Annotated in this window: 41 protein-coding genes and 2 riboswitches (1 of these 43 cut by a window edge); of the genes, 8 read left to right on the top strand and 33 right to left on the bottom strand. The window is 39.2% G+C overall.

Annotated features, from left to right (window positions below):
- From AC4GZ8_RS17655 to AC4GZ8_RS17640, 4 genes are all read right to left on the bottom strand, one after another.
- The coding region (locus AC4GZ8_RS17655) for a sugar transferase (protein ID WP_491083215.1) at positions 1-627 on the bottom strand (627 nt) is incomplete at its 3' end.
- A gap of 37 nt (positions 628-664) precedes the next feature.
- A complete protein-coding gene (gene galU / locus AC4GZ8_RS17650) occupies positions 665-1,546 on the bottom strand; it encodes a UTP--glucose-1-phosphate uridylyltransferase GalU (RefSeq protein WP_491083209.1) in 882 nt (293 codons plus the stop codon).
- A 466-nt stretch (positions 1,547-2,012) separates the two neighbouring features.
- Positions 2,013-2,657 carry a CpsD/CapB family tyrosine-protein kinase gene (locus AC4GZ8_RS17645; protein ID WP_491083214.1) on the bottom strand — a complete coding sequence of 215 codons (645 nt, stop codon included), beginning with the start codon at positions 2,655-2,657 and terminating at the stop codon, positions 2,013-2,015.
- A 46-nt stretch (positions 2,658-2,703) separates the two neighbouring features.
- Positions 2,704-3,447 (bottom strand): YveK family protein, encoded by a 744-nt coding sequence (locus tag AC4GZ8_RS17640; protein ID WP_491083208.1) that lies wholly within the window; start codon positions 3,445-3,447, stop codon positions 2,704-2,706.
- Between the two features lie 404 nt (positions 3,448-3,851).
- A riboswitch (cyclic di-GMP riboswitch) is annotated at positions 3,852-3,933 on the top strand.
- A gap of 23 nt (positions 3,934-3,956) precedes the next feature.
- On the opposite strand from AC4GZ8_RS17640, the gene AC4GZ8_RS17635 reads away from it, so the two are divergent.
- Positions 3,957-4,088 carry a hypothetical protein gene (locus AC4GZ8_RS17635; RefSeq protein WP_491083207.1) on the top strand — a complete coding sequence of 44 codons (132 nt, stop codon included), beginning with the start codon at positions 3,957-3,959 and terminating at the stop codon, positions 4,086-4,088.
- A gap of 104 nt (positions 4,089-4,192) precedes the next feature.
- A riboswitch (cyclic di-GMP riboswitch) is annotated at positions 4,193-4,277 on the top strand.
- 224 nt (positions 4,278-4,501) lie between these two features.
- Here the strand turns inward: AC4GZ8_RS17635 and AC4GZ8_RS17630 are convergent.
- Together AC4GZ8_RS17630 and AC4GZ8_RS17625 are read right to left on the bottom strand one after the other, a co-directional pair.
- A complete protein-coding gene (locus AC4GZ8_RS17630) occupies positions 4,502-4,711 on the bottom strand; it encodes a hypothetical protein (RefSeq protein WP_491083206.1) in 210 nt (69 codons plus the stop codon).
- A 356-nt stretch (positions 4,712-5,067) separates the two neighbouring features.
- Positions 5,068-5,964 carry an ROK family protein gene (locus tag AC4GZ8_RS17625; RefSeq protein WP_491083205.1) on the bottom strand — a complete coding sequence of 299 codons (897 nt, stop codon included), beginning with the start codon at positions 5,962-5,964 and terminating at the stop codon, positions 5,068-5,070.
- Positions 5,965-6,259: 295 nt separating this feature from the next.
- On the opposite strand from AC4GZ8_RS17625, the gene AC4GZ8_RS17620 reads away from it, so the two are divergent.
- Positions 6,260-6,667, top strand: a complete 408-nt coding sequence (locus AC4GZ8_RS17620) for a hypothetical protein (RefSeq protein WP_491083204.1) — start codon at positions 6,260-6,262, stop codon at positions 6,665-6,667.
- 256 nt (positions 6,668-6,923) lie between these two features.
- On the opposite strand, the gene AC4GZ8_RS17615 is transcribed toward AC4GZ8_RS17620, so the two are convergent.
- The 7 genes from AC4GZ8_RS17615 to AC4GZ8_RS17585 form a co-directional block, all read right to left on the bottom strand.
- Positions 6,924-7,745: a carbohydrate ABC transporter permease gene (locus AC4GZ8_RS17615; RefSeq protein ID WP_491083203.1), complete on the bottom strand. Its 822-nt coding sequence runs from the start codon at positions 7,743-7,745 to the stop codon at positions 6,924-6,926.
- Between the two features lies 1 nt (position 7,746).
- A complete protein-coding gene (locus tag AC4GZ8_RS17610) occupies positions 7,747-8,715 on the bottom strand; it encodes a carbohydrate ABC transporter permease (protein WP_491083202.1) in 969 nt (322 codons plus the stop codon).
- A 602-nt stretch (positions 8,716-9,317) separates the two neighbouring features.
- The gene (locus AC4GZ8_RS17605; RefSeq protein ID WP_491083201.1) at positions 9,318-10,616 is read right to left on the bottom strand and encodes an ABC transporter substrate-binding protein; all 1,299 of its coding nucleotides are present in this window, start codon (positions 10,614-10,616) and stop codon (positions 9,318-9,320) included.
- A gap of 108 nt (positions 10,617-10,724) precedes the next feature.
- A complete protein-coding gene (locus AC4GZ8_RS17600) occupies positions 10,725-12,176 on the bottom strand; it encodes a response regulator transcription factor (RefSeq protein ID WP_491083200.1) in 1,452 nt (483 codons plus the stop codon).
- Positions 12,176-13,612, bottom strand: a complete 1,437-nt coding sequence (locus AC4GZ8_RS17595; RefSeq protein ID WP_491083199.1) for a sensor histidine kinase — start codon at positions 13,610-13,612, stop codon at positions 12,176-12,178. The genes AC4GZ8_RS17600 and AC4GZ8_RS17595 overlap by 1 nt, the downstream gene beginning before the upstream one ends.
- Positions 13,609-14,622 carry a sugar-binding protein gene (locus tag AC4GZ8_RS17590; RefSeq protein ID WP_491083198.1) on the bottom strand — a complete coding sequence of 338 codons (1,014 nt, stop codon included), beginning with the start codon at positions 14,620-14,622 and terminating at the stop codon, positions 13,609-13,611. Before AC4GZ8_RS17590 ends, AC4GZ8_RS17595 begins: the two co-directional genes overlap by 4 nt.
- A 298-nt stretch (positions 14,623-14,920) precedes the next feature.
- Positions 14,921-15,064 (bottom strand): YwzD family small protein, encoded by a 144-nt coding sequence (locus AC4GZ8_RS17585; RefSeq protein ID WP_491083197.1) that lies wholly within the window; start codon positions 15,062-15,064, stop codon positions 14,921-14,923.
- A 341-nt stretch (positions 15,065-15,405) separates the two neighbouring features.
- On the opposite strand from AC4GZ8_RS17585, the gene AC4GZ8_RS17580 reads away from it, so the two are divergent.
- Together AC4GZ8_RS17580 and AC4GZ8_RS17575 are read left to right on the top strand one after the other, a co-directional pair.
- Positions 15,406-17,040 carry an SWIM zinc finger family protein gene (locus AC4GZ8_RS17580; RefSeq protein WP_491083196.1) on the top strand — a complete coding sequence of 545 codons (1,635 nt, stop codon included), beginning with the start codon at positions 15,406-15,408 and terminating at the stop codon, positions 17,038-17,040.
- On the top strand, positions 17,033-19,807 hold the full coding sequence (locus AC4GZ8_RS17575; protein ID WP_491083195.1) for an SNF2-related protein: 2,775 nt from the start codon (positions 17,033-17,035) through the stop codon (positions 19,805-19,807). The genes AC4GZ8_RS17580 and AC4GZ8_RS17575 overlap by 8 nt, the downstream gene beginning before the upstream one ends.
- 153 nt (positions 19,808-19,960) lie before the next feature.
- Here AC4GZ8_RS17575 and AC4GZ8_RS17570 read toward each other — a convergent pair whose 3' ends face one another.
- A complete protein-coding gene (locus tag AC4GZ8_RS17570; RefSeq protein WP_491083194.1) occupies positions 19,961-20,317 on the bottom strand; it encodes a hypothetical protein in 357 nt (118 codons plus the stop codon).
- A gap of 250 nt (positions 20,318-20,567) precedes the next feature.
- Positions 20,568-20,915, bottom strand: coding sequence for a single-stranded DNA-binding protein (locus AC4GZ8_RS17565; RefSeq protein ID WP_491083193.1), 348 nt, complete (start codon positions 20,913-20,915; stop codon positions 20,568-20,570).
- Positions 20,916-21,211: 296 nt separating this feature from the next.
- On the opposite strand from AC4GZ8_RS17565, the gene sleB reads away from it, so the two are divergent.
- On the top strand, positions 21,212-21,943 hold the full coding sequence (sleB, locus tag AC4GZ8_RS17560; RefSeq protein WP_491083192.1) for a spore cortex-lytic enzyme: 732 nt from the start codon (positions 21,212-21,214) through the stop codon (positions 21,941-21,943).
- A 157-nt stretch (positions 21,944-22,100) separates the two neighbouring features.
- On the opposite strand, the gene AC4GZ8_RS17555 is transcribed toward sleB, so the two are convergent.
- Positions 22,101-22,736 (bottom strand): cupin domain-containing protein, encoded by a 636-nt coding sequence (locus tag AC4GZ8_RS17555; RefSeq protein ID WP_491083191.1) that lies wholly within the window; start codon positions 22,734-22,736, stop codon positions 22,101-22,103.
- A gap of 185 nt (positions 22,737-22,921) precedes the next feature.
- Here AC4GZ8_RS17555 and AC4GZ8_RS17550 point away from each other — a divergent pair, with 185 nt between their 5' ends.
- Positions 22,922-23,314, top strand: a complete 393-nt coding sequence (locus AC4GZ8_RS17550; protein ID WP_491083190.1) for a hypothetical protein — start codon at positions 22,922-22,924, stop codon at positions 23,312-23,314.
- A gap of 75 nt (positions 23,315-23,389) precedes the next feature.
- On the opposite strand, the gene AC4GZ8_RS17545 is transcribed toward AC4GZ8_RS17550, so the two are convergent.
- From AC4GZ8_RS17545 to AC4GZ8_RS17495, 11 genes are all read right to left on the bottom strand, one after another.
- On the bottom strand, positions 23,390-24,310 hold the full coding sequence (locus AC4GZ8_RS17545; protein ID WP_491083189.1) for a patatin-like phospholipase family protein: 921 nt from the start codon (positions 24,308-24,310) through the stop codon (positions 23,390-23,392).
- Positions 24,311-24,750: 440 nt separating this feature from the next.
- A complete protein-coding gene (locus tag AC4GZ8_RS17540) occupies positions 24,751-26,031 on the bottom strand; it encodes a Glu/Leu/Phe/Val family dehydrogenase (protein ID WP_491083188.1) in 1,281 nt (426 codons plus the stop codon).
- Between the two features lie 143 nt (positions 26,032-26,174).
- Positions 26,175-27,512: a YjiH family protein gene (locus tag AC4GZ8_RS17535; RefSeq protein ID WP_491083187.1), complete on the bottom strand. Its 1,338-nt coding sequence runs from the start codon at positions 27,510-27,512 to the stop codon at positions 26,175-26,177.
- 40 nt (positions 27,513-27,552) lie between these two features.
- Complete coding sequence (locus tag AC4GZ8_RS17530; protein ID WP_491083186.1) at positions 27,553-28,524, bottom strand: agmatinase family protein; 972 nt, start codon at positions 28,522-28,524, stop codon at positions 27,553-27,555.
- Positions 28,525-28,528: 4 nt separating this feature from the next.
- Positions 28,529-29,785: an imidazolonepropionase gene (gene hutI, locus AC4GZ8_RS17525; RefSeq protein ID WP_491083185.1), complete on the bottom strand. Its 1,257-nt coding sequence runs from the start codon at positions 29,783-29,785 to the stop codon at positions 28,529-28,531.
- Positions 29,782-31,461, bottom strand: a complete 1,680-nt coding sequence (hutU, locus tag AC4GZ8_RS17520) for a urocanate hydratase (RefSeq protein ID WP_491083184.1) — start codon at positions 31,459-31,461, stop codon at positions 29,782-29,784. The genes hutI and hutU overlap by 4 nt, the downstream gene beginning before the upstream one ends.
- A gap of 859 nt (positions 31,462-32,320) precedes the next feature.
- Entirely contained in the window at positions 32,321-33,631 is a 1,311-nt protein-coding gene (locus AC4GZ8_RS17515; protein WP_491083183.1) for a Na+/H+ antiporter family protein, read from the bottom strand.
- Between the two features lie 161 nt (positions 33,632-33,792).
- On the bottom strand, positions 33,793-35,310 hold the full coding sequence (gene hutH / locus AC4GZ8_RS17510) for a histidine ammonia-lyase (RefSeq protein ID WP_491083182.1): 1,518 nt from the start codon (positions 35,308-35,310) through the stop codon (positions 33,793-33,795).
- Between the two features lie 129 nt (positions 35,311-35,439).
- Positions 35,440-35,883: a histidine utilization transcription antiterminator HutP gene (gene hutP / locus AC4GZ8_RS17505; protein WP_491083181.1), complete on the bottom strand. Its 444-nt coding sequence runs from the start codon at positions 35,881-35,883 to the stop codon at positions 35,440-35,442.
- Positions 35,884-36,109: 226 nt separating this feature from the next.
- Positions 36,110-37,579 carry a helix-turn-helix transcriptional regulator gene (locus AC4GZ8_RS17500; protein WP_491083180.1) on the bottom strand — a complete coding sequence of 490 codons (1,470 nt, stop codon included), beginning with the start codon at positions 37,577-37,579 and terminating at the stop codon, positions 36,110-36,112.
- Between the two features lie 328 nt (positions 37,580-37,907).
- A complete protein-coding gene (locus AC4GZ8_RS17495) occupies positions 37,908-38,324 on the bottom strand; it encodes a hypothetical protein (protein WP_491083179.1) in 417 nt (138 codons plus the stop codon).
- Between the two features lie 295 nt (positions 38,325-38,619).
- On the opposite strand from AC4GZ8_RS17495, the gene AC4GZ8_RS17490 reads away from it, so the two are divergent.
- Both AC4GZ8_RS17490 and AC4GZ8_RS17485 read left to right on the top strand, forming a co-directional pair.
- Complete coding sequence (locus tag AC4GZ8_RS17490) at positions 38,620-39,030, top strand: helix-turn-helix domain-containing protein (RefSeq protein ID WP_491083178.1); 411 nt, start codon at positions 38,620-38,622, stop codon at positions 39,028-39,030.
- Positions 39,031-39,187: 157 nt separating this feature from the next.
- Positions 39,188-39,619: a YwpF family protein gene (locus AC4GZ8_RS17485; RefSeq protein ID WP_491083177.1), complete on the top strand. Its 432-nt coding sequence runs from the start codon at positions 39,188-39,190 to the stop codon at positions 39,617-39,619.
- Between the two features lie 103 nt (positions 39,620-39,722).
- Here AC4GZ8_RS17485 and AC4GZ8_RS17480 read toward each other — a convergent pair whose 3' ends face one another.
- The 6 genes from AC4GZ8_RS17480 to AC4GZ8_RS17455 all read right to left on the bottom strand — a co-directional run.
- A complete protein-coding gene (locus tag AC4GZ8_RS17480) occupies positions 39,723-40,031 on the bottom strand; it encodes a hypothetical protein (RefSeq protein WP_491083176.1) in 309 nt (102 codons plus the stop codon).
- 809 nt (positions 40,032-40,840) lie between these two features.
- Positions 40,841-41,278 carry a 3-hydroxyacyl-ACP dehydratase FabZ gene (gene fabZ / locus AC4GZ8_RS17475; RefSeq protein ID WP_491083175.1) on the bottom strand — a complete coding sequence of 146 codons (438 nt, stop codon included), beginning with the start codon at positions 41,276-41,278 and terminating at the stop codon, positions 40,841-40,843.
- Between the two features lie 96 nt (positions 41,279-41,374).
- The gene (locus AC4GZ8_RS17470; RefSeq protein WP_491083174.1) at positions 41,375-41,659 is read right to left on the bottom strand and encodes a DNA-directed RNA polymerase subunit beta; all 285 of its coding nucleotides are present in this window, start codon (positions 41,657-41,659) and stop codon (positions 41,375-41,377) included.
- Positions 41,660-41,671: 12 nt separating this feature from the next.
- Positions 41,672-42,511 carry a flagellar hook-basal body protein gene (locus AC4GZ8_RS17465; protein ID WP_491083173.1) on the bottom strand — a complete coding sequence of 280 codons (840 nt, stop codon included), beginning with the start codon at positions 42,509-42,511 and terminating at the stop codon, positions 41,672-41,674.
- Positions 42,512-42,850: 339 nt separating this feature from the next.
- Positions 42,851-43,687 (bottom strand): flagellar hook-basal body protein, encoded by an 837-nt coding sequence (locus AC4GZ8_RS17460; protein ID WP_491083172.1) that lies wholly within the window; start codon positions 43,685-43,687, stop codon positions 42,851-42,853.
- A 396-nt stretch (positions 43,688-44,083) separates the two neighbouring features.
- A protein-coding gene (locus AC4GZ8_RS17455; RefSeq protein ID WP_491083171.1) for a rod shape-determining protein crosses the window boundary here: on the bottom strand, positions 44,084-44,568 show its final stretch. 517 nt of this gene lie beyond the right edge of the window; 485 of the gene's 1,002 nt are visible here — the last part of the coding sequence; its start codon lies off the right edge, out of view — the gene reads right to left on this strand; its stop codon occupies positions 44,084-44,086.

Here is a 44,568-nt window from a genome sequence, read left to right as displayed (position 1 = left end):
CAAGATAGTCTTTACAAAGATTTTAAAGTCTAAAATTAATGATTGATTATAAACATAGAATAGTTCAATATCTACTCTTTCCGGATACCCAACATTACTTCTTCCACTTACTTGCCAATAACCTGTTAATCCTGGTTTCACTGATATAAATTCTTGAGTTTTACTTCCATACTCTTTTAATTCTTCTTCTACTACAGGTCTAGGTCCTATCAGACTCATATCACCTTTTAATACATTAAAAAGTTGAGGTAACTCGTCTAAACTTGTTCTACGCAAGAACTTACCTAATGTTGTTATTCTTGGATCCTCGTGTGGCTCAAGTTTATAATTATTCTTCAAATATTTTTCATAAAGTTCTTTATTACTTTTTAGTTTCTCTTCTGCATTTATTACCATTGATCTAAATTTATAAATATAGAAAATTTCTCCTTGTTTTCCTATTCTTTTTTGTTTAAAAATGATAGGTCCTTTGGGATTTTCAAAAAATGATATAAGAGAAATGACAGTAAAAATCGGTAGTGCAATTATTATTCCAAAAATTGAGGTTAATACGTCAATGGTACGTTTAGTTGTGAAATACATCCATGTATTTTTGTTCCGTTTAGTTAAAATATTGTTGTGGCTCATTTCATTTAATGATACTTTTGACACAGATAATCCTCCTTTAAATCTCAATCTTCTCTTTTACTAACAATCTTTTTATTAGTCCTATTAATTCAGGTTTTAATGTAACATCTTTAAGTGCAAATTCAAGAGTAGTCTGGATAAATCCAAGTTTTTCTCCAACATCATATCGGATGCCTTCAAAATTATATGCATAAACAGTTTGTTTCTCTGTTAAAGCTTGGATAGCATCAGTAAGTTGTATTTCCCCACCTGCACCAGTTTCTTGCTTTTCTAATAATTCAAAAATCTCAGGAGTTAATACATATCTCCCCATAATCGCTAAATTAGAGGGTGCTGTACCCATTTTAGGTTTTTCAACTAGGCATTTCACTTTGTATGAGTTACCATTGTTTTCCGAAGGATCGATTATTCCATATCGTTGAGTTTGGTCATCTGCGACTGCCTGTACACCAATAACTGATGATTGCGTTTTTTCATATTCTTTTATAAGTTGCTTTAAACAGGGTGTTTCAGCTTCTACAATGTCATCTCCTAGCAAAACTGCAAATGGTTCATCACCAATAAATTTTCTTGCACACCAAACTGCATGCCCCAATCCTTTTGGCTCTTTTTGACGAATATAATGAAGATTAATTTTGGACGATTCCTTTACTTTTTCAAGCAAATGCAGTTTTCCCTTTTCTAGTAAGTTTTGCTCTAATTCAAAGTTATGATCAAAGTGGTCTTCTATAGCACGCTTTCCTTTACCTGTAACAATAATAATATCCTCTATACCTGATTCCTTCGCCTCTTCTATAATATATTGTATAGTAGGTTTATCTACTATCGGTAACATTTCCTTTGGCATTGCCTTTGTAGCGGGTAAAAAACGAGTTCCCAATCCCGCAGCTGGTATAATTGCTTTTCTTACTTTTTTCATAGAAATCCCTCTTTCATATTTATATTTCTACGGTTAATTTTTAATAGAGCAAATCGTTTAAATTACCTTAAACTATAAATAATCAATAATTGCACATTTTTTTATTAAAGCAAAACCTCTAACGGGATATCCTTTAAATGAAATCACATGACTAAACTCTATTACTCCCTAGAACATCTTTGTTCCTACTAATATACTTCTTCTCGCTTTGATAATGGAGCGTCGTAATAATATTCGTAATCCCCTTTTTTCAACTTCTCCATATCAATCACATCCTCCACTGTCTATGTACCATCGTTCGTACTAAGGAGAATACGACTATGTATATAAATATATAAATCAAAGCTTCCACGTTCAATTCGAATTTACAGGATAATCCTCAACACTGTTTACCTATAAATTTTCAGAATTAGTAATAGTATCATTAATAAAAAACAAATAAAAAAGGGGGGATATTTAAACTTTTCTATTTTCCCCCATAGTAGTAATAATACTGACTATCTTGAACCTTTTTATTATTCAATACAACACCTAAGATCTTTGCTTTTGCACTATCTAATAATTCTTTTGCTTTCTTAGCAGCATCTATTTCTGTTTTCCCACTGCTTACTACTAAAACAACACCATCAGCTAAGTTTGATAATACTTGAGCGTCCGTTACAGCTAAAACAGGAGGAGTATCAAGAATGATTACATCATACTGATCTTTTGCTTGTTCTAATAGAATAGTCATCCCCTTGGAACCTAACAATTCTGATGGGTTTGGCGGAATAGGCCCGCTTGACAATACCCAAAGCTTGTCCTGTGCTGTTGTTGCAACAGCTTCCTCTAATGATGCCTGTCTTGTTAACACATTTGATAGCCCAATATGATTCTCAGTACGGAAAGTATAGTGTACAGTTGGTTTCCGTAAATCTGCATCTATTAATAAAACTCGTTTTCCTTGTTGTGCAAATACGACAGCTAAGTTAGCAGTTGTTGTGGATTTTCCCTCTCCTGGGCCTGATGAAGTCACAATCATTGTTTGAAGCTCTTCATCCACACTCGAAAATTGAATATTAGTACGAATTGTTCGAAACTGTTCAGCAATCGGTGATTTAGGAGTCGTCATTGAAATTAAACTTCTATTTTGTAATTGAACTATCTTTTTTCGATCTTTACGAGCCAACAGACTCACCTCGCGTTCTTAATGTTGCTGGATTGGGTTCTTCTTTCATTTCATCGTCCATATTAATCGTTGTTATAGCACCTAATACAGGTAACCCTAACTGGTTTTCAATGTCTTGCTCTGTTTTAATTGTATTGTCTAGATACTCTAGTAAAAAGGCTAATCCTACACCAGCCATTAATCCCACTACAAATGCGATCGCCATATTTAATGCTGGCTGTGGTTTAACCGGTGATGAATCTTCACCCAATTGTGCATGAGTTAAAATACTGACATTGTCTACATTCATAATAGTAGAGATTTCTTCTTGGAATGTTGATGCGATAGAATTTGCAATATCTGCTGCTTTTTGTGCATCTTCGTTTTGCACAGAAATATTAACTACCTGTGAATTTTGTTCACTCGAGACTGTAACTAATTCATTTAGTGCACTAGCAGACATTTCTAATTTCTCTTTTTTTATCACTTTATCTAAAATAGCCGGACTTTTAATAATAACAGTATATGTGTTAATTAATTGCAGATTTGTTTGTACTTCACCCACATTGTATACTTGTTGGTCATTTTTTGATTGATTAACTAGAATCTGTGTTGATGATTGATAGATTGGTGTAAGGAGAAAATAACTAACGATGCCGCTTGTTGCCGTTGCAATCGCTGTGATGATGATGATGAATGAGAGACGTTTCTTTATTGTTAGAAACAGCTCTTTCAAGCTGATGGTTTCTTCCATGATTAACCTCCGATAATTATAATCTATTATTTCGTAAAGCCCATATTATTATAAAGAATAATTTCTATGTTATCTACTAGATAGATACATTTCATGACAAAAAGTACCGTTTTTTAACACATTTTTTGACACTTCCTTATTCTAGCATGATTTTTACAGTTTTTTTACATCTTTTTTAGAGAAATTTGTACCAATTTAATGTAAGGGCTTTCCTATTGAGTGGTTCAAAAGATCCACTAAACCATGAATTATAGCCTTCCAAAAATGTAATTGTTGCGATTGTCACTTATACTCCTATATCAATTTACGTCATGCTTCCTATTATAAGGAAGAGTCGAAAAAATAGGAAGATATTTTTAGTTCTTATTACCTATTTATTTCACCCTATCATCTATCGATACTTAATAGTATAAAGCCAAAATCACTGAAAGGTGATGATGGAATGCTATAGGGCTAATGTTCTAACAAAGTCTGCCAGCTACATTAAATAAAGAAGGGGTTAAATGTTGATGTCGAATCATGCTTGGATGACACCTGAAGAGGCTGCAAGAATAAAAAAGAGAAACAAGGTGATCTTGTATATTACTTTTCCAGTTGCAACCATTCTCTTCACTGCATTACTAACAATGCTATTACACTAATAGATGACAGCCTCTCACATGTGAGAGGCTGTTTCTGTAGAATTATGTCAAATTTTATTTGTTCATCTTTAAATCCAATTATTGGTATAATTTAGCTATACTTTACTAGACAAATGCAAACCTTTCGAAAGAGTGGGACGCAAAACTCCAGGTCTAAGGTTTGGTTACTATGATGGCTGAGCCACCTAAACATTAGGGAGTTGATCTAAGTGAAGATGATAAAGAGCCTTCTTTGTTTCATTAGCAGGCGCCACAAATATAGCTATTATTCTGATCGTTGTATTCGCTGTGGAAAGAAAAAGAGAAGAGTCGCTTAAGACATAAATGAAACCCTACATCTGAACTTTAGAATCTCGCGCATCTCTAAAGACTAGTTGTAGGGTTTTTTGTTCGTTTGGTATAGTCCGTGCCGATTAATACTTCAGCTGAATATGAAGAGTTACCCCATTTACATTTCTTACCCACACTTTTTTGTCCACCTTTTTTGGTTCAAGAAATTCATCAACATGAATAAGGTCAGAGCTTAGTAATGCGGTTAATTGGGAAAGATTTAATATTTGATGTACTTTTTTCTCGTCATGTTGAAACGTAACATTGATTCTACCTGGTTCGTTTGAGCCCATTTTCATTCTCCTTTTATTTCCTTTTGCTTTTATGTTTGACAGATGTAGTAGAAACTAACCAGTTTTTTGATATTGAAAATAGATTTCATTACTATCCTCCTGATTTAATTAAAAAATTAGACTTTGTAAGCGTTTTCAATTATAATTCAGATAAGATTTAAAATATTTATGACATAAGGAGTGGTTGATAATGGAGGAGCAAGGAAATGTGTTAAATGGAGTTGTGTGGGGCACGTTGCTAAGTATTCCATTATGGGCCGGTTTTTACTTGCTACTTAAGTTTATTTTTACTATATAAATAAAACTCCCCTTTATCGGCGGATATAACCGCGCTATGACAAAGGGGAGTTTTTTTATTAATTAGTAGGTAACAACCCTGCCCCAACCAGACCTGCTTTCTGATCTAAAACAGCCGGCTTGATGACTAGTGACTCCTTCAAACTTGGGTATACATACTCTCTTGTTTTCTCAATTAAAGGCTTCAATATAAGGTCCTTTGATTTCATTACCCCGCCGCCAATCACAATGACCTCTGGGTTCACTGTATGAATAATATTCGCTAGACCAATCGCAAGATAGTTTATGGCTTCATCAAGAATCTCCTGTGCCTGCTGATTTCCTTGCTCGGCTAGCTGAAACACTCCTTGTGCGCTGTTTGTTATGTTTAGCCTTTCTTTTCCGATTCGGCCGATTGCAGTTCCAGAAGCTAATCCTTCCAACGCCCCCTTGTTTAATCCCGGGCCTTGGTAAGCATCAGGACTTGGATTCACAATCATATTTCCGATTTCACCGCAGTTTCCTTGTGCACCTGAAATAAGCTGCCCATTTAGGACGTAACCGCCGCCAATTCCTGTGCTTATTGTAATAAAGTACACACTGCTGGCCCCTTTCCCTGCTCCAAGTGTGGCTTCGGCAAGTGCTGCTGCATTGGCGTCGTTTTCTAGCTTGACTGGTAGACCTGTTTTTTCCTCTAGCATCTTTACAATCGGAACGTTCACCCATCCAGGGAGATTTGGCGGTTCGATGATGATACCTGTATTTGGAAATAGTGGGCCCGGTGATCCGATTCCCACTGCTTTAATATCATAGTTTGACTTAAGGTCATTAATCGCTTCAGCCATGTTAGTAATCGTATATTCAGGACCTTTTTCTGCTTCTGTTGGGCGGCTTTGTTCGTTTATGATTTCACCCTTCTCATTAAACAAGCCGATTCGTAAGTTTGTGCCGCCTAAGTCAATGCCGATTGTGTACATAATAATCCCCTTCCCCTTTGTGTTTCGAAACTAAGTTCCCCTATATTTTTAGTTTACCAATTCCCACTAAAAATGAAAGCGTTTTTCTACTATTATATATACATTTATGTTTCTCCTATTTTATTTATCTAGCTTATGAAATATCAAAGATGATATGATAAATTTTATGTGAAAAAAGCCCCTTGAACGGAATCGACAGAAGGACCTATTATTTTCTTCCAAATACTGACAGACTTTTATTGTCCTTTTGTCTAATCTAGTTATAAAGAGTAAGAGAATAATGGAGGCCTAGTTGATGAAACTTGATAGGATTATTCTAGTATTACTAGCTATCCTACTACTTGTAGGATTTACATATGGAGGACATTCCTCAAGATATGAGGTTGCTGCGTCGATCAAAAATTATGGTGATGGATGGAAAGTTGTTGAAGATGATCGGCATGCTCCTCTTAACATTGAGAAAGTGGTCACGGAACAAACAAGAATACTCATCTATTACAAAAACTGTACAGAGAAGATTCACTCGTTTATTGTCACTCCTGATGAAACGATGACAGCTGGCGGATATCGAGTAGGAGTGTCTGCTTCAACTGGAGTCGCTACGATTTATATTTATGATAAAGACGGAAATCCAGTAGATCCTCAAAATTATGTTTCTGATAAGGGGAATATTTGGGTGTATGGTGTGTTTAGTTTGAATTAGGGATAAGAAAAGTGCAAGGCGCTAAGCATTCGGCGACAAGCATAAGGCGAATAGGAATAGAAGGTGCTTTTTACCTTCAATTCCTATTTGACTTATGACCTCGAGCCGATGGTGCCTGGAGCTAGACACTAAAACTAAGTACAAACTTTTATACTTTCTTATCTTTAAATAAAGAAGTAATTTACTTATGAATTACTTCTTTATCTATTTCCTTTTATACGAAAAGACAGCCCCATACAGGAGACTGCCCTCTCACTTACCCCTTCACAGATCCAGCCAACAATCCTTTCACAAAATACTTCCCTAGTAAAATATAGACTAGTAAAGTAGGCAATGCCGCTAACAACGCACCAGCCATCTGCACATTCCAATGGACAATCTGACTGCCAGAAAGGTTTTGCAATGCCACCATAATCGGTTGTTGATCAGACGTTGTAATGGTCACCGCAAACAAGAACTCATTCCAAATATTTGTAAACTGCCAGATTGCAACTACCACAAAGCTTGTGATCGATAAAGGAATCATAATATGGCGGAAGATTCCCAAGAATCCAGCCCCATCAATCTGGGCACTTTCAATCATTTCATCCGGGATATTCGCGTAGAAGTTACGGAACATAAGTGTTGTGATCGGTAAGCCGTATACGACGTGGACAAAGATTAACCCAGTAATAGAGTTATATAAGCCAACCTCACGTAAAAACTGAATCAGGGGAATCAAAATACTTTGGTATGGAATAAACATACCGAACAGAATAACTGTAAACAGGATATCTGCACCTTTGAATTTCCATTTTGCTAAAACATAGCCGTTCATGGCACCAAGTAAAGCTGACAAAAGAGTTGCCGGAATCACAAGGTAGAACGAATTCAATAGGTTTGGCGCCAGCTTTTCAAATGCCTCTGCATAGCCGCTGAAATCTAGAGCTTTTGGAAGCTCCCACATTGTAGCCAGTGTCACCTGGTCAAATGGCTTTAAGCTTGTGATCACCATAACGTATACCGGCATGAGGAAGAAGAGGCTCATGGCGATTAGGATGAGATAAATAATTGGTTTGCTGATTCGTTGTAGCACCATGTTATGCTTCCGCCTTTCTGCTGTGGATTAAGTATGGGACGATGAAGATCGCTACTGAGACAAGCATGATCATCGCGATCGCCGCTCCGTTTGCGTAATAATTGCCACGGAATGTTGTTTCAAACATGTATACACCTGGTACGTCTGTGACGAAGTTGGCGCCAGGACCTGTCATTGCATAGATTAAGTCAAAGATTTTTAGTGAGATATGAGCCATGATGATGATGACACTCACTGTAATTGGACGTAATAATGGCAGAATGATTTTTCGATAGATTAAGAATTCTGATGCACCGTCCATACGGGCTGCTTCTCTTACTTCATCAGGAATTCCGCGTAATCCCGCTAAATACATTGCGAGTGAGAACCCTGTCATTTGCCAGACTGCCGCGATGACAACTGCTAATAGAGCTGCCGGTATTCCGAATTCAATTTTCCCCCACTGAAAGCCTGCCAGAATATTTGTGTCCGTATACCATTTAGGATTCATGCCTAATTTATTTATAAACAGGTTTACGCCTGTTGATGGGTTTAATAGCCATTGCCACACAACCCCTGTTACGACAAATGATAAGGCCATTGGAAAGAAGAACAGATTTCGAAAAATTGGTTCCCCTTTAATTTTTTGGTCAAGCAAGATTGCCAGTCCCATTCCACTTATGATGACAAAGCCGATGAAGAGAACGGTGAAAAAGATTGTGTTCCGTAAGTCAGCCTGGAAACGGAAATCCTGGAATAGGTAGATATAGTTTTTCAAGCCTGCGAATGAAAAGTCAGGTACGAGTGAGTTCCAATTACTAAATGAGACATAGCCGGTCCAGCCGATAAATCCGTATACAAAGATTAAAATAAGAATGAATGATGGCAGGATAAAGCCGATTGCCATGAGATGATCACTTGATAGCTTTTTCTTTTTTGGCAGGGATGTGACCGCCTGTTCCGCTGAATGTGTAGGTTTGACTGTTTCCATCTGCTTTTTCCTCCTTTATGAGAGGTCATTTTTCGGCTGGAATCGTTCCCCTATTAAGGGGGACGTTTCCTGAATGACCTCTTGTAGAAAGACAATTTTCTAAAAAGATTGGTGCTATGGTTAGACTGTTTTCTCATACTTTGTTGTTTTTAAGAAAGGCAATCGTAAGAATTTGTTCGTTTCATTGCGCTCCAGACACAAGATTCACCGGGGAGGAAGCTGAGCCTCCTCGGCTTCGCCTGTGGGGTCTCAGTCTTTCCTCTACTTCCTGCAGGAGTCAAGTGTCTTCCGCTCCATTCCACTATCGTGTTTTAAAAATAGTATTCAAAAGCAACATTCTGTACGAAAATAGTTTCTTGAGAAATAACTATTTTAGGTGATTGAAGCGGAAGGTGCGAGACTCCTGTGGGAGCAGCGTGATAGGTGAGACCCCGCAGACGCGAAGCGGCGAGGAGGCTCACCGCACGCCCCACGGAAAGCGAGCATCCTGGAGCTGCAATCACCCCGCACCAATTCTTATTACATATCATCAATGTTTGAAAAAAGTATCCATTTTCTGATCGTATAAAAAGGGGAAGAGACTGTGCTCATCCCCTCGGTGATTACTTCAGCTCTGCAGTTGCAGATACTAAGGAATCTGTGAATTGACCTACATCTTGTTGGGTAACGAAGATGTTCACGTTTTGGTTTACTTTTGTTAAGAAGCCTTCGGATGCAGCTGATCCGTGTGCTAAGCTTGGTGCAAGTGTGGCTTCTTTAAAGTCTTCGATTGTGTCTTTTCCGTATTGGTCATATTTTTCCACGTCAGCATCAATACGCGCTGGGATTGAGCCTTTTAGCGGGTTGAATGCGTCTTGCCCTTCAACAGATGCTAATACGCTTAGGAATTGTTTGACACCTTCTGGGTTTTCAACACCTGTTGGTAAACCAAATGTATCCGTGATAACCATGAATTGGCCTTCTGTCCCTGGTGTTGGCACATAGCCAAAGTCTTCGTTTACTGCTTGCTTTAAGTCATTGACAAGATATCCTTTTGCCCAGTCACCCATGACATTCATCGCAGCTTCACCGTTTGCTACTAATTGTGTCGCATCCTGCCAGTTACGTGATGCATGGTCTTCGTTTACATATGAAAGCATCTTTTTAAAGATTTCTGCTGCTTCGGTTACCTTTGGATCGTCAAATGAAAGTTCGCCAGTCCAAAGCTTGCCATAGTCTTCTGTTCCTAATACCCCTAGTAGAACCGTTTCGTAAAGGTGAGTTGCTGTCCAAGGCTCTTTGTCACCAAGTGCTAATGGTGTAATGCCTTTTGCTTTTAATGCTTCAGCTACTTCAAAAAACTCATCAAATGTTGTTGGTGCTTGTAATCCATTTTCATCCAGTAATTTTTTGTTGTACCAAAGAACATTTCCACGGTGGATATTCACTGGTACAGAGTAGATGTTGCCATCTTTGCTTACCATGTCAATTAAGTCTTGCGGGAATTTATCGTTTAAGCCTTCTTCTTTATAAAAGTCATTAAGCGGTTCCATTTTTCCAGCTGCTACCCAGCCTTCGTTTAGCTCAGCGCCGCCATGGACCTGGAACGTTGCCGGAGGATCATCCCCTTGCATACGGCTTGCTAGTACAGCTTTTGCATTTGTTCCTGCTCCACCTGCTACTGCTGCATTTTCGATCGGAATATCTGGATGTTTTTCTTCAAATAATGCGATAAGAGCCTTTAATCCATCCTCTTCACCAGCGCCAGTCCACCAACTGAAAATATCTAATGGTGCTGACTTGTCGCCTCCACCTTCATTTGAGCTTCCTTCTGATGCTTCTTCTGTGCTTGAGCCTGAGCTGCAAGCGGAAATAATCAATGTGAATACTAAAAATAATGACAGTAAAAACGTCTTTTTCATTGGTACATCCCCCTTATATCTGCTTGTAATCGCTTACTAACATCAGTATAAAGGAGGATGGAAGCGTTTCACCCACTCAACTTCTGTACTATTTTATTAATTTCTGCATTATTTTAAGGTTGATCGGTATTGTTTTGGAGACATATTTGTCCACTTTTTAAACACGCGGCTGTAATAGTTAGGGTCTTTATAGCCAACCTCATAGGCAATTTCCTTTAAGCTCAGATTTGTTTGGCGCAGCAGTTCCATTGACTTTTCAATCCGAAAATCTGTGACATAATCAATAAATGTTTGCTGTGTCTGTTCCTTGAAAAGCTTTGTGAAATACGTTGGCGTCAGCTCCACATAATCAGCGACATCTTCAAGACTGAATGATTCCCGGTAATGATCATGGATATAGGTTTTCGCCTTGGAAATCGGGTCATTCCCCTCGCCTTGCAGGATCACTTTTTCAGTGAAATGACGGATGAGGTCAAGAAAATCAGCTTTTGTTTCTGCTGCTAAAACATTTGCATCACGAAGGCTAACCCCCTCATCCTCTAGTGCTTGCTTTAAGCGAAAAGCCCATTCCCTTAAATATTGCACAGCTTTTGAATGGTCGTCTTTCTTTGTGAGATGTTCATGATATAAGGTGAAATAATCTGTCGCCTGCTCTGCTTGCCCAATCAAGATTGCTTGTAAAATCGCTTTTTCAAGCTTACGAACTGTTCCATCTTCATTTTCTTGCAAAAGCGGAAATCCGTACGACACACTTCCTTCTTTTGTTAACTGGGTTGAAGCAAGTAGTGCCTGTTGATAGGAGATTGGCTGTTTCATTAATTCAGCGTATGGAAAACCAACCCCTATTGTTGCAGACGGTTGCGATTGACATAGTGAACGGGCAAGTGTGAGCGCATCTGCCTTTACATGGTGAAGGGATCTTTTATCAGTTAGCATTAGAATAATGAGTTTATCTCCTTGTTCTTTTACAATAAACGTCTTCTTGTCTAATAACTCTGTCGTTGTTTTTAGGTCACTGCCTGTTAGGACAAAAAAGTAAGCTGTTTGTTTATCAGGGAAAAGCTTTCCGTACATAGCCTCGATATCAGCTGTTACTTCATTTTGCATCATCGCTGTGATGATTTGCTGCTTTGCTAGTTTTTCCGTCTCATCCAGCTGTTTCTTTGTTTGTTCCACGAGCATTTTTTGCCTTTGAATTTCTTTTTCCACTCTTAACAATGATTCTAATGTTTCCTGTTTATTACTTGGTTTCAAGATGTATTCCTTTACCCCTTGTTTCATTGCTTCTTTTGCATATTCAAAGGAATCATAAGCAGATACCATGATAAATTTGGTTTGCGGGAGCTCATGCGAAATTTGCCTGATCGCTTCAAGGCCATCGATTCCAGGCATATGAATGTCCATGAACATCACATCCGGCTGATGCTTTCTTGCTTCTTCAATCGCCACTCTTCCATTTGCCGCTTCTGCCACCACCTCAATATGTGTAAAGCTATCTGAGATGAACTTTTTCATCGCTTTTCGTTCAATGATTTCATCATCGACAATGATCACCTTCATCATTGTTCCCCCTTTTGCATTGGAAGCTTCATTTTGATTGTCGTTCCTTCGTCTTTATGTGATGTAATGTCTAATATGTCAGGTTGTTTGTACACCAGTTCCAGTCGCTTGATCACATTTCTTAATCCGATTCCCGTCGAATGTCCGCTATGCTCTTCATGCAGGTCGATTTTTTCACTGGAAAAAATTTTTTCCTTTGTTTCCTCGTCCATTCCTTTGCCGTTATCAGCGACTTCTATGATGACTTGATTGTTATGTTGATAGATATTGAGACTGATCACCCCGCCTTCCTCTAGTCCTTCAACACCATGGATGAAGGAATTTTCAACTAATGGCTGCAAGGTAAGCACAGGAATTTCTACATCTAAACACGAATCATCAATAGTTGTTTGAAAGGTAATTCGTTCCGCAAACCTTGTTTTTTGAATATAAAAATACTCTTTGACAACATTCACTTCTTCTCTTAACGTGACGGTTTTATTAATGTCCCCAAGGCTTGACCTCAGCAAGGTTGACACAGATTGAATGAGACGCGAGGTGACGGTTGCATCCTCAAGATAAGCCATACGGGATATGGTATTTAATGTATTAAATAAAAAGTGCGGATTGATCTGATTTTGCAAATGCTTCAGCTCAAGCTCTTTAAGAAGCTGATCAAGCTCAGACTTTTCCTTGATTTCTTCTATTAATTGCTTAATGTTTCCGCGCATCTGCTGAAACGAATCACTAAGCACCTTCACCTCATCATTCGATTTCACCTTAATGGGCGGACCATCAAAGTTTCCTTCTGATACTTCCTTTGCTGCCTTAGATAAGCTTCGAAGCGGTTTTGTAAGTCCTCTTGAAAACCAAACAGCTGTGATCAGCGCCAAAATAAGCGTGGATGCAAATAAATTGATTGTAAACCATTTGAATGCATGGTTCCGCTTTTCCATCTCCTGATAAAACATTTGATATTCCGCAAGTTCAAAGTTTAGAAGCTGAAGGGTGGATTCTAAAATATAGGAGGAAATATTTCGTACTTCCTTTGCATGTGTTGTATATTGGTCCACATTATCATAGCCAACTGCCGCAACCGTGACATCACTTTCAAAGAGAAGATTTCGGATCATACGGCGATATTTTTCAAGCTCTTCCTTATTAATTCCTGTAATGGCGTCCTCCTGGAGTCTGAAGTTGTTTTCCTGCAGCCGTTTTTTAATATCTTCATATTCTTTTAGATAGGATTCATCCTTTTCTACCACATATGCATTGATTTTTTCATATACTTGTGTTGATTGCTGAGTAATCTCATTAAATAGAAGAAACCGCTCAAAACTGCTGTGATATTCAGACACAATTTGAGAGCTGCTTAAATAGATCGAATACGAAACGATATTAAATAGGAAAACAAATGCTAGAAAGTAAACTAACAGCTTGTTGCGAATTTTTGTCATGGCTGCATACCCCCATTCATAGAGGCAGGTGAGATCGGTAAATCTTCCTTATGAATGACCTTTGTATCAGTATGCTGGAGGGGATCAAGCTTTTCTCCATTGTTCAGCATGATCAGCTTTTCGACCGCTTCATAGCCCATTTGATATGGAAATTGAACAACCGTTGCCTCGATCGTGCCTTCTTCAATGTACTGCAATGTTTCAGGAAGGATGTCAAAGCCGATGATGTACAGATCGTCCTCAGCTTTTTGATTTTTCACCACCTTGGCAATGCCGATGCCGTCAAGTGCGCTCGTTCCATAAAAAGCCGTTAACTTTGGGTGCTGCTGCAAAATTCGGTGAGCGGCTTCGACCGCGCCAATTTCCGTAATATTGGATTCCTCAACCGCCACAACCTCGATCCGTTTTTCAATTGCGACGGCATCTTTAAATCCTTGAACACGGAGCTTTTGGTGTGGTGCTTCATGCCGCCCTGTGATGATGGCAACCTTTTGCTCACCCTTCGTGTCGTTAAGCAGTGCTTTTCCAGCAAGAAAGCCAGAATAATAGTTATCCGTGCCCACATAGGCTGCCCGATCACTTTCCGGTGCGTCCGTATCAATCGTCACAACAGGGATGAGCTTTTCTTTTGCCTTCGTGACAAGTGTATTAAAATCCGGCTCGGCAACACCCTGTGTGATGACTCCATCAACAAGGCCAGCAATCGCCATATCGATGGTTTTTAGGTGTTCATCATTGTTCGCCTGCTTTGGACCAAGATACTCTAAATGCACATGATGAAACTTCGCCGCATCTCTTGCCCCTTGCTCAACAAGACGCCAATAGTCATTTTCAAGCTCCTCAGGGATGAGGACGAAATGTAGTTTTGGTTCATTGTTCACGGCTTCTGCTTCAATAGATTCTTTTTGGTCAAAATGGAAGGTTTCTTTCCCGTAATAAAGCGTGAGAAAGCCTGTTAATAAGAATAGGAAAAAGGTCATGATATATAGAGGGATTCTTATGTAGCGCATGGTTTGACCACCTTTTATAGTAAGCGTTTTCTTACTATTTTAGATGATGTGAGGGGAATTGGGTAGAGAAATTAGAAAAGCGCAAGCGCCCCGTTTAGCGACGTACGGACTGGACTGAGCCTGTAGGAGATATAGGAAACACGACGATCGAAGTGAGTCGATGTTCACTTATCGTACGGAGGGTGTGGGAAGTCTCGCTAGTCTCTGGGCGCTGGAGCTAGACACTAAAACTAAGTACAAAACTTATAAATTCCGATAGTATCAAAAATACGAGCACCTAAGGCACTCGTATCTGTTATTATGATGCATATACTTTTTTAATTTGCGAGATTATGTCTTCAATCATTTCATTCGTTGTGATGTCTGTTTTTGCTTCGCCTTTATCGTAGGCACTTAAGAGAATTTGTAACAGCTCTTCTTGTTTCAGCTGATTTTCTTTCATAATTTAAAAAGTTTCCTTTCTGTATTTACAATTTCAGACAATATGGGACTATTATACTTGCAGGCAAGTATCTAGACAAGTGCTTTTTTTATGAAACAATTGACAAATTTGTTCCAATTTCTAAAAAATCCACTGCTGCCCATCCCCAATAAATCCTTCGAAACCATCTCCCTTTTTATGTCCCCTGCAGAATCTCGTCCTAAACCTTTTTGAACGATTTGTAATGAGGTATAATAGAAGAATTAGGGTTTATTTAATTTTGAAATATTCTTGCTTTATATAGATAGTATAGTGCCAAAGACAAAGGTACTTTGCTTTTTGTTGAAAGGAGTCCATTCATTATGCTTGGTCGGGAACTTAGTAAAGAACTTGTACTTGGTGCCGCTGAACAGATTAAACAGTTGCTTCCACATCAAGATGAAGACAATCGAAATGTCGTCAAAAAGGGACTCATTTTATACCGTCAAGGCAGTATTTATAATGTGAGCACAACAAGTCATTCTGTATCTGCAAAAGTACAGGATGTCACAAGTGTCCAGGTTGAGCTTGATTTAGATGATTTTTCTTTAAGTACATGCACATGTCCTTCGGAATCTATTTGTCGACATCAGCTTGCTACTTTCTTATATGTATATGCAAGCGTGGACCGAGTCGGCACGTTTGTTGACCTATGGAAAGAAGAAAAACCAATTGATGATGTGTTAAAGCATGTGCGTAAGGCAAGCTCCCTATTAAAGCCTGAAAAGGATTATGAAGATGCTTCCCTTGGCAGCTGGATCGCTTTTTTTGATCGGGAATTTGATCGATGGTATGAGCAGGTCTCCTCTCCTAATCAGTTATTTCAAAGCCTTTTTCATCATTATTATTCTGCTCTTAAAAAGAAAGCACCTAAATCTCCAGAGATGAAGCAGTTTTTTATTGTTCAGGCATCTGTTACGGTGTTTCTTAAAATTTTACAGCTTATTAATGAGACGAAGCCAACGGACTATATGTTACAACATATTATTTATCCATATCTTGATCAGCTCATCGATAATGTTCGGGTAGCCATTTCGGAAATGAAGCGCTATGCTTTGCCGTTTGCTCTTGATCCGCTTTTGGCTGATAGTGTTGAACGTTTCCGCGAGCTGCTTTTTACAAGCAAACATTATCAATATGAGCGGACAAATCTATATCAATTGCTTTGGATCGAGTTGCTTCGTCGTGATAAATTTATTGCGATTGAACGTGAATGGCTGGAGGAGCATCTTGAAGAAGAGATGAAACAAGATCCTTCTTATGCAATTGAGTTTGAAATGGCGCTTATGCATTTAAACTTTCTCCAATCTCGGGATGAGGATATTTTTGAGGTCATGCGCACAAGGTTTTCACCTTCTGCCCTGCCATTTACGTTTCACTGGGTGGAGGATATTTTCAAAAAGAAAAATTGGAAACGGCTGTCTCATTGGATTTCTTATTTAATGAGCGGTTCGAACGAATATATTAATAGCCCGTTACCTTTTGAAGAAAAACGGGAAACGATCCGCTATTTGCTGAGGTTTATTGGGCAATATGCCAATGCCACGAATGATGACGGATTATATGAGCGCGCATGTAAGACGATGCTGCCGTTAAGCTATGCAGAATATCATGATTTGCTTTTAGACAAAGAGCAATACAAAACATGGATTGAACTGCAAACGTTGCTGGGATTTTCTCTTGATGAAATTGATACGTATGTCTTAAGAGAGATCGAGACGAAAGAACCTGGTGTGCTATTGCCTCTTTATGTTCATTCCGTTCAGCAGGAAATCGGCATGAAAACACGGGAGAATTACAAAATGGCTGTGCGTTATTTAAAAAGAATCAAAGCGCAGTATAAAAAGCTTAAGCGTGAAGAGGTATGGGAAAATTATATTTTACAGCTGGCTGAAGAGCATAAACGATTACGTGCCTTTAAGGAAGAATTAAAGAAAGGAAAGCTAATTCATGATTAATACCGTTGAAATTGTGTTGCATGCAGAACAAATTGAGAATAATCATTTTTATGTGTATTGCACATCAGCACATGATGAGCATCATTTGGACATTAATGAATTTGCACGTTACCTTTTCACCTGGCATGAATCGTCTTTCTTCGGCACAAAGCTGGAGGATATTAGTGAAGCGATCGGTCTTCCGGCTGTCCGACTTTCTCCTTGGATGATGGTCGAACTCCTAGGGAAAGAAACCTATAATTCACTCGCTAATATTGAACTATCAGATGATGCGCACCGGTTTGCCGATACTGCCCATACCATTTATGAGTTGATTTTAAACGGGGAGTACCTGCCCGATTTTGAAGGATGGAAAAATGGTGTGCTAAGGTTTAAGGATGCTCATCATCAGTTAGAGGGATTTGCTTTGGATTGGTTTTCAGCAGCTATATCAGACATGATTGCCCAAGACCATATCCTCCGTGATGCATGGGAAGACATTATCAAGGCCTATCCAGTGCTTACAACCTTTCAGGGGCATTTTATCGATGAAGCGGATTTTCTTGAAAGGATTGGCTGGCATAAGGATGACACTCCTTTCACTGTCGGGCTCCGTTTAAATGAACCGGAAACAGATACAGACGAATGGCAGCTTGAAATCATTTTGCGCAGCAAGACAACTCCTGATGAATTGGTGCACTATCAAGGGAAACATGATCTTCCTAAAAAGTGGCATCCACATCTTGAAAAAATTGAACGTGAACAGGAGCGATTTTCAGAAATCGTCCCATGGTTAAGCTTTGAAACTGGAACAACATATGTAACAGAGGATGAAGCATGGTTGTTCTTAACAGATGCAAGTGAAACCTTGATTCATATGGGGGTTGAGATCCTTCTTCCATCATGGTGGCAGGTTGTGAAGGATTCACAGATCATGTTAAAAGCAAAGGTTTCTTCTACTCCAAGAGGTCAATCATTTGTCGGTATGAACTCCCTTATCGATTTCAACTGGCGCTTTGCAACAAATGGAGTGGAAATGAGTGAGGAAGAATTTCTTGCGCTCGTTTCCCAGCAGCGTCGCTTAGTGAATTTTAATGGTCAGTGGATTAAGCTGGATCCTGCTTTTATTAAGCAAGTACAGGCAATCTTAAAAAGAGCTGACAGAGAAGGCCTGCATTTATCCGATATTCTTCATCAGGAGTTAAACGCAAGAGATCTTGATGAGGATGCAGATCAAGATGAGATAGTAGATACGCGTGCATTTGCAAATATTCAAATTGAGCTTAATCAGCAAATGAAAGGCATGCTTCGTAAGCTTACAGATACAAATGAGCTTCCGACTCACAAGGTTCCAGCTGATTTTCTCGGCGTCTTGCGTCCTTATCAGCAAAACGGTGTTGACTGGCTATTATTTTTACGAAGTGTATCCTTTGGTGCCTGCTTAGCCGATGATATGGGATTAGGAAAAACCATTCAAATGATTGCTTATTTTTCGTATGTAAAAGCAAATGAGAAGCCTGAACAGCCGGCACTTATCATCGCGCCAACATCTGTGCTCGGTAACTGGCAAAAGGAATTTGAAAAATTCGCCCCGCATCTTCGGGTAAAGCTTCACTATGGTCCGAACCGACCAAAGGAAGAGAAGTTTGTGGAATCCATTAAGGGTTATGATGTTGTCATCACATCCTACGGCTTGTCACATGCTGATTTTGAAGAAATCTCAGCCATTCAGTGGAGCACGATTTGCCTTGATGAGGCGCAAAATATTAAAAACGCCCATACAAAGCAATCGAAAGCCATTCGTAAGCTGCGCGGACAGCACCATATTGCCTTAACAGGTACACCGATGGAAAACCGCCTTACAGAGCTTTGGTCAATCTATGATTTCCTTAACCACGGATATTTAGGAAGCTTGCACAGCTTTCACAAGCGTTATGTGCTGCCAATTGAAAAGGATCGAAATGTTGAACAAATTGAGCAGCTCCAGCGCTATATTAAGCCATTTTTGCTAAGAAGAACAAAGCGAGATGAACAGGTTGCCTTAAACCTCCCTGAAAAGCAGGAGCAAAAAGAATATATTCCTCTCTCAATTGAACAGGCGTCCCTTTACGAACAGCTTGTGAAGGATACGTTTGAGCAGGTTCATTCTTTGGCAGGGATGCAGCGTAAGGCACTGATCTTGAAGATGCTTGGAAAGTTGAAGCAAATATGTAATCATCCTGCCCTTTATTTAAAAGAGCAGCAACCGAAAGAGCTTATCTCTCGTTCACATAAAATTGAAAAGTTAATCGAATTAACAACCTCGATTCGTGAGCAGCAGGAAAGCTGTTTAATCTTCACTCAGTATATTGGCATGGGTGATATGATGAAGGATTTGCTTGAAAAGAAATTCGGTGAAAAGGTTCTTTTCTTAAACGGAAGTGTCACGAAATCAGAGCGTGACCGTATGGTAGAAGCCTTTCAGCAGAAGGAGTTTCCATTCTTGATTCTTTCCTTAAAGGCTGGCGGAACAGGATTAAACTTAACGGCCGCCAATCATGTGATTCATTATGACCGTTGGTGGAATCCAGCCGTTGAAAATCAAGCAACAGACAGAGCGTATCGTATTGGACAGGACCGCTTTGTCCATGTTCATAAGCTCATTACAACCGGAACGATTGAGGAAAAAATTGATGATATGCTGGAGAAAAAACAATCTTTAAACGATGAAATCATCCAAAGTGAAAATTGGATCACAGAACTTTCATCAGATGAGCTTGAAGAGCTCTTTACCTTATCTATGAGTTAAGAAGGAGTTCATCGTATGGCGACTAAACAAAAAAGTAAGAAGAAACCCACAGAAAAAAAAGCCCCGCAATGGGAGAAGCTTGTCAAGTTAATTGAAAAGAAAGCTTCCAAGTAAAGCGACAGTTTCGGCTGTCGTTTTTTTGTTTTTTGGTGGTTAAACATTGAGTCTTTCTTCCATTACCTTAATTCTCATGTCATGGATTCCCATTTGTGAACTCAAATGATACAAGCCTGATTTCAAATCATTGACATTCATTTCATAACCCTTAAATGCACCCCGATGTTGTTCAAGCTCTGTCTCGATTTTCACAAAGTGCCTTCTAAATTCCAAGGCCATGTTGTCCACTTTTGTTTCTAAGTCGCCTATGCGATTTTCCACGTTTTCCATTCTTGTTTCTAAAGCTTCCACTCGCGACTCTGAAATTTGGTCCAGTTTGTTATTGATACTAGTCGTAAATTGGTCTAATTTATTATCCATACTAGTCATAAATTGCTTCAATAGCTCTTCCATTCCTTTCACCTCCTTTTTTTATATTATATCACCTCATCTTGAAAAAATCGGCTGACCACATACAATTACCAGTGATCAGCCTTCAATAATGAGGTCTTAAGGGGATACCATTGATTTTCTCTAAATGAAGAGAAGTCGGGGATATCAGACTGTTGACAAACGCTCCTCACAAGGCTTCGTGTTTCGAAAGACAAGCGTTAGGAATCAGTCTGAAGCCTAGTAAATTTCACTTTGTCTACACATAGACATATTAATGTTCTTGCTCAACTAGTTCACGCGGCTTCCCGCTCATAAAGCGGACGGAATCAGCCACTACTTCTGTTACATACACTCGATTTCTTTCGGCATTTTCATAGCTGCGTGTTTGAATACGGCCAGTGACACCTACGACAGATCCTTTTCGGCAGTAGTTCGCTGTATTTTCCGCTGTTCGGCGCCAAACTGTGCAATTGACGAAATCTGTTTCAATTTCCCCTGCTGCATTTCTAAAATTTCGGCTAACAGCAAGTGTGATATTGGCGACTGGAGCGCCATCAGCGGTATACCGAATTTCTGGATCCTTCGTCAACCGGCCAACTAAGATTATTTGATTAATCACCTCAAACCTCCTTTCCTTTTATATACACCCGTATTGTAAACGATGAATCACAATTGGAAAAATGAGTAAAATACAGTTTTGTTTTACTGATAGATCATGAAACTCGTTTTTCTTTGAAGCAGAAATATCGTTTCCTTTTAAAACTTCAGATGTTTGTACAATTTTTTAAAACAGTGATCAAATAATCGTTGCAGGGAAATTGACAGCATTTTATTGCAGCTGCTTGATCCTTTCATTGAATAAAAGTTTACTCCCAACAAAAAATAACAGTAATGTTATTGATCAGGAGGAAAATAATGAGAAATTTGAAAAAGAAGAAACTTATATTTATTCTTTTAGTCATTCTATTAAGCGGAGCAATTTTAACTCTCCAGGAAAGCAACACTGACGCCTTTTCAAATCAAGTGATTCAACGGGGGGCTGTTGGGGATGATGTAATTGAGTTGCAATCACGTCTAAAGTATATTGGCTTTTACAAAGGGGAAATTGATGGTGTTTTTGGCTGGGGAACATATTGGGCGCTTCGGAATTTTCAATCTGAATTCGGACTCCCTGTCGATGGGTTAGCAGGTTTAAAAACGAGGCAAAAGCTTGTTAGTGTAACGAAATATGATTACACTAAGGGGGCTGAACAAGCGCAAAAATCAACAGCCATTAATGTTCCAGCTGGCTTTTCTCAAAACGATATTCAACTCATGGCAAATGCTGTTCATGGAGAAGCGCGCGGTGAACCGTATATTGGACAAGTTGCCGTCGCAGCTGTTATTTTAAACCGAGTTGAGAGCGCAACATTTCCTAATTCAGTATCTGGTGTTATCTTTGAACCGTTGGCTTTTACCGCAGTAGCTGACGGACAAATTTGGCTGACGCCTAATGAAACGTCAAAAAAAGCTGTACTTGATGCCATTAATGGCTGGGATCCTACAGAAAATGCGCTTTATTATTTTAATCCTGATACGGCAACAAGTAGCTGGATATGGGGAAGACCACAAATAAAACAAATTGGGAAACATATTTTTTGTAAATAGAACAATGGATGAATTTTGAATCATTTTTTGAATGTAAAATATGATACACACCAAATAGCAGCCCAATTAACAGGAAAATTGGGCTGCTTATTTTTATTTATAGGATTCACAGCCCATTTCGTGAGATAACAAAACTAATTGTCATCTAGCCCCAATATTACCGATAATAATGAATGTATGGAGTATATGGGTAGTGTTGAACATTTTGGGATTGCTGATACTGTTGGTTAATATTTTGGTAAGGTATATGTTCCATTATTCTGTTACAGTCCTTGTATGGACCTATATATGTTGAAGGTTTAACAGGTGCAATTGCCTGTTTCCATTGATTCTCGTCAAGACAATAGGTATGCGCCATGATATTTGCAGGAGTAAATTTCAATATATCAGAACCTAAAATAACTTCTGGAGTTGGTGCATCAAAAATTGCCAAAAGATGAGTGTTATCGGCTAAAGCTGTTTCATAATGCCACCATCCCTGTGGAACGTTTGCCACTTGTCCAGGTGTAATTGTGTAATTAAGGATTTGTTTTGTATAAGGATTTAGCATTGATACAGTCGCAGAACCGGAAATACAATATACAAGTTCAGCAGCATTTTGGTGATAGTGCGGTTCGACAACATTATTCGTACTTAGGAAAATATCAAGCAAAGACACATTTTTAAGTGTATTCAACTGTTTTAACCCTAAAACGTTAATATAGTTTTTGTTATCTTTTTTGAACAATGGGCTTTTATTTAAGTCAAAAGTGAATTGAGCCGATGGAGAGGTATAATCCATATATGAAACCATTAATTTTCTTCACCTCTTTTTTATAAACATACATTTATAGGCATCTTATGTACTTCAATATCGTTCGGTGTGAATATTTATAAAAAACTAACATCTGTATTTAACGGAATAAAAGTTACTAGTTCAATTATAGAGTTCTATCGTAATTTAGTTAAGTATAACCATTTAATGTAGAGGGTGATTAAATGAAGAAATATAAGGTATCAAAAACGATAGGAGTTGTTTTAGGGACATTAATGGTGATAGCTTCCGTTGGTTATGGCTTTATATATTTACTTGGTACATCTTTGGGATCAGCACTCGGTTCTACCATTGATACGACAGCTAAAGATATCGTTACTTTAGGAATGATTTTCAGTATTTGTGTGATAGGTGTCTTAACAGGAATACTTAGTTTTGGGTTAAAATCTAAAGGATTGAGAATGGTGTACTTTGGATTCTGCTTGTTAATCGGAGTTGCTCTTCTTGTTACTTATTTTATTTCTATAGGGGCTTTAGGGAAAAAAGTTGAATTTTTGATTCTATTTATGGGCATTATTTATTTTTTATTAGGGTATTTAGTAAAAAAAGAGAGATAAACTTATAAACTATAGGTTTAAGAAAATATAAAAGAGAACGCCTGGATCATTTAATATCCAAGCGTTTTCTTTCATCTACTTCTTCTTTCCTCTTTTCATTCTTTTGGCCTTATATTGTTCAAAATCCCACTTCGATAAAAATTCTTTTGCAGAAATATAGCCTGACTTATAGAGAAAATCGATTTCTTCCTTATTCAGTTCAAAATCAGTTGTGTTGATGTCTCCAGTCGGAATTTGAACCGTTCGTTCAATCGTTTCTTCGTTCAAATGCCGTAAATCATGGGCTTGAAGCATGGTTTTAAAAATATTTTTGAAAAGGTGGATTGGCGTAGGTATAACTGGATCTATGTTTACTTCATCTTTCACAAAACGGAAGCCGAACGTTGGAAACCGGGGGTTTTCGGCATCAAATAACCATATTGGGAAATTGCTTAGTAAACCGCCATCTAAAATGTAGGATTTTTTACGGTCTTTTGTTTTCCATATCACCGGCCGGTAGAAAAATGGCAAAGATGCACTCATCATAACAGCAGTTGAAACTTTTAAATCAGCAGGAGTCATCCTGTAGCGAGCCAAATCATCTGGCAAAACAAGCATTTGGCCATTCGAAATATCAGAAGCAATAATCTTTAACTTCCCATCTGGCAGATCAGCAAATGTCGTAATGCCTTTTTCTAAAAGAAGTGAATCCAACCACGATTCCAAATAATCGTTTTTATAAATTCCAAGATGAATCATAAGTTCTAAAAAAATGCCGAAAATGGGAATTCGATTCAAGTACGTCTTACCTGGAAGCTTTGAAAAATCAAGTTCGCTCACACGCTCTTTAATTTCATGGCTTTTGTAGCCGCTTGCCAAAAGAGAAGCTATTAATGCTCCCGCTGATGTTCCAGCCAATCTTTCCCATTCTACTTTCTCCTCTTCCATTGCTTGAATCGCTCCTATAAAGGCAATTCCCCTAGCTCCACCACCCTCAAAAACAGCATCTGCCTTCAAATGCCCACCACCTCAATCTAAGAGTTAATGATTAAACTTCCTGGATCGTTAATATACAATCTCCTATTTTACATGTTCTAGCATACTTAACACTTCAAGATGCCTAATCTAAATTCCTTCCCTATTTCAATATAAAGCCTCATAAAAAAGATGTGCCACTAGATAAACCTGCCTGTTTGTTGAAGATATCTATTTATCATTAAAATAAATCACTTCAGTAAGAATTTTATCCCATTCTTAACGGGCAGTAATGATCCGCACTTAAATCCATCCAATTTAGTAGTTTTCCTTAGACAATTAGCATTTGAAATACCTGGGATTAAGTGTTTTCTTCAAAGAAAAAAGGAGCGGAAATGGTATGAGAATTTCCGCCCTCTTTTTACTCTTATCGTTACATATTTCCTGAAAACTGGGACAAGGAACCTGTCCCCCTGACCCATTTATACCCAGCCTCGGAAATGGGAAGCTTCGGCATGTTTTCTTATCCCAACCATGTATGCAGCTAAACGCATGTCAACTTGATGTCTTTGTGACATTTGATAAATGTTTTCAAAGGAGTCGACCATGACTTTCCTCAGTTTATCTGCAACCTCCTCCTCTGACCAATAATAACCTTGATTATTTTGCACCCATTCAAAGTAAGAAACGGTGACACCGCCTGCACTTGCCAAAATATCAGGTACAAGGAGAATGCCTCGATCATTTAATATTTTCGTAGCTTCAAGAGTTGTTGGTCCGTTAGCTGCCTCTACCACAATCGAGGCTTTAATCTGAAAAGCATTTTGTGCGGTAATTTGGTTTGAAATGGCAGCTGGTACAAGAATGTCACATTCTTTTTCGAGTAATTCTTTGTTTGTTATAATGTCGTTGAATAAAGTTGTTACGGTACCAAAGCTATCACGTCGGTCCAGTAAATAATCAATATCAAGCCCTTCTTGATCATAGAGTGCACCATTTGCATCTGAGATCCCTATTACTTTTGCTCCTGCATCGTGCATGAACTTGGCCAGAAAACTTCCCGCATTCCCAAAGCCTTGTACGATGATACGCGCCCCTTTTAACTCAATGCCTTTTTTCTTGACGGCTTCTTCAATGCAAATGGTTACTCCGCGAGCTGTTGCTGTTTCACGGCCTTGTGAGCCACCTAAAACAAGTGGTTTCCCTGTGATAAAGCCGGGAGAATCGAATTCCCTCAGACGGCTGTACTCGTCCATCATCCACGCCATAATTTGCGAGTTTGTATAGACATCTGGTGCAGGGATATCTTTCGTCGGGCCTACTATTTGGCTAATAGCCCGAACATATCCGCGACTTAACCGCTCAAGCTCGCCAAACGACATATTCCTTGGATCACAAATAATTCCTCCCTTGCCGCCGCCATAAGGGAGATTGGCAATCCCGCACTTTAGACTCATCCAAATCGACAAGGCTTTTACCTCTGCTTCATTGACTTCAGGATGGAAACGAACGCCGCCTTTCGTTGGACCTACTGCATCATTATGTTGAGAACGATAACCTGTAAAAATCTTAATTGAACCGTCATCCATTCGCACTGGAATTCGTACTGTGATCATTCTAAGCGGTTCTTTTAATAACTCGTACATTTCATCGGTAAATCCTAACTTTTGCACCGCATCTTTAATAATAGATTGAGTTGAGGTTAATAGATCCAATGATTCACTTTGTTTATGTCCCGGCTTTACAGGGGTAGACACCTTCATGCTTTACACCTCTTATTTTTAAGTTGTTTTAAGAAAAAAAGGATAAGGTTCCATTAGGAAAGGGGCGTTTCCGTGTTAGAAAGCCCCTTTTAAAAACAATCATGAGAAGCTATCTGCTTAAGTAGCTTCCAGCCTTGTTTTTACTAAAGTAATAAATACGTAAGCGGTGTTACGATAACAAGTGTAAGAATAACACGCTCAATCCAAATAATGATCAGCTTTGAAATCGAAATTGGGATTTCAGTTGATACAATACATGGTACAAGCGCAGAGAAGAAGATAATCGCTGATACAGAAACAACCGCTATGACAAATTTTACGACGACAACAGATTCTGTCACCAATAGAGCAGGCAAAAACATTTCCGCAATACTAAGAGCACTTGCTTTGGCAACAAGCATCGGTTCCGGCAATTGAAGTAGAGCTGTAAACGGATAAAAAATATAGCCGATCCAATCAAATACCGGTGTATATTCTGCTAATACTAAACCAAGTAATCCTATCGATAAAATCGATGGGAGAATCGCCATAGCCATGAGAAAACCATCTTTTATATTTATCCAAATGTTTTCAAATAAACGCGGTGAATGAGATACCGTTACCTTCGCTTCTTCCCAGGCCTTAGCCAAAAGATTCCCGCTGATTTTCGCTTCCGGCTGGGGAGTTGCCCCTTCATAGTACTCATCTTTCATTTTAGATAATGGCCAAATACGGACTGTGATAGCGGTTACAAGAAACGTAACAATGAGTGTCAGCCAAAAATACATATTCCACATTTCCATCAAACCGAGTGTTTTGGCAACAATGACCATAAACGTCGCCGAAACCGTCGAGAAACCTGTGGCAATAATCGCTGCTTCTTTCGCACTGTATTTCCCTTCTTTGTATACTCGATTTGTAATGAGAAGACCGATCGAATAGCTTCCGACAAATGAGGCTACTGCATCAATCGCTGATCTGCCCGGGGTCTTCCAAATCGGACGCATGATGACCTGTGTTAACACACCAATAAATTCGAGTAAACCGTAGCCCACTAAAAGCGATAGGAAAACAGCTCCTATCGGAACGAGTAATCCAACAGGAATAACAAGTTTATCGAATAAAAATGGTCCCATACTAGGGGCAAATAACCAAGCAGGTCCAACATTGAACACCAGCATCGTTCCTACAAATAAACCAAGCACCTTAAAAAGCGAAAAGATAAGGTTTACCGTTGATTTTTTCCAAATTCCAGATACGAATGGGTATATTGCACCTGCTGCAATCACAAGCAACGCATAATACGGCAAAACTGGTGCGGTATGCAGCTGAATAAACGTGACAATATGATCAAGCATAATTGAATTTTTCCCACCGAGCGTTATTGGGACGAAAAAAATAAACGCACCGATAAAGCTATAAACAAAAAACTTCCACATTGGTGCAGACCCGAGTTTTTTCTGTAAAGCTGGTTGCTCTTGTATATCTTGTTTGATCTCCATCTCTAGTTCCACCCCTTCATTGCAGAATGATGCGAAAAGTCTATCTAGACTGTAAAATACGTCCCGTAATAAATTGCAGCCATGCATACACTCCAGTTTTAACCGTTTCAGCAACCGCCGTATCTTTGCTGGGATCTAGACAAACAAAATCAATATGCTGTACAGCAGGATGCTTGCCGATTTCAAGTAAACTATCAAACAATTCAATCGCGGTCATACCCCCTGGGGTGGAAGCCGGTACACCCGGTGCAACGGATATATCGAGCACATCCATATCAACTGTGACGTAAATCCGGTCAACTTTTGCTGACAATTGCTCAAGTGCTCCTTGAATCGTATGAATAAGACCCTGCTTGCGCGATTGCTTTAATGTCACCATTTTAATCTTGTGTTCTTTCGCATAGTCAATAAGCGGCTTTGCATTATAAAAGCCATGCAACCCAATATTGATGACATTCTCTCCTTTGACAATATTGCCATCAACTAATTGTCGGATAGGCGTTCCGTTTGCTGGTCCTAATTCTTTCGGATCCCTTACATCTAGATGTGTATCGAGCTGTAAGATTCCAATTGTTTCATCTACAAGGGCTTCTTTAATCCCGCGAACCGCACAGGCCGTTGTAGAATGGTCGCCGCCAATCATGCATGTTGGCGTCTGTGGATATTGCTGTATTAAATAGGCCGTTGCAGCCTGAATACGCTGATGTGATAAAAGAATATCTGTCGTATGCATGACGACATCTCCAGCATCTGCTACTTGGTAAGTTGTCAAATCAACATCTTCATCTAAGTTGTAAGTCGCAAATCCCTTCCACATCTTCCGAAATGCTTCCGGATATAAAGAAGCTCCAGATACACTAATTGAAGACCTTGAAATCGGTGAACCGTAAAGAATCAAATCAGGTGTTTTCATTTCGTTAAGCTGCTTAACCCAGTGATGAACATAAGTCGGTTCACTGTTCGGCGAATGATTCCAAGACCAATCTGGTGTTTGAAGCCAATGTTCACTCATCTTTTCATACCACCTTCACACCTTTTTTCCACACCGATTTCACATGGTTAACACCAAATAAATATTGCAATTCCTGATAATTTTTCACATTCCATAAAACGATATCCGCTTGTTTGCCGACTTCAAGAGATCCTACTTTTTCCTGGCGGTTGATCGCACATGCGGCATTGTATGTTGCCGCTGTTAAGGCTTCTGCTGGTGTAAGACGCATAGAGATACACGCTAAATTCATCACAAGCGGCATGGAAGTCGTTGGCGAAGACCCTGGATTGCAGTCGGTTGAAATCGCCACAGCCACACCCTCATCGATCATTTTCCTACCTGCAGCAGCTTCTTCACGCAAATACAGAGCTGTTGCGGGAAGCAAACAAGCGATTGTTCCGGATTTCGCCATTTCTTTGATGCCTGCTTCTGAAGCTTTCAATAAGTGCTCAGCTGAAATGGAACCTATTTTTGCAGCTAATTCTGCTCCGCCATAAGATTCGATTTCATCCGCATGGATTTTCGGAATCAATCCATAGCGTTTACCCGCTTCTAATATTCGTTCTGATTGTTCTGGTGTAAAAACGCCTTTTTCACAAAAAACATCATTAAATTCTGCCAGCTTTTCTTCCGCTACTACTGGTAACATGTCATTAATCAAATGATCAACAAACTCATCTTCACGTCCCTTATATTCCGGCGGTACTGCATGGGCACCCATAAATGTGGGAACAAGATCGATCATATGTTGTTCCTGTAGCTTTTTCATCACACGCAATTGTTTTAGCTCTGTTTCCAGGTTCATTCCGTAACCGCTTTTTCCTTCCACAGTTGTTACACCATGCGTAAAAAATGAATCGAGACGACGTGTTGTTTGTTCAATTAACTCTGCTTCTGTTGCTTCTCTTGTCATGCGGGTGGTTGCATGAATCCCGCCACCCGCATTCATAATATCCATATATGTTGCACCTTCAAGGCGCATTTCAAATTCACGTTCACGGCTTCCCCCGTACACAACATGTGTATGAGGATCCACTAATCCAGGCGTGATGAGATGGTTTGCTGCATCAACAACTTCTGCTTCATGAAGCCTTTCTGCATAGCGTTTTTCAAGCTCCTTCGTTGTACCAACCGCTTGGATCACACCTTGTTCAATCCACAAGCTGCCATCATCAATTAAACCGAGCTCAGACATGGCTTCTTTAGAGCGCGGACCTTTTACGTCTGAAGCTAAGGTCGCCAGCTGAGCAGCATGTTTAATCCAGATAGGTTTTGTCATGCTTGATCAGCCCCCTTATCAAGCATTGGCATATTGATTCCTTTTTCACGTGCTGTTTTCTTAGCAAGCTCATACCCTGCATCAGCATGACGGACGACACCCATACCTGGATCAGTCGTTAACACTCGCTCAATACGTGCTTCCGCTTCCTTCGTACCATCTGCCACAATGACCACACCTGCATGCAATGAGTAGCCCATTCCTACTCCACCGCCATGATGCACGGATACCCAAGTTGCACCGCCAACTGCGTTTACCATCGCATTTAATATTGGCCAGTCTGCCACAGCATCTGATCCGTCTTTCATTGCTTCTGTTTCACGATTTGGAGAAGCAACAGAGCCTGAATCTAAGTGATCACGTCCGATTACAACTGGTGCTTTTAGTTCGCCGCTTGCCACCATGTCATTAATGATTTTTCCGAAACGAGCACGTTCACCATATCCTAACCAGCAAATTCGGGACGGCAGGCCTTGGAACTGAATTTTTTCTTGTGCCATACGAATCCAGTTACATAAATGTTCATTATCACTGAATTCACGTAAAATCGCTTGATCTGTTTTATAAATATCTTCAGGATCCCCTGACAGCGCTACCCAACGGAAAGGTCCTTTTCCTTCACAAAATTGCGGACGGATATAGGCTGGAACGAATCCAGGGAAGTCAAATGCGTTTTCTACACCTTCGTCTTTTGCAACTTGGCGAATGTTATTACCATAATCAAATGTAATAGCTCCTTTTTCCCTCATCTCAAGCATTGCTGAAACATGCTTTGCCATTGAAGCTTTTGAGAGCTTCACATACTCTTCTGGATTGGAACTTCTTAAACATGCTGCTTCTTCAAGTGACATCCCTGAAGGTACATATCCGTTTAGAGGATCGTGAGCAGAAGTTTGATCTGTTAATGCGTCAGGGATAAAGTTTCTTCTAATCATTTCAGGAAGAAGATCTGATGCATTTCCTAATAAACCGATTGATAATGCTTTCCCTGCTTTTTTCGCTTCTTCTGCCAATTGAATGGCTTCATCTAGTGTATGCGCTTTCGCATCCGTGTAACGAGTCTCAATTCTTCGGTCGATTCTCGTCTCATCAACCTCAATCGCAATACATACACCACCATTCATTGTTACGGCAAGCGGCTGTGCACCACCCATTCCGCCAAGTCCTGCCGTTACAGTAATTGTGCCTCTTAGTGTGCTATTGAAATGCTGTTTGGCTAACTCGGCAAAGGTTTCATACGTCCCTTGGACAATACCTTGTGAACCGATATAAATCCAACTGCCTGCTGTCATTTGCCCGTACATCATTAATCCTTTTTTATCGAGTTCATGGAATGTTTCCCAATTTGCAAATGCTGGAACAAGATTGGAATTTGCAATAAGAACACGCGGTGCATCAGTATGTGTTTTAAAAATAACCACTGGTTTGCCTGATTGTACGAGTAACGTCTCATCATTTTCTAACTCTTTAAGTGATGCAACAATGGCATCAAAAGATTCCCAGTTACGAGCTGCTTTTCCAATTCCTCCATATACGACAAGATCTTCAGGTCTCTCTGCAACATCTGGATCTAAATTATTCATCAGCATACGAAGCACTGCCTCTTGCTGCCAGCCTTTTGTATTTAATTGTGTCCCTCTAAAGCGGGTAATTTTGTTGTTTGTTGTCGTTTTCATTCATTTCCCCTCCTAGTTATGATACTTTCATTCTATTACGGAATTTTGAGAATTTTATTATAATTTAGTGATTATTTTATAATTTATTTCAATGTATTTTGTTTTTCTTTACTTTTTATAAATTATTTCAACTATTATTCCTATATAAATGACAACAATAGGCTCTTTTCAAAAACATTGTTCCCTTTGTAATAAGTAGAGGGGAAGGTTGATTTCCACTCCAGGATGCTCGCTTTCCGTGGGGTGGGCGGTGAGCCTCCTCGGCGCAAGCGCCTGTGGGGTCTCACCTGTCCCGCTACTCCCACAGGAGTCTCGCACCTTCCGTTCCAATCAACCTAATCAGTTTATGCCCAATAATATTATTAAAAAACAACAATCTTTTTAGAAAAGAGCCTATAAATAAACGAATGAAGGCAAAACGAAAAGGCCTGAGCCCGGTTCAATACCGAGTTCAGGCCTTACAAGTTGCTTAATTAACTAAGCTTAAGCTGTCTAATTTTATTGGTCACTTCATTTCCTCAAAACTTTTGGCTGCTTATCTTTCTTCAAAATTAATACATAATCAGAAATAATAGTGTGTTCATCTTTATTATTTCATAGGACCTATAACTAAAAAACTTATTACAAAAGGCTGTTTTCTCAATGATTGTTGCTTTTGCATATTATTTTAACTCTATAGTGGAATGGAGCGGAAGACACTCGACTCCTGCGGGAAGTGAGGAAAGGCTGAGACCCCACAGGCGAAGCCGAGGAGGCTCAGCTTCCTCCCCGCGGAAAGCGGGTGTCTGCAGCACAATGGAACGAACTTATTTTAACGTTAAACACTGTATTAGCAACAAAAAAACCTTTCATAAAATACTTATAAAACAATCGCCGCAAGTACACCGAAGATAATTAACGGAATATTATAATGCAAAAAGGTTGGCACACATGTATCCCAAATATGATGGTGTTTTCCATCTGCGTTTAACCCTGCCGTCGGACCAAGCGTGCTGTCTGATGCCGGTGATCCCGCATCCCCAAGCGCACCTGCAGTACCGATTAATGCAGCAGTCGCCAATGGAGAAAAACCAACTGCTGCACAAATTGGAACGAACAAAGCAGCAATAATCGGGATCGTGCCAAATGATGAGCCAATTCCCATTGTAATTAACAGACCAACGATAAGCATCAGAACCGCAATAATCAGTTTATTATCACCCAAGATTCCAGTTGCAGATTGGACAAGCTCCTCAACAGCACCAGTCTCTTTCAAAATCGTTGCATACCCTGAGGCGATTAACATTACAAAAGCAATCATGCCCATCATAGCAACCCCTTCATTGACAACCTTTTCCCCCTCTTTAAATGGAACGACCGTGAACAAAAACATGAGAATAACTCCCGTAAGCGCTCCCAAAACAAGTGAATCTGTTACAAGTTGTACGATGAGTGCACAGATAATCGCCATGATCGTTAGGAAGTGATGGAATGTGAATGACAATTCCGCCTCATTTGTTGCCGCTGCCTCATTGATCACCCCTTGATCACTTATAGGCAGTTCACGGTCCTTCCGATACGTAATAAAAATGGCAATCAACAGCCCAACAATCATACCAAGGCCAGGTATTAACATTGCGAAAGTAACGGAAGAAACAGCAATTTCCATTCCGCTCGCTTTCATTTCATCGGCAATGATCCCGTGGAAGATTAACCCGAAACCTGCTGGAATCATAAGATACGGCGCCTTCAACCCAAACGTTAATGCCGTAGCGACGCCTCTGCGGTCAATCTTCATTTTGTCAAACAAATGGAGCAAAGGAGGAATTAAGATAGGAATAAACGCGATATGTATCGGAACAGCATTTTGAGACAAACAAGCGACTCCAGCAATCGTCAATAACAAAATTGAGCGCTTCCCTTTTAAAATGCTTACGAGCCTTTTGACAAGAAATCCAGTAATTCCCGAATAGCTAATCATCACAGCAAATATTCCAAGCATAATATAACTTAATGCCGTATTTGCTTGGCCACCCATTCCGCCAATGAGTATATTCGCCGCTTCGGGCAATGACAACCCTTCCATCAATCCGGCAACACCGGCTGCAAGTAAAATCGCTAACATCACATTAACGCGGAGAAGGCTCAATACCGACATGACGATCACAGAAACCACTACTGCATTTAACATCGAATCACCCTTTCGAAATCCCTTAGTTTCTTCCTCAACTTTCAGTTAATGACTAAGGAACAGTACCTCCGTAACCAACAAATCCACCGAATGGTACTGATTCCTAGATCACTAGTTCTTTTATTTTTTGCAATGGTTATCATTGTGAAAAAACCTTTAGTTTATGAATGGTTTTTTTGCCCCTCTTTTTCAAAGAGAAAAGCTCCCTCTTTTAACCAATTATTCATTGCTTCAATATCTTTGGAGAAGACTCGATCAGCGTTAATAAAAGGCACGATTTTTCTACCATTCTCTAAAAATTCACTTGTTGCAGCAGCCATTTTCTCTTTCCCGCGAATTTCGGCAGCCTGCATACTGCAAATAGCCTCAATCGCTAAGACACGACGTGTATTTGTTATCACTTGATATGCATGTCTTGACCCAATCGTCCCCATGCTGACATGATCTTCTTGGTTTGCTGATGAAGGGATGGAATCAACACTTGCTGGATGTGCCAATGTTTTGTTTTCAGATACTAGTGATGCTGCGACATACTGCATGATCATTGCACCCGACTGTAAACCTGGTTCAGGACTTAAAAACGGCGGCAAGTCATTTAATTGCGGGTTTACTAAACGCTCAATTCGACGTTCTGAGATATTTGCTAGTTCCGCTACTGCTATCGCTAAGAAATCCATCGCAAATGCAATCGGCTGTCCGTGAAAGTTACCGCCTGATAAAACTTTTTCACCATTATCGAAAATTAATGGGTTATCAGTTGCTGCGTTCATTTCAATTTCCAATTTTTCTTTCACATAGTTCAATGTCTGCCAAGTCGCTCCATGTACTTGGGGAATACAACGGATCGAGTAAGCATCTTGGACACGAATTTCGCCTTGCTTCGTTGTTAATTGGCTATCAGATAGGTGGGAACGAATTCGTTTTGCGACTTCGACTTGCTCTCTATAACCACGGGCAAGGTGAATATCCTCGTCAAATGCATCAATGATTCCACGTAATCCTTCAATCGAAACCGATGAGATTAGCTCTGATTGATAAGCTAACTTCTCTGCTTCCAAATATGCAACAACACCCATTGCTGTCATGGCCTGTGTTCCGTTAATAAGGGCCAGCCCTTCTTTTGCTGTTAATGTAATCGGAAAGATGGCTTCTTTCGTTAACGCGTGAATCGCAGATGTTTTCTCCCCTTTATAAAAGACTTCTCCTTCGCCGATCAACACGAGAGCCAAGTGTGATAGTGGCGCTAAATCACCACTTGCACCAAGTGACCCTTGCTGAGGAATCACCGGATGAATCTCTGAATTTAATAAATCCAGCAATCTTTCAATCACAACAGGACGTACACCTGAAAAACCTTTCAGTAAAGCATTTGCTCTGAGAAGGATCATCGCTCGTGATACAACTTCCGGAAAAGGCTCTCCAATCCCGCAAGCATGGGAACGAATTAAGTTCAGTTGCAGTGCTTCCACGTCATCTTTTCCAATAAATACATCACTAAATTTCCCAAACCCTGTTGTGATCCCATAAACAATTCGCTCTTCAGCAACGATTTTTTCAACCGCTTTTCGACTTTCTTGAACTTTTCTCATGCTCTCTTCCGAATAAACAACTTTTTCTTTATCAAATAGAACTTTTTGCACCTCTGCAAAAGTAAGTGTTTGACCATTTAATGTAACCATCTTTTCTTCTCCTCTCAAATCCTTTAGTTTAGTAAAGACAAAATAGAAAAGGGGACTATATCAATGAAATCACTCAAAAAATGATTTCACGATATAGCCCCCTATTAACTAAAATATACTATGGGCATATTATATGTGATTAATTCCTAAGCCAATCGTTTCATGCTCAGATCCCTTAACAGGCGCACCAATTGTGCCATATAAGGCAACGGCAATCCACTCTCCCTCTTGCTCATGATCATACGGGTTTCCCCGTAAAACCGCAAAAGATAAGCCAACCGTTCTCAGAACAGATCCTAATTGCACTTGGCCTCTTGTTACACCATGCATTGCTTCAATAATCGCATGATATAATGCATGAGATTCACGATAAACGTCCGACTGGATAATCCCGTTTTTCTTTGCTGCTGTTTCAATTGCTGCAACTACTTTATGCGCGTCCATCGAACCAACTTTTCCAATGCATCCTTTCCAATTCGACCGCTCGAGTTTTGCCAGCTGTTCAGTTGAATCTTCAGAAAGCAAAAGAAGGATGGCGTGTCGGCCAATACGACGATCTTTACTCAATGCCATGAAAACAACTCTTTCTCTTTTTCTAAGTATCTTAAAAACTCTAATGTCTAATAACTAGTTTCATTGTAAGCGCTTTACAAAGGAGTGTCAACCGTAAGTGTCTAGGATCCTCCTCATTTCCTATATTATTTTATGATATAAAATCACCATTTGTGCTAGCCATTAAGAAAAATCTGTTTTACAAGTTTTTGCCTCTCTTCGCATGCAGTCCTCCACTACAATCTTTTCATATCCCTGACCGATAAGCTAATGGTGTGCGTCCTACCAGCTGTTTAAATTTAGCATTAAAATACGTTTGATGAGAATATCCAGTTAATCGTGAAATTTCTTCAAGCGGTAAATCCGTTTCCTGCAAGAGACGTTTAGCTTCCCTGATACGTACTTGATGCAGTGTATCTCGAAAGGATTGCCCTGATTCTACAGAAAAGCGACGGCTTAGAGTGCTTTTATTGATGCGGATCACATCAGCACAGGCAGCTAAATTCCACTGGGCATCCCAATAGTTTGATTCAATCATTGCCTTAACCTTTTCCACAAGCTTCCCGGAGCCTTCCTGTAAATTGTCGCGGCCTGGGACTAGCAATTGGGAAATAAACGTAAGCAACTCTGAGACGATCTGGTAGATCACAGGCTTTCGGATAATTTGCTGAAAGACATTGTGGTATGCATGTTCCCATTCCGCTTCTTGTGTTTTGTATGCTTTCATATAGCGGCGGATTTGAGCGAGAACACTAGTAAGTCGAATTCGAACCATGTCCGGACTCGGGTATGGTTTTTTATAGGTGAAAAATTCATGCTCTACCCACTCGCGAATCGCTTTTGTATCCTTTTTCTCAAGCATTTCGATCCATTGTCGTTGCTCAATCGGTGTAAGGAAGGGATCCATATCCCGCCAACCTGACCGTTCATCTTCAGCCAAAATAATGTCATATCCCTCAAAAAATACTTGTTCAGTTAATTGCTTAGTTTGTTGGTAGATGTCTTTTAAAGGGCCTTTTTCCGAGTAAGTATTAATGACAAGTGCAAGCGGCTCCTCCATCTGTTCTTTCCAATGCGCAAGAAACGCTCGATACTCCTCCTTTAAATGGGCTGTTTCCTGTGTTTCATGTATACCTAATATGAATTCGGATAATGCAAAAAATCGATACTTTCCCGTAAAGGGATAGCCTTGCAATATGTCATAGACAAGGGGGAGCGTATGCGCATGTGGAGTAACAAAAGCCGACATGATTACCGGTTTGGAATGAATTTGTTCGGTCAAGAAAAAATCAGGGTAATCGATATCAACCATTTCCCGGTTTTCCTTCGTGCTATTGGGAGCTTGTTGCTGCTCATTCCTAATCTGAAAGCGTAACTGCTGAATTTGTTTAATGAGGTCTGTAGGAGAAAACGGCCTAAACAATATTTCCTCAGCATGTAAACGAAGTCCGCGATAGGCAACTTGAAAAACTCTTTCCGATGAAATTCCAAGCCAGCGGATTTTATTATTCTGCAAGGCAGCTTTTAGCATCTCATCGTCCCGCTCCCACTTATCCATATCCAATATGATAAGGTCTGGCATATTATGATTTAATGCATTCGCTAATCCTCTTATATCATCCCACGTCGTTAATTGAACACCTGTTAAATGTGATTGGATGATCCAGCGAATCCCCTGTGCTTCAAGTGCATCTTTTGCCACCATATGAATCTTCATTTCTGCAACTCCTGTTAAGAAATTTATCATAACTCATTTCTATGATGAACAATTTAACAACTTAATCTTACAACATTTTCAAGTACTGAAACAGAGGATGTCTTTGATGAAAGGAACTTGTCCCGTTCTGAGGCCCAAGAAAAGAAAAAAACATATCAATTAGAAAATTAATTAAAAACATGAAAAAAAGGTATTGGATATTAATCACAATACCTTTTTGCTTAGTGTCCATGTTAGCCAAAACAAGTTCAGAATCTAGTTCTTCCTATTCGTAAGGTTTTTCCTTAAAGTAGAATTTCTATTTAAAACAAGATGTTTGTACAAATTTTTAAAACAATTGATCAGATAATCGTTGTAGGGAATTGACAAGGTATGAAAAATGATTTTCTCCTGTGAAGCTTATACTTTGAAGAATATGTTGAAAGGCATGTGATTGAATAATTTTATCATCAAGAGGTGTGTCTATAAATATTTGTTCGTCCTCCTTCCATGTAAAGTATTGAATGGATAGATTCCGTTGTTTTAGCTGAAAAATGATTCTTAGTATACTTTTTTGGTCGATAGCCTCATACCGAATATCGACTGTCGCATCCGTAGGTACTCGAAAATGATGATAGTTATTTGTTCCTACCTTTTGGTCACCTACCCTTAATATGACGAGATCTCGCAGAGCATTCTCTTTTACTTGTAGTGGACTATTTGCATTTTGTTGTAGATAGATTGATTTCAGCTTATACTCGTTCATCTTATACCCTCATTTCTCTTGTTTTTATCCGCAAGCCCATTGTAAGTATATTCCATTTTTGATCATTTCTAAATTTTAGTTATAATGAAATATCGTGAAAAATGACGAAATACGGGGAAAATTTATCGTTTGTCTCCATCTTTCATCATATTTTTCCGGTATGCTTAATATAGGTCTAAATATCTATTTTTGTACGTAATACGAACATTTTCTATATTGTTTAAGATTAGAACATCCCCTATTCCTTTTCTCCTTTACGATAACAGTAATCTTGGAGAAGGGAATTGTTAGTTCTATGCGAGAGTTAGAAAAATTCCAAATGAATCTAAAATTTTATCGAGAGCAAAATGGATGGTCACAGGAACAATTAGCGGAGAAAATCAATGTTTCAAGACCTGTTATTACACGGCTTGAAACAGGTGAACAGGCTCCAGATCTGTCCTATCTATTGTCATTAAGTGATGCTTTCCAGGTAAGCATTGATCATTTAATTGGGCGGGATCAACAAACAAATGACTATTTGTACGAGGTTTATGGGAAGTATCAAGCTGACGGCTCTGTCTCTCAAGTTGTAGACTATTTAATTAAAAATCCAAAAATGATCCACAGCTTATATCAGCTCCTGCAAGTAAAAACAAAGCACCGTAAGCTTATTGAAGATACGATTATTCGAGTAATTGAAAATTCATCAAGGATTTCTGAATAATCCTTATTACGCGATTCTAGGTTCTTATGACCATGTGGTATACTTAGATTAGAAAAACTTGGCTTACCGCCAAGTCTAATGGCGAAAGCCTTAGTCTTTCTTATACTAATCTTTAAACTTTTTGATAGTATAAAATAAGCTAGCGGGGATGATCTTGATGAAAACGTTCAAGCTTGTCGGCTTAAAAATTGATGAACAAGCCGCTGAAGCAAAAAACATTCCTTTACTTGATGGTCTTGTGATTAACAAAGAGGATGGCGAAAACTCGTGGTTAATAGAGGCATTGATCTCAAAAGAGCATTTATCTTTTTTTAAAGAACATAAAGAAGCCAATCAAGATTTACGAGTGCTTGTCACCATCTCAAAACCGAGTAATGCTCCAGCACAAATTTCTGCAATTGTTAAGACGATTACAGAATTAGATGAATCGATCTCTATTCTTTTCGAGGGACGTTTATTAACGTCAAGACCTCTCCATCAGCCTGAAGTGTTACTGCAAACTTTATTAGAACAAGGGTTGACTGGTGATGACTTAATGGAAGCTTTTAAGGAAAATATTCAGCATCGGAAAGAAACAACAAAGCTGTAAAGCTGCACGTTTGTGCGGCTTTTTTTGTACGATCAGAAAGTATAAGTTTTTATCATATGAAAAAGGCTAACCCATAATAAGTTTTGAGTTAGCCTTAACGAATTTATTTATTTTCTTCTTTCTTAGCTTCTTCTTCATCAGCATTTTGGGCTTCGTTACCGTTTTGGTCTTCGTTAACATTTCCTTCTTCTAACATGTCTTCGCCTTCGTTAGCGCCTTCTTCAAGCATATCCTCGCCTTCATCGACGCCCTCTTCTATTACATCTCCGCCTTCTTCAAGACCTTCTTCTACTGGACCATTTTCAGTTGTATCCTCTGGAGGTGCTGGATCTTCGTCATCAGCTGCACAACCTGTTACAAGCATTGCAGCAAGAAGAGAACCTGATAATGTTAGTAACCATTTTTTACGCATAATTATTGCTCCTTTCTTTTGACCTTCTTTATTTTTCAAACCGGTCTTTGATTATGTTTCCCGACTATGTGATTTTCATTCTTATTTATTCAATTTTTACCCGTTCAAATTTATTATTTAGACAAGTTTTTTTAAATAAAACCTTATTGCTGAAAAAAGAGATGAAAGATCTTGGGGGGAATTTTGTATTTGTGAGTTATGATGGAGTTTTATGGGTGAAAGTATTAGGGGAGGGTTTTTATCTGATTTGACCTTGATAAGGGCGATGATGACATTTTTGGCTGCTATCGTACCTTGATTTGGTCTTCATAAGATCAATGAAGACTTTTTGGCTGCTATCGCACTTTGATTTGGTCTTCATAAGGGCGATGAAGACTTTTTTGGCTGCTATCGTACCTTATTTTGGTCTTCATTAGATCGATGAGGACATTTTTGGATGCTATCGCACTTTGATTTCGTCTTCATAAAGGCGATGAAAACATTTTTGACTGGTACCGTACTTTGATTTCGTCTTCATAAGATCAATGAGGACATTTTTAGCTGCTATCGTACCTTGATTTGGTCTTCATAAGATCAATGAAGACTTTTTTGGCTACTATCGCACTTTGATTTGGTCTTCATAAGATCGATGAGGACATTTTTGGATGCTATCGCACTTTGATTTCGTCTTCATAAAGGCGTGAAGACCCTTTTTTCTGTTTCTGTCCCTTGATTCTGTCCCAGGAAGAAACTCCCCTATATTCTAACCTTAGTTTGTTTTTAGCATTAAAAAAAGTCCCTCATTAAAATCATGAAGGACTTAAAGAAGATTATGCTTCTTTTTTCTCACCTAGGGCAAACATAATCTCTGTTTCACATGCTACTTCTCCGTCAACTGTGGCTACAGCTTTTCCTTTTCCAAGTGAGCCTCTTAGGCGGATGATTTCAACTTCCAGGCGCAATTGGTCACCAGGTTTTACTTGTCTTTTGAAGCGACAGTTATCAATACCTGCGAAGAATGCTAATCTTCCGCGGTTTTCTTCCTTTTTCAAGATGGCAACTGCACCAACTTGAGCTAGGGCCTCGACAATTAGAACACCTGGCATAACAGGGTAGTCAGGGAAGTGACCATTAAAAAATTCTTCATTTGCCGAAACATTTTTTATTCCAATTGCTCTTGTTCCCTCTTCTACTTCTAAAATGCGGTCAACTAATAAAAATGGATAACGATGTGGAATGATTTCTTTGATTTCATTAATATCTAACATATGTATGGGTCTCCTTTTATCTTTATTTTCATGCTATTTATTATGTACGACAAAAGGAAGGTTTTCACCTTCCTTTAGCAAAGTATATATGGAACATTACTCTTTTTCAACTAGGTCTATAATATGCTGCCAAGTAGATTTATCAAGGGCATCTTCTGGATTTCCATTGCCGATAACACCGTAACCGACGACAAGTCCAACGATTAAGCTGAGCGCCATCAATAAGAGGACTAGTATGACTCGTAACCAAATTGGGATCAGGCGAATACGTATTTTTAATTTTTCAGGTTGCTTTTTATCTTCTTGTTTTTTCTTCGCCTGTTTCATTGTTTTTTTGACTTCTTCTCGACTTGCCGCTTTCGTTGTTTCTTTTGCTACCAATAGACTAAACTCCTATCTTACGCCGTTAATTAATCCCAGCATTTGGTCGCCAAGTGTAATGGATTTTGCGTTCATCTGATATGAACGCTGTGAGATCATTAAATCGGTCATTTCCTTTGTTAAATCAACATTGGACATTTCCAGTGCTCCTTGCTGCAACGAGACATTTCCGCGATCTGCACCATCTAAGTAGGTTAATACTTCATCGATTTGCACTTCACCTAGATCTTTTAATCCGTAAAGGTTATTTCCTAATTGATTGAGCATTTGTGGACGATCAACTCGAACAACACCAAGCTCGAACACTTGTGGTTGTTCATTTTCATTTCTTGGTACTGCTGTTATCGTTCCATCCTTTGAAATCAAAAGCTCTTTAAATGTATCATTCAAACGGATCGGATTTTGATTTTCATCTAGGACAAGATTACCTGCTGCAGTTGAAAGGAAGAGCTGATTACTTCCATCTGTTGCCGGAGATAAGTATAAAGCACCGTCTCGTGTATAATTAATTTGCCCATTTACATCAATTTGTAAAAACTGTTCTGGTGAGGTAAAGGCTATATCAAGTGATCTGCCTGTTTGTTTAATGCTTCCTTGTGTAAAAACAACACTTTTATTTAGTCTTGCACCAGTTCCTTGTCTAATCCCAAGCTCAGCACCAAAACGTTCTTCTTCTCTTTCTTCAAGCACATTCGGTTGATTAATGAATTGCTGACGAACTAATTCAGAAAAAGAGGTTTCGGTTCTTTTATAGCTTTGGGTATCTATATTTGCCAAATTATGGCCAATTTGATCAAGCTGTTTTTGGAGCTGGCCCATCGTATTCGTCGCCGTAATCATTGAGCGTAACATCTGTTATTTCCCCCTATTATAAGAAAAGCGCAAGGCGCTAAGCATTCGGCGACAAGCATAAGGCGAATAGGAATAGAAGGTGCTTTTTACCTTCAATTCCTATTTGACTTATGACCTCGAGCCGATGGCGCCTGAAGCTAGACACTAAAACTAAGTACAAACTTTTATACTTTCTTACCTTTTTAGAAAAGCCAAGAGCCTTGAACAGCCTCGGGCAAATAAGACGATATGGAATAGAGGGCGTTCTTTGCCTTTAATCCCAAATTGTCTAGACCCTAGAAGGGCTAGGCGCTGGAGCTGGACACCAAAACTAAGTACTAGAGTTTATGTTTTTTGTTCTTATGATAAGCGGCCAATTTCGTTTGCGGCCTTTTCCATACTTTTATCATACGCTTGCAAAACCTTTTGATTTGCTTCAAATGAACGATATGCTGTCATCATATCCGTATATGTACGCCCGATATCAACGGTTGAGTTTTCTAAGTATTTTTGTTTTAGATTGTATCGAATATCCTCATTGTTTATCGCTGTAGGAAGTGCTAGATTGTCTGAAGTTCTGTAAATCCCATTTCCTTCTTTTACAAGATTACGAACGTCTTCAGCAAAGCGTACGTCAATTTGGGCGACAACCTGACCGTTAACCAAAACATCTCCAGCTTCTGTTACATTAAACTCACCAGATTGAATAGAAATCGGTTGCCCAGCTGTTGACAACACTGGATTGCCATCAGATAGCAATATGCCATTATTGTCTAAACTAAAATTTCCGTTTCGAGTATACCGTTCTTCTCCAGCTTGATTTAAAACAGCGAAGAATAGTGAACCTTTTGCATTTGTTTCAGGGTGTAAAGGGACATTTTCTTCTATTAATGCAATATCTGTTACTACCCCTGTTTCCTTTAGCTCGCCCTGCATATCTCTGCTTCTCATTTCTTGTAAATAAACTCCTGTATTTAGGGAGCCGATGGTTTGAATACCCGTTACATTCGTCCTATTTACAGTTGGAAGTGTTTTAGTTTCCATTCGCTGCAAGAGCATTTCTGGAAAGGCGCGGATTGTAGACTGATCTGCTTTATAACCGGCAGTATTGGCATTTGCTATATTATTTGATAACATTTCAGTCCGCCGCTGCTGTGTTAGCATTCCTGCAGTTGCTGTATATAACCCTCTTAGCATTTAGTAAACCCACCTTAATCGTGTTTTTCCGATCAAATGAACTCTTTCTACAGAATTCCCTATCATTCATTATATAGGAGAACGATTGTTTTCTCATTATTTTTTTCATATTTTCCATGTAAGTTTTTAGGAGAAGTCATTTTTTCATTTAGGACACTACTCCTATTTCTTTTTTTCTAGGTTGTCTATATACTTAAGGAAAATCGTTTTGATGCTGGTTTTTTATTTTCGATTATTAGGCACTTATTTTCGATTCTGGAATTATAATTACGATTCTTTAGAATTTATTAACGATTATTCAGATTTATTTTCGATTAGAAAAATTTCGACACGTCTACTTACACAATGTCTATGATAAAAAAAAGAACCTGCTCAAAGTCAGGTTCACGTCAAATCTTAACCAAATTTTTTGCGTGGAAGTTTATCCATGTTGTCCAGCATAATTCCTGTTCCAATTGCAACACAGTCCATTGGTGCTTCAGCCACTAATACTGGTACTTTTAGTTCTTCAGCTAAAAGTTGATCTAATCCGTTAAGTAAAGCTCCACCGCCCGTTAAGATTACTCCGCGGTCAATGATATCTGCTGAAAGCTCTGGAGGAGTACGTTCTAGAACACTCTTAGCAGCTTGTACAATGGCAGCAACAGGTTCACGAAGTGCTGTTTCCACCTCTGTTGAATTAACAGTAATCGTACGAGGTAAGCCTGTTACCATGTCACGGCCGCGAATATTAATTTCTTCATAACGCGCTCCTGGGAATACTGTTGCAACATTAATTTTAATATCTTCGGCTGTTCGTTCACCAATTAAGAGCTTGTACTCTCTTTTAATGTAGTTCAAGATCTCATTATCAAACTTGTCCCCAGCCATTTTAATAGAAG

It is taken from the genome of Metabacillus sp. RB-C-LZQ-3-1 (assembly GCF_058315175.1).
This window is presented reverse-complemented; position numbering and strand designations above follow the sequence as displayed.

Bases quoted from the DNA above. Each gene is read 5' to 3' on its own strand.
- AC4GZ8_RS17495 (WP_491083179.1), bottom strand. From the start codon at position 38,324: ATGAACGAGTATAAGCTGAAATCAATCTATCTACAACAAAATGCAAAT.
- AC4GZ8_RS17530 (WP_491083186.1), bottom strand. From the start codon at position 28,524: ATGAGTGAACATTGGCTTCAAACACCAGATTGGTCTTGGAATCATTCG.
- AC4GZ8_RS17640 (WP_491083208.1), bottom strand. From the start codon at position 3,447: ATGGAAGAAACCATCAGCTTGAAAGAGCTGTTTCTAACAATAAAGAAA.
- AC4GZ8_RS17515 (WP_491083183.1), bottom strand. From the start codon at position 33,631: ATGTTAAATGCAGTAGTGGTTTCTGTGATCGTCATGTCGGTATTGAGC.
- AC4GZ8_RS17575 (WP_491083195.1), top strand. From the start codon at position 17,033: ATGATTAATACCGTTGAAATTGTGTTGCATGCAGAACAAATTGAGAAT.
- AC4GZ8_RS17570 (WP_491083194.1), bottom strand. From the start codon at position 20,317: ATGGAAGAGCTATTGAAGCAATTTATGACTAGTATGGATAATAAATTA.
- AC4GZ8_RS17620 (WP_491083204.1), top strand. From the start codon at position 6,260: ATGAAACTTGATAGGATTATTCTAGTATTACTAGCTATCCTACTACTT.
- AC4GZ8_RS17595 (WP_491083199.1), bottom strand. From the start codon at position 13,612: ATGACAAAAATTCGCAACAAGCTGTTAGTTTACTTTCTAGCATTTGTT.
- AC4GZ8_RS17500 (WP_491083180.1), bottom strand. From the start codon at position 37,579: ATGAAGATTCATATGGTGGCAAAAGATGCACTTGAAGCACAGGGGATT.
- AC4GZ8_RS17590 (WP_491083198.1), bottom strand. From the start codon at position 14,622: ATGCGCTACATAAGAATCCCTCTATATATCATGACCTTTTTCCTATTC.
- hutH (WP_491083182.1), bottom strand. From the start codon at position 35,310: ATGGTTACATTAAATGGTCAAACACTTACTTTTGCAGAGGTGCAAAAA.
- AC4GZ8_RS17605 (WP_491083201.1), bottom strand. From the start codon at position 10,616: ATGAAAAAGACGTTTTTACTGTCATTATTTTTAGTATTCACATTGATT.
- hutU (WP_491083184.1), bottom strand. From the start codon at position 31,461: ATGAAAACGACAACAAACAACAAAATTACCCGCTTTAGAGGGACACAA.
- AC4GZ8_RS17555 (WP_491083191.1), bottom strand. From the start codon at position 22,736: ATGGTTTCATATATGGATTATACCTCTCCATCGGCTCAATTCACTTTT.
- AC4GZ8_RS17485 (WP_491083177.1), top strand. From the start codon at position 39,188: ATGAAAACGTTCAAGCTTGTCGGCTTAAAAATTGATGAACAAGCCGCT.
- AC4GZ8_RS17635 (WP_491083207.1), top strand. From the start codon at position 3,957: ATGTCGAATCATGCTTGGATGACACCTGAAGAGGCTGCAAGAATAAAA.
- hutP (WP_491083181.1), bottom strand. From the start codon at position 35,883: ATGGCATTGAGTAAAGATCGTCGTATTGGCCGACACGCCATCCTTCTT.
- galU (WP_491083209.1), bottom strand. From the start codon at position 1,546: ATGAAAAAAGTAAGAAAAGCAATTATACCAGCTGCGGGATTGGGAACT.
- AC4GZ8_RS17580 (WP_491083196.1), top strand. From the start codon at position 15,406: ATGCTTGGTCGGGAACTTAGTAAAGAACTTGTACTTGGTGCCGCTGAA.
- AC4GZ8_RS17585 (WP_491083197.1), bottom strand. From the start codon at position 15,064: ATGAAAGAAAATCAGCTGAAACAAGAAGAGCTGTTACAAATTCTCTTA.
- AC4GZ8_RS17615 (WP_491083203.1), bottom strand. From the start codon at position 7,745: ATGGTGCTACAACGAATCAGCAAACCAATTATTTATCTCATCCTAATC.
- AC4GZ8_RS17465 (WP_491083173.1), bottom strand. From the start codon at position 42,511: ATGTTACGCTCAATGATTACGGCGACGAATACGATGGGCCAGCTCCAA.
- AC4GZ8_RS17490 (WP_491083178.1), top strand. From the start codon at position 38,620: ATGCGAGAGTTAGAAAAATTCCAAATGAATCTAAAATTTTATCGAGAG.
- AC4GZ8_RS17540 (WP_491083188.1), bottom strand. From the start codon at position 26,031: ATGAAGGTGTCTACCCCTGTAAAGCCGGGACATAAACAAAGTGAATCA.
- sleB (WP_491083192.1), top strand. From the start codon at position 21,212: ATGAGAAATTTGAAAAAGAAGAAACTTATATTTATTCTTTTAGTCATT.
- AC4GZ8_RS17480 (WP_491083176.1), bottom strand. From the start codon at position 40,031: ATGCGTAAAAAATGGTTACTAACATTATCAGGTTCTCTTCTTGCTGCA.
- AC4GZ8_RS17600 (WP_491083200.1), bottom strand. From the start codon at position 12,176: ATGAAGGTGATCATTGTCGATGATGAAATCATTGAACGAAAAGCGATG.
- hutI (WP_491083185.1), bottom strand. From the start codon at position 29,785: ATGACAAAACCTATCTGGATTAAACATGCTGCTCAGCTGGCGACCTTA.
- AC4GZ8_RS17645 (WP_491083214.1), bottom strand. From the start codon at position 2,657: ATGACGACTCCTAAATCACCGATTGCTGAACAGTTTCGAACAATTCGT.
- fabZ (WP_491083175.1), bottom strand. From the start codon at position 41,278: ATGTTAGATATTAATGAAATCAAAGAAATCATTCCACATCGTTATCCA.
- AC4GZ8_RS17535 (WP_491083187.1), bottom strand. From the start codon at position 27,512: ATGGAGATCAAACAAGATATACAAGAGCAACCAGCTTTACAGAAAAAA.
- AC4GZ8_RS17550 (WP_491083190.1), top strand. From the start codon at position 22,922: ATGAAGAAATATAAGGTATCAAAAACGATAGGAGTTGTTTTAGGGACA.
- AC4GZ8_RS17610 (WP_491083202.1), bottom strand. From the start codon at position 8,715: ATGGAAACAGTCAAACCTACACATTCAGCGGAACAGGCGGTCACATCC.
- AC4GZ8_RS17460 (WP_491083172.1), bottom strand. From the start codon at position 43,687: ATGCTAAGAGGGTTATATACAGCAACTGCAGGAATGCTAACACAGCAG.
- AC4GZ8_RS17630 (WP_491083206.1), bottom strand. From the start codon at position 4,711: ATGGGCTCAAACGAACCAGGTAGAATCAATGTTACGTTTCAACATGAC.
- AC4GZ8_RS17625 (WP_491083205.1), bottom strand. From the start codon at position 5,964: ATGTACACAATCGGCATTGACTTAGGCGGCACAAACTTACGAATCGGC.